The 54447-nt window shown below is 59.4% G+C and carries 57 protein-coding genes and 3 tRNA genes (2 of these 60 only partly in view); 35 read left to right on the forward strand and 25 right to left on the reverse strand.

Annotation, left to right across the window (positions count from 1 at the left end):
• The 3 genes from AC2FJ6_RS06730 to AC2FJ6_RS06740 form a co-directional block, all read right to left on the reverse strand.
• A protein-coding gene (locus tag AC2FJ6_RS06730; RefSeq protein ID WP_170769163.1) for an AI-2E family transporter crosses the window boundary here: on the reverse strand, nucleotides 1-469 show its 5' portion. The gene continues 605 nt to the left of window position 1, outside the view; 469 of the gene's 1074 nt are visible here — the first part of the coding sequence; it begins with the start codon at nucleotides 467-469; the stop codon falls past the left edge of the window.
• 90 nt (nucleotides 470-559) lie between these two features.
• On the reverse strand, nucleotides 560-1534 hold the full coding sequence (locus tag AC2FJ6_RS06735; protein ID WP_170769164.1) for an isopenicillin N synthase family dioxygenase: 975 nt from the start codon (nucleotides 1532-1534) through the stop codon (nucleotides 560-562).
• The gene (locus tag AC2FJ6_RS06740; RefSeq protein WP_170769165.1) at nucleotides 1534-2898 is read right to left on the reverse strand and encodes an FAD-dependent oxidoreductase; all 1365 of its coding nucleotides are present in this window, start codon (nucleotides 2896-2898) and stop codon (nucleotides 1534-1536) included. Before AC2FJ6_RS06740 ends, AC2FJ6_RS06735 begins: the two co-directional genes overlap by 1 nt.
• 167 nt (nucleotides 2899-3065) lie before the next feature.
• Between AC2FJ6_RS06740 and proS the strand changes: the two genes are divergently transcribed.
• Both proS and AC2FJ6_RS06750 read left to right on the forward strand, forming a co-directional pair.
• Nucleotides 3066-4406, forward strand: coding sequence for a proline--tRNA ligase (proS, locus tag AC2FJ6_RS06745; RefSeq protein ID WP_170769166.1), 1341 nt, complete (start codon nucleotides 3066-3068; stop codon nucleotides 4404-4406).
• Entirely contained in the window at nucleotides 4390-5280 is an 891-nt protein-coding gene (locus AC2FJ6_RS06750; protein WP_170769167.1) for a glycosyltransferase family 2 protein, read from the forward strand. Before proS ends, AC2FJ6_RS06750 begins: the two co-directional genes overlap by 17 nt.
• Here the strand turns inward: AC2FJ6_RS06750 and AC2FJ6_RS06755 are convergent.
• On the reverse strand, nucleotides 5277-5633 hold the full coding sequence (locus AC2FJ6_RS06755) for a hypothetical protein (RefSeq protein WP_170769168.1): 357 nt from the start codon (nucleotides 5631-5633) through the stop codon (nucleotides 5277-5279). The genes AC2FJ6_RS06750 and AC2FJ6_RS06755 overlap by 4 nt on opposite strands.
• Nucleotides 5634-5927: 294 nt before the next feature.
• Between AC2FJ6_RS06755 and AC2FJ6_RS06760 the strand changes: the two genes are divergently transcribed.
• The 3 genes from AC2FJ6_RS06760 (at nucleotide 5928) to AC2FJ6_RS06770 (ending at nucleotide 8984) form a co-directional block, all read left to right on the forward strand.
• On the forward strand, nucleotides 5928-6944 hold the full coding sequence (locus tag AC2FJ6_RS06760; RefSeq protein WP_170769169.1) for a DUF6492 family protein: 1017 nt from the start codon (nucleotides 5928-5930) through the stop codon (nucleotides 6942-6944).
• Between the two features lie 65 nt (nucleotides 6945-7009).
• On the forward strand, nucleotides 7010-8305 hold the full coding sequence (locus AC2FJ6_RS06765; RefSeq protein WP_496668697.1) for a lipoprotein-releasing ABC transporter permease subunit: 1296 nt from the start codon (nucleotides 7010-7012) through the stop codon (nucleotides 8303-8305).
• On the forward strand, nucleotides 8298-8984 hold the full coding sequence (locus tag AC2FJ6_RS06770) for an ABC transporter ATP-binding protein (protein ID WP_170769171.1): 687 nt from the start codon (nucleotides 8298-8300) through the stop codon (nucleotides 8982-8984). Before AC2FJ6_RS06765 ends, AC2FJ6_RS06770 begins: the two co-directional genes overlap by 8 nt.
• Here the strand turns inward: AC2FJ6_RS06770 and AC2FJ6_RS06775 are convergent.
• Nucleotides 8968-9405: a DMT family transporter gene (locus AC2FJ6_RS06775; protein WP_170769172.1), complete on the reverse strand. Its 438-nt coding sequence runs from the start codon at nucleotides 9403-9405 to the stop codon at nucleotides 8968-8970. The genes AC2FJ6_RS06770 and AC2FJ6_RS06775 overlap by 17 nt on opposite strands.
• Before the next feature lie 92 nt (nucleotides 9406-9497).
• Between AC2FJ6_RS06775 and AC2FJ6_RS06780 the strand changes: the two genes are divergently transcribed.
• Nucleotides 9498-9902, forward strand: a complete 405-nt coding sequence (locus AC2FJ6_RS06780; RefSeq protein WP_170769173.1) for a c-type cytochrome — start codon at nucleotides 9498-9500, stop codon at nucleotides 9900-9902.
• A gap of 2 nt (nucleotides 9903-9904) precedes the next feature.
• Here the strand turns inward: AC2FJ6_RS06780 and AC2FJ6_RS06785 are convergent, their stop codons facing one another.
• Nucleotides 9905-10591, reverse strand: a complete 687-nt coding sequence (locus tag AC2FJ6_RS06785) for a hypothetical protein (protein ID WP_170769174.1) — start codon at nucleotides 10589-10591, stop codon at nucleotides 9905-9907.
• A 41-nt stretch (nucleotides 10592-10632) separates the two neighbouring features.
• Nucleotides 10633-11295, reverse strand: a complete 663-nt coding sequence (locus tag AC2FJ6_RS06790; protein WP_170769175.1) for a DNA-3-methyladenine glycosylase I — start codon at nucleotides 11293-11295, stop codon at nucleotides 10633-10635.
• Nucleotides 11296-11683: 388 nt separating this feature from the next.
• Between AC2FJ6_RS06790 and AC2FJ6_RS06795 the strand changes: the two genes are divergently transcribed.
• From AC2FJ6_RS06795 to AC2FJ6_RS06815, 5 genes are all read left to right on the forward strand, one after another.
• A complete protein-coding gene (locus AC2FJ6_RS06795) occupies nucleotides 11684-12634 on the forward strand; it encodes an ABC transporter substrate-binding protein (protein WP_170769176.1) in 951 nt (316 codons plus the stop codon).
• Nucleotides 12635-12644: 10 nt separating this feature from the next.
• Entirely contained in the window at nucleotides 12645-13694 is a 1050-nt protein-coding gene (locus AC2FJ6_RS06800; RefSeq protein WP_170769177.1) for a quaternary amine ABC transporter ATP-binding protein, read from the forward strand.
• Nucleotides 13691-15751: an ABC transporter permease gene (locus tag AC2FJ6_RS06805; protein ID WP_170769178.1), complete on the forward strand. Its 2061-nt coding sequence runs from the start codon at nucleotides 13691-13693 to the stop codon at nucleotides 15749-15751. Before AC2FJ6_RS06800 ends, AC2FJ6_RS06805 begins: the two co-directional genes overlap by 4 nt.
• Nucleotides 15752-15856: 105 nt before the next feature.
• A complete protein-coding gene (locus AC2FJ6_RS06810) occupies nucleotides 15857-16522 on the forward strand; it encodes an NnrU family protein (protein WP_170769179.1) in 666 nt (221 codons plus the stop codon).
• Nucleotides 16523-16593: 71 nt separating this feature from the next.
• The gene (locus AC2FJ6_RS06815) at nucleotides 16594-17115 is read left to right on the forward strand and encodes a DUF2478 domain-containing protein (RefSeq protein WP_170769180.1); all 522 of its coding nucleotides are present in this window, start codon (nucleotides 16594-16596) and stop codon (nucleotides 17113-17115) included.
• Nucleotides 17116-17252: 137 nt separating this feature from the next.
• Here AC2FJ6_RS06815 and AC2FJ6_RS06820 read toward each other — a convergent pair.
• Nucleotides 17253-17336, reverse strand: a tRNA-Tyr gene (locus AC2FJ6_RS06820).
• Between the two features lie 116 nt (nucleotides 17337-17452).
• Between AC2FJ6_RS06820 and rlmB the strand changes: the two genes are divergently transcribed.
• The 4 genes from rlmB to AC2FJ6_RS06840 all read left to right on the forward strand — a co-directional run bounded on the left by rlmB (nucleotide 17453) and on the right by AC2FJ6_RS06840 (nucleotide 19736).
• Complete coding sequence (gene rlmB, locus AC2FJ6_RS06825; protein ID WP_170769181.1) at nucleotides 17453-18226, forward strand: 23S rRNA (guanosine(2251)-2'-O)-methyltransferase RlmB; 774 nt, start codon at nucleotides 17453-17455, stop codon at nucleotides 18224-18226.
• A gap of 13 nt (nucleotides 18227-18239) precedes the next feature.
• Nucleotides 18240-18509 carry a hypothetical protein gene (locus AC2FJ6_RS06830; protein WP_414478943.1) on the forward strand — a complete coding sequence of 90 codons (270 nt, stop codon included), beginning with the start codon at nucleotides 18240-18242 and terminating at the stop codon, nucleotides 18507-18509.
• Nucleotides 18510-18655: 146 nt separating this feature from the next.
• On the forward strand, nucleotides 18656-19066 hold the full coding sequence (locus tag AC2FJ6_RS06835; protein ID WP_496668699.1) for a YHS domain-containing (seleno)protein: 411 nt from the start codon (nucleotides 18656-18658) through the stop codon (nucleotides 19064-19066).
• Between the two features lie 199 nt (nucleotides 19067-19265).
• Nucleotides 19266-19736, forward strand: a complete 471-nt coding sequence (locus tag AC2FJ6_RS06840) for a CoA-binding protein (RefSeq protein WP_170769184.1) — start codon at nucleotides 19266-19268, stop codon at nucleotides 19734-19736.
• Nucleotide 19737: 1 nt separating this feature from the next.
• On the opposite strand, the gene AC2FJ6_RS06845 is transcribed toward AC2FJ6_RS06840, so the two are convergent.
• The 3 genes from AC2FJ6_RS06845 to hisF are packed head-to-tail and all read right to left on the reverse strand — an operon-like array spanning nucleotide 19738 to nucleotide 21439.
• The gene (locus tag AC2FJ6_RS06845) at nucleotides 19738-20331 is read right to left on the reverse strand and encodes a hypothetical protein (protein WP_237217130.1); all 594 of its coding nucleotides are present in this window, start codon (nucleotides 20329-20331) and stop codon (nucleotides 19738-19740) included.
• A gap of 32 nt (nucleotides 20332-20363) precedes the next feature.
• Nucleotides 20364-20681, reverse strand: a complete 318-nt coding sequence (locus tag AC2FJ6_RS06850; RefSeq protein WP_170769185.1) for a phosphoribosyl-ATP diphosphatase — start codon at nucleotides 20679-20681, stop codon at nucleotides 20364-20366.
• Nucleotides 20678-21439 (reverse strand): imidazole glycerol phosphate synthase subunit HisF, encoded by a 762-nt coding sequence (gene hisF / locus AC2FJ6_RS06855; RefSeq protein WP_170769186.1) that lies wholly within the window; start codon nucleotides 21437-21439, stop codon nucleotides 20678-20680. Before hisF ends, AC2FJ6_RS06850 begins: the two co-directional genes overlap by 4 nt.
• Nucleotides 21440-21613: 174 nt before the next feature.
• Here hisF and AC2FJ6_RS06860 point away from each other — a divergent pair, with 174 nt between their 5' ends.
• Nucleotides 21614-22006 carry a DUF302 domain-containing protein gene (locus AC2FJ6_RS06860; protein ID WP_170769827.1) on the forward strand — a complete coding sequence of 131 codons (393 nt, stop codon included), beginning with the start codon at nucleotides 21614-21616 and terminating at the stop codon, nucleotides 22004-22006.
• A gap of 1 nt (nucleotide 22007) precedes the next feature.
• Here AC2FJ6_RS06860 and hisA read toward each other — a convergent pair whose 3' ends face one another.
• A complete protein-coding gene (gene hisA, locus AC2FJ6_RS06865; protein ID WP_170769187.1) occupies nucleotides 22008-22727 on the reverse strand; it encodes a 1-(5-phosphoribosyl)-5-[(5-phosphoribosylamino)methylideneamino]imidazole-4-carboxamide isomerase in 720 nt (239 codons plus the stop codon).
• A 132-nt stretch (nucleotides 22728-22859) separates the two neighbouring features.
• Here hisA and AC2FJ6_RS06870 point away from each other — a divergent pair, with 132 nt between their 5' ends.
• Complete coding sequence (locus AC2FJ6_RS06870) at nucleotides 22860-23258, forward strand: DUF2147 domain-containing protein (RefSeq protein WP_170769188.1); 399 nt, start codon at nucleotides 22860-22862, stop codon at nucleotides 23256-23258.
• Between the two features lie 4 nt (nucleotides 23259-23262).
• Here AC2FJ6_RS06870 and hisH read toward each other — a convergent pair whose 3' ends face one another.
• Nucleotides 23263-23901 carry an imidazole glycerol phosphate synthase subunit HisH gene (gene hisH, locus AC2FJ6_RS06875; protein WP_170769189.1) on the reverse strand — a complete coding sequence of 213 codons (639 nt, stop codon included), beginning with the start codon at nucleotides 23899-23901 and terminating at the stop codon, nucleotides 23263-23265.
• Nucleotides 23902-24489: an imidazoleglycerol-phosphate dehydratase HisB gene (gene hisB / locus AC2FJ6_RS06880; protein ID WP_170769190.1), complete on the reverse strand. Its 588-nt coding sequence runs from the start codon at nucleotides 24487-24489 to the stop codon at nucleotides 23902-23904.
• Nucleotides 24490-24644: 155 nt separating this feature from the next.
• Between hisB and AC2FJ6_RS06885 the strand changes: the two genes are divergently transcribed.
• Entirely contained in the window at nucleotides 24645-24884 is a 240-nt protein-coding gene (locus AC2FJ6_RS06885; protein WP_496668701.1) for an Lrp/AsnC family transcriptional regulator, read from the forward strand.
• A gap of 2 nt (nucleotides 24885-24886) precedes the next feature.
• On the opposite strand, the gene AC2FJ6_RS06890 is transcribed toward AC2FJ6_RS06885, so the two are convergent.
• The 8 genes from AC2FJ6_RS06890 to AC2FJ6_RS06925 form a co-directional block, all read right to left on the reverse strand.
• Nucleotides 24887-25489 carry a hypothetical protein gene (locus tag AC2FJ6_RS06890; protein ID WP_170769192.1) on the reverse strand — a complete coding sequence of 201 codons (603 nt, stop codon included), beginning with the start codon at nucleotides 25487-25489 and terminating at the stop codon, nucleotides 24887-24889.
• 46 nt (nucleotides 25490-25535) lie between these two features.
• On the reverse strand, nucleotides 25536-26402 hold the full coding sequence (locus AC2FJ6_RS06895) for a GNAT family N-acetyltransferase (protein WP_170769193.1): 867 nt from the start codon (nucleotides 26400-26402) through the stop codon (nucleotides 25536-25538).
• 83 nt (nucleotides 26403-26485) lie between these two features.
• Nucleotides 26486-26560 (reverse strand) — tRNA-Gly (locus tag AC2FJ6_RS06900).
• Nucleotides 26561-26596: 36 nt separating this feature from the next.
• Nucleotides 26597-26671: transfer RNA gene (locus tag AC2FJ6_RS06905), tRNA-Gly, on the reverse strand.
• A gap of 316 nt (nucleotides 26672-26987) precedes the next feature.
• Nucleotides 26988-27371 (reverse strand): MAPEG family protein, encoded by a 384-nt coding sequence (locus AC2FJ6_RS06910; RefSeq protein ID WP_170769194.1) that lies wholly within the window; start codon nucleotides 27369-27371, stop codon nucleotides 26988-26990.
• A gap of 76 nt (nucleotides 27372-27447) precedes the next feature.
• A complete protein-coding gene (locus AC2FJ6_RS06915) occupies nucleotides 27448-30885 on the reverse strand; it encodes a pyruvate carboxylase (RefSeq protein ID WP_170769195.1) in 3438 nt (1145 codons plus the stop codon).
• Between the two features lie 146 nt (nucleotides 30886-31031).
• Nucleotides 31032-32168, reverse strand: coding sequence for an alpha-hydroxy acid oxidase (locus AC2FJ6_RS06920; protein WP_170769196.1), 1137 nt, complete (start codon nucleotides 32166-32168; stop codon nucleotides 31032-31034).
• A 39-nt stretch (nucleotides 32169-32207) separates the two neighbouring features.
• Nucleotides 32208-33983 (reverse strand): sensor domain-containing diguanylate cyclase, encoded by a 1776-nt coding sequence (locus tag AC2FJ6_RS06925; RefSeq protein WP_170769197.1) that lies wholly within the window; start codon nucleotides 33981-33983, stop codon nucleotides 32208-32210.
• A 180-nt stretch (nucleotides 33984-34163) separates the two neighbouring features.
• Between AC2FJ6_RS06925 and AC2FJ6_RS06930 the strand changes: the two genes are divergently transcribed.
• Entirely contained in the window at nucleotides 34164-36689 is a 2526-nt protein-coding gene (locus AC2FJ6_RS06930; protein ID WP_496668703.1) for an ATP-dependent helicase, read from the forward strand.
• Nucleotides 36690-36692: 3 nt separating this feature from the next.
• Here AC2FJ6_RS06930 and AC2FJ6_RS06935 read toward each other — a convergent pair whose 3' ends face one another.
• Nucleotides 36693-36983: a DUF1330 domain-containing protein gene (locus AC2FJ6_RS06935; RefSeq protein ID WP_170788320.1), complete on the reverse strand. Its 291-nt coding sequence runs from the start codon at nucleotides 36981-36983 to the stop codon at nucleotides 36693-36695.
• Nucleotides 36984-37470: 487 nt separating this feature from the next.
• The gene (locus AC2FJ6_RS06940) at nucleotides 37471-37698 is read right to left on the reverse strand and encodes a DUF1127 domain-containing protein (RefSeq protein WP_170769200.1); all 228 of its coding nucleotides are present in this window, start codon (nucleotides 37696-37698) and stop codon (nucleotides 37471-37473) included.
• A gap of 947 nt (nucleotides 37699-38645) precedes the next feature.
• Here AC2FJ6_RS06940 and mraZ point away from each other — a divergent pair.
• The 9 genes from mraZ to AC2FJ6_RS06985 all read left to right on the forward strand — a co-directional run bounded on the left by mraZ (nucleotide 38646) and on the right by AC2FJ6_RS06985 (nucleotide 48292).
• Entirely contained in the window at nucleotides 38646-39113 is a 468-nt protein-coding gene (gene mraZ, locus AC2FJ6_RS06945) for a division/cell wall cluster transcriptional repressor MraZ (protein WP_480898685.1), read from the forward strand.
• 4 nt (nucleotides 39114-39117) lie between these two features.
• Nucleotides 39118-40110 carry a 16S rRNA (cytosine(1402)-N(4))-methyltransferase RsmH gene (rsmH, locus tag AC2FJ6_RS06950; RefSeq protein ID WP_170769202.1) on the forward strand — a complete coding sequence of 331 codons (993 nt, stop codon included), beginning with the start codon at nucleotides 39118-39120 and terminating at the stop codon, nucleotides 40108-40110.
• The gene (gene ftsL / locus AC2FJ6_RS06955) at nucleotides 40107-40475 is read left to right on the forward strand and encodes a cell division protein FtsL (RefSeq protein ID WP_170769203.1); all 369 of its coding nucleotides are present in this window, start codon (nucleotides 40107-40109) and stop codon (nucleotides 40473-40475) included. Before rsmH ends, ftsL begins: the two co-directional genes overlap by 4 nt.
• The gene (locus AC2FJ6_RS06960; RefSeq protein WP_170769204.1) at nucleotides 40472-42259 is read left to right on the forward strand and encodes a peptidoglycan D,D-transpeptidase FtsI family protein; all 1788 of its coding nucleotides are present in this window, start codon (nucleotides 40472-40474) and stop codon (nucleotides 42257-42259) included. The genes ftsL and AC2FJ6_RS06960 overlap by 4 nt, the downstream gene beginning before the upstream one ends.
• A gap of 22 nt (nucleotides 42260-42281) precedes the next feature.
• The gene (locus AC2FJ6_RS06965; protein WP_170769205.1) at nucleotides 42282-43763 is read left to right on the forward strand and encodes a UDP-N-acetylmuramoyl-L-alanyl-D-glutamate--2,6-diaminopimelate ligase; all 1482 of its coding nucleotides are present in this window, start codon (nucleotides 42282-42284) and stop codon (nucleotides 43761-43763) included.
• Nucleotides 43760-45154 (forward strand): UDP-N-acetylmuramoyl-tripeptide--D-alanyl-D-alanine ligase, encoded by a 1395-nt coding sequence (locus AC2FJ6_RS06970; RefSeq protein WP_496668705.1) that lies wholly within the window; start codon nucleotides 43760-43762, stop codon nucleotides 45152-45154. The genes AC2FJ6_RS06965 and AC2FJ6_RS06970 overlap by 4 nt, the downstream gene beginning before the upstream one ends.
• Nucleotides 45155-45178: 24 nt before the next feature.
• Entirely contained in the window at nucleotides 45179-46261 is a 1083-nt protein-coding gene (gene mraY / locus AC2FJ6_RS06975) for a phospho-N-acetylmuramoyl-pentapeptide-transferase (RefSeq protein WP_170769207.1), read from the forward strand.
• 150 nt (nucleotides 46262-46411) lie between these two features.
• Nucleotides 46412-47812 (forward strand): UDP-N-acetylmuramoyl-L-alanine--D-glutamate ligase, encoded by a 1401-nt coding sequence (murD, locus tag AC2FJ6_RS06980; protein WP_170769208.1) that lies wholly within the window; start codon nucleotides 46412-46414, stop codon nucleotides 47810-47812.
• A 105-nt stretch (nucleotides 47813-47917) separates the two neighbouring features.
• Nucleotides 47918-48292, forward strand: coding sequence for a glycine zipper family protein (locus tag AC2FJ6_RS06985; protein WP_170769209.1), 375 nt, complete (start codon nucleotides 47918-47920; stop codon nucleotides 48290-48292).
• A 23-nt stretch (nucleotides 48293-48315) separates the two neighbouring features.
• Here AC2FJ6_RS06985 and AC2FJ6_RS06990 read toward each other — a convergent pair whose 3' ends face one another.
• The gene (locus tag AC2FJ6_RS06990) at nucleotides 48316-49494 is read right to left on the reverse strand and encodes a BaiN/RdsA family NAD(P)/FAD-dependent oxidoreductase (RefSeq protein ID WP_496668707.1); all 1179 of its coding nucleotides are present in this window, start codon (nucleotides 49492-49494) and stop codon (nucleotides 48316-48318) included.
• Between the two features lie 137 nt (nucleotides 49495-49631).
• Between AC2FJ6_RS06990 and AC2FJ6_RS06995 the strand changes: the two genes are divergently transcribed.
• The 7 genes from AC2FJ6_RS06995 to murB form a co-directional block, all read left to right on the forward strand.
• Nucleotides 49632-49988 (forward strand): cupin domain-containing protein, encoded by a 357-nt coding sequence (locus AC2FJ6_RS06995; RefSeq protein WP_170769211.1) that lies wholly within the window; start codon nucleotides 49632-49634, stop codon nucleotides 49986-49988.
• Between the two features lie 155 nt (nucleotides 49989-50143).
• Nucleotides 50144-51307 carry a putative lipid II flippase FtsW gene (gene ftsW / locus AC2FJ6_RS07000; RefSeq protein WP_170769212.1) on the forward strand — a complete coding sequence of 388 codons (1164 nt, stop codon included), beginning with the start codon at nucleotides 50144-50146 and terminating at the stop codon, nucleotides 51305-51307.
• A complete protein-coding gene (locus AC2FJ6_RS07005) occupies nucleotides 51307-52398 on the forward strand; it encodes a UDP-N-acetylglucosamine--N-acetylmuramyl-(pentapeptide) pyrophosphoryl-undecaprenol N-acetylglucosamine transferase (RefSeq protein ID WP_170352555.1) in 1092 nt (363 codons plus the stop codon). The genes ftsW and AC2FJ6_RS07005 overlap by 1 nt, the downstream gene beginning before the upstream one ends.
• Nucleotides 52395-53804: a UDP-N-acetylmuramate--L-alanine ligase gene (gene murC, locus AC2FJ6_RS07010; RefSeq protein ID WP_170769214.1), complete on the forward strand. Its 1410-nt coding sequence runs from the start codon at nucleotides 52395-52397 to the stop codon at nucleotides 53802-53804. Before AC2FJ6_RS07005 ends, murC begins: the two co-directional genes overlap by 4 nt.
• Before the next feature lie 72 nt (nucleotides 53805-53876).
• Nucleotides 53877-54125 carry a DUF2484 family protein gene (locus AC2FJ6_RS07015; protein ID WP_170769215.1) on the forward strand — a complete coding sequence of 83 codons (249 nt, stop codon included), beginning with the start codon at nucleotides 53877-53879 and terminating at the stop codon, nucleotides 54123-54125.
• Nucleotides 54122-54376 (forward strand): DUF2484 family protein, encoded by a 255-nt coding sequence (locus AC2FJ6_RS07020; protein ID WP_170784125.1) that lies wholly within the window; start codon nucleotides 54122-54124, stop codon nucleotides 54374-54376. Before AC2FJ6_RS07015 ends, AC2FJ6_RS07020 begins: the two co-directional genes overlap by 4 nt.
• Nucleotides 54377-54421: 45 nt before the next feature.
• A protein-coding gene (gene murB / locus AC2FJ6_RS07025) for a UDP-N-acetylmuramate dehydrogenase (protein WP_496668709.1) crosses the window boundary here: on the forward strand, nucleotides 54422-54447 show its 5' portion. Its footprint extends 901 nt past the window's final position; 26 of the gene's 927 nt are visible here — the first part of the coding sequence; its start codon is at nucleotides 54422-54424; its stop codon lies beyond the right edge, outside the window.

Genomic DNA, 54447 nt, shown 5'->3' on the forward strand with positions numbered 1-54447 from the left:
TCACCAGCAGGACAACGACGTTGATCGCCGACCCGAGCGAGGCGGCGACGGACTGAAGAACATCCCCGGTTTTGGATTGCAACGTTTCACCCAGCGACACCAGGAACTGATGCGAACTGGATTGGGTATCAAGGAGGGAAGGGAATTTTTGTTCGACAAAGCCGCGCAGTTGTTTGACGAGGCTTGGCATGAACTCGATCAGATCAATCAACTGCGTCACCAGCGCAGGAACCACCATCAAGATCAGCAGGACAAAACCCAAAACCCCAACCACGGTGATAAGCCCGGTGGCGGCCATCCGGGACAGGCCAAAATTTTCAAGACGGTCGGCGACCGGATCAAGGAAATAGGCAATGGCCCCGCCGATCACAAATGGAAGCAAGACATCGCCAAGGGCCCATAACATCAGCACAAATACGGCAGCGACGATGCCCCAATACCTAAGCTGATCCTTCACCGGCAAAGCCATGGCTGTCCCCTTTTTGCGGCGCTTGCCATCGTTCTTGGCGTATGCAGCACGGTGATGCAAGTGCTTCATGCACGGGATATTTTCAGCCTGTCAGTCTTGCAACGTTCCCAGTTCCGGCGTCGCCTCATCCGCAATTTCATCGGGCCAGTTGGTTCGCCATATTTCGGCCGACCAGTGACCGCAGTGAACAGCCGGGCGGTCAAAACCGGGTTGCGGCTCCAACAAGGGCGAGACAACAACGTTATGGCGTGGCACCGCGAAATAGGGAAACGAGTACCGTTCTTGTCCAGATCGGTTCACGACCCGGTGTGGCGTGGATTTCAAGCGCCCACCGGACCATAGTTCCAGCATGTCACCGATATTCACGACAAACCCGCCCGGCGGGCAGTCCGGCGTGATCCAGCCACCTTCGCGGTTCTGAACCTCCAGCCCTCCAACTGGGTCTGGCGCGATGATGGTCAGCGCGTCGGTGTCCTTGTGCGGGTGGATGCCATAGCCGCCTTCATCCGGAGCCTGCGGCGGGTAATGCAGCAGAGTCATGTTGGTCATTGGATCGACAAAGGCATCGCGAAGGGCGCGCGCGGGCAGGGGCAGGCCGACCTCTAGCGCGCCCAGCAGATGATCGGCCACCGCATCCAGTTTCGACCAATAGCCAAGTATCGTGTCGCGCGCGCTATCCACGCCCTTTGGCCAGAGGTTAGGGCCATAAAGTGCGCAGTCCTGCCGGATCGGTGCATCGGGGGCCACGTCATAGTGTAGCTTGTAGCCTTCGTATTTGTCGGCCTTGCCTGATCCGTCATTGGGGGTGAAGAACCCCATTGGGATATATCCACGATAGTTCTCGCGCGTGATCGCCTGATCCCATTTGGCGCTTTCCTCGACCGCAAAGATATCGCGCACGCAAGCGCGCACGGCGTCTACAGTATCGGGGGAAATGCCCGTGCCGGTGATCGATAGAAAACCGATACCGGTGCAGGCGTCCATGATTTGCTGAACGGTGCTGGCGTAGTCCGGGTGCGCCGAGTCGCGCAGGGGGGTGATGTCGATGGTCGGGATATGCTGCATCAGTGAATCCGCACGCCCTGACGGTCGAGTTCTTTGTGGACGGGGGCGAGATTCATCGTGTCGACCTCCTGATTGCTTTTCAGCGACAGCGCAGCGGCGATGCCTGCGCCTTGGCCCATGACAGCGCAGCAGGCCATGTTGCGTGTGGCGGCATGGGCCACTTTGTCGGCTCCGTGGGAACGGCCCGCTACCAGCAGCCCTTTGATTCCCTTGGGGAGCATCGAACGATAGGGCACCTGCATGTACCGCCCCGTGGTGGGCAGGATTAGGATGCCATAGCCGTCAATGAATTCGGGGTAGATGCCGATCGTATCTTCGAACCGGCCCTGATGGCGGGCGTCATCCTCGGTCATGTTGTAAATCGCGTCGATCTTGCGGGTGTCGCGGATGCCGATGGTCATTCCGAAATTCCGCAGCCGCGCGTTTTCGCAGCCCGGCATGAAGCGCCGCAGTGCCTCAATGGCCAGCATCGACTGACGGCGGCCCTCGATCTCGCCCCGCGTCAAGCTGTCGGGATCGGTGCCGTCAATCTCGGCCAGATGGATAAGGTTCATATAGGTCAGCTCACCCGTATCATGCATCGCGCCCCACGTGCCTGCGATGGTGTTCAGGTGCGGCGGGATCATCCCTGCATCAATCGCCTGTTGGAAGGGCTTGTGAACGAAGGGCGAGAACATGTCGTCCTCTTTCCCTGAGGTCTCGATGTTCCACTCACCACCGCCGCCCCAGTCCTTATAGGTCTGCGGGTCGGCCTTTACGCCCTCCATGAACGCGCGCTTGTCGACACCGGCCAGATGGAACATGACCGAGGCCGCCATCATATCCTCGCGCGCGGTTTTGTGGGTCGGGGCACCGGCGCGGTGGGCGACATCGGCGTCGCCGGTGGCGTCGATCACCACGCGGGCCAGAATCGCCTCGCGACCCGCTTTGGATTCGGTGATGATGCCGGTGATCCGGTTGCCGTCCATGATCGGGGCCACAAACTGACGGTGCAGCATCGGATGCACACACGCCTCTTCGACCAGTTTGTCGGCGACCAGCTTGAACCCCTCGCTGTCCAGCTCATAACTCAGCGACTGGCTTTCCGGCACCGCCGCGCCCATGTCCTTGGCGCGGGTCTCAAACTCCATGCCGATGCCCCCAGCCTCGACCGTTTGTTCGTGGCGATACCATGCGAACCCTTCGACCCCCACGGCGGTGATGTTGCCGCCCATGCAGCCGAACCGGTCGACCATAGACACCTCGGCCCCGGCACGCGAAGCGGCCAATGCGGCGGCCAGCCCGGCGGGGCCAGAGCCCACGACCAGAACATCTGTCTGGTGAACAACAGGAATTTGACGGGCGGGTTCCGAGATTGTCTGCATCGGGGCCTCATGTTTTTACATTCCTGTCACATTTGAGGTTCCTGACTGGCGGGTCAATAAAAAATGCGACGGGCCGGTGGTCGCAAAAACGCCATTGCGTGATTGCCCCCGGCGAGGCTTTGGCATAATCACCTTGCAGCGAAATTTTCACCTTTGAAGGTCCTCCCATGCGCCTGAGCCGTTACTTTCTGCCCGTTCTCAAGGAAAACCCCTCCGAGGCTCAGATCGTCAGCCACCGGCTGATGCTGCGCGCGGGCATGATCAAGCAGGCATCCGCCGGGATTTACTCGTGGCTACCGATGGGCTTCAAAGTGCTGCGCAAGCTGGAAAACATCATCCACGAGGAGCAGGCGCGCGCTGGCCACATAGCGATCCAGATGCCGATCATCCAATCGGCGGACCTGTGGCGCGAATCCGGGCGTTACGACGACTATGGTCAGGAAATGCTGCGGATGAAGGACCGGCATGACCGGGATATGTTGTTCACGCCGACTGCCGAGGAACTGGTAACCGATATCTTCCGCGGCCACGTCAACAGCTACAAAGACCTGCCGCTGACCCTGTACCAGATCCAGTGGAAGTTCCGCGACGAAATCCGCCCGCGTTTCGGCGTTATGCGGGGGCGTGAGTTCTACATGAAGGACGGATACAATTTCGACCTGACCAAAGAGGAGGCGCTGCACGCTTATAACCGCCATCTGGTCAGCTACCTGCGCACCTATGAGCGTATGGGCCTGCAAGCCATCCCGATGCGCGCCGATTCCGGCCCCATCGGTGGCGATGACACGCATGAATTCCTTGTGCTGGCCGATACGGGTGAATCCGAGGTCTTCTATGACAGCGCTGTCACCGACCTGAGTTTTGGCGACCGCTTGATCGACTATGATGACCGCGCGCAATGTCAGGCAATCCTCGAGGAGTTTACCTCAAAATACGCACGCACCGACGAAACCCATGACGAGGGGCTGTTCAACCAAGTGCCGGAAGAGCGCCGCCGCGTGGCGCGAGGGATCGAAGTGGGGCAGATCTTCTATTTCGGGACCAAATATTCCGAGGCGATGGGCGCGACCGTTCAAGGCCCGGATGGCAAGCCGACCCCGGTTCACATGGGCAGCCACGGCATCGGCGTGAGCCGCCTGATCGGCGCCATCATCGAGGCCAGCCATGACGACAAAGGCATCATCTGGCCCGAAGGCGTAACCCCGTTCCATTGCGGGATCGTGAACCTGAAACAGGGCGACGAAGAAGCAGACGCGGCCTGTGACAAGCTCTACGGTGCGCTGACTGCGTTGGGGCTTGAGCCGCTCTATGACGACCGCAACGAGCGGGCAGGCGGCAAGTTTGCCACCATGGACCTGATCGGTCTGCCATGGCGCATCACCGTTGGCCCGCGCGGGTTGAAAAACGGTGTGGTTGAACTGACCTGCCGCCGCTCGGGCGAGAGCGAGGAACTCAGCCCCGAGGCCGCCGTCACCAAGATCGCCGAGATCTATGAGCAAATCGGCTGACACCGACGCGCCGCTGATCTCGGTCATCACGGCGACGCATAACTTGCTGTCCCAAGGGCGGCAGGATAGCTTTCGCGAAGTGATCACCTGTATGGCTCGCCAGAAATGTGGGCGGGCCGAACATGTCATTCAGGACGGGGCCTCGACCGACGGCACAGTTGCCTTTCTGCAAGAGGTCACTGCAGACGCGCAGCGGACTCGCGTGATCAGCGAACCGGACCTCAACCTCTATGACGCGATGAACAAGGGGGCAGGGGCCGCGAGCGGCCAGTATCTGCTGTTTCTGAACTCCGATGACTCGCTGGCCTCGGATAACGTCCTGAACATTGTGGCCGACCGGCTGATAGCGAGCCAACCCGATTTTTTGTATGGTTCGACCTTGCGCAGGTTCGAGGATGGGACAGAAAGCCGCGAAAAGCGCATGTCGCTGACTGCGATCCTGCAACGGATGCCGTTCTGCCATAACTCAGTCCTGATCCGGCGCGACGTGTTTGCGGCGCTGGGCGGCCATGATCCGCAATTCCGCGTGGCGGCTGATTATGACCTGATGCTGCGTATGATCACGGCCGGGTATCAGGGCGAACGGATGGATGAGCCGATCTCTATGTTCTGGGGGCGCGGGGCCAGCAGTGATACGGATGTGACGGCCCGTGACTATGCGCGGGTTTGGATGAAGTATTACGACGGGCGTAAAGCCGCGCGTGACTTGACTGAGGAAGATTTCTGCCGGTTCTACCATCGCGGCCACATGCCCGCGAAACTGGTCCTTGGGCGGTTGATCGAACCAGGAACATGCGCCGGTATCAAAGCGGCGGCGCGCCACAGCCTGTGGAAGACCACGCGGCGTTCAGTCCAGTTCTGGCGCAGCTTCTAAGCGCCGTTCACCGAAGGTCGGGCGGCTAGCAGGTCTCCGGTTTCACTGTCGCGGGCAACAACGATGGGGCGTCCCATCCGTTGCACCAGATCGCGAAACTCCAACCCCAGAAACCGCAGCCCGCAAATCCGTTTTGCCGTGGCGATCTCGGTGACACACAGCCGACCCTGTCGGAAGGCCAGTTGATACCCCTTGTCTTTCAGAATATCGGTGAGGCTGTTCCAACTTGCAGCACTTGCAAATAAAGGTCGGATCGCGGCCCTCAGCAATGCGGCCGTTTCACAATCCAGTTCTGTTGATGCCTGCCGGGCTGAAATGACGCCCGCTTCTTCTTTGTTTAGTCGAATACTCATGAGCGACCCCCGCTCCTACAAATGTATTCCCCCACAGTCAGGGTGACAAAGTTTCGCAAAATAATCAAAAATCGAAATTTTGTTCCGCGCGATATGTTGCATTTTGAGTTCAGTCGATCACGCAAACCTAGCATTGACTACATAGCTGAAACAGTTGCGCAATGTCTGTGAACGGCGTCACAACCCTTGGTGTGTCTGACGGATGTCCACTTACGCTCTGATTGATCGAGCCCTTCAGCAGGCAGAGCTGATTCGGGCGTTGGGTTGGTTGGAACCAAACGGGATTGCTGATAGATGGGCGAAAACCTTGAAAGGGTCCACCTGGTGCTGAGTTTCGCAACGGTCGTATATTCCAAGGACTTCCCTCTGCTGGAACTTCAGGCGCGATCCTTCGCCCGGTTTGTTGATCCGGCGCAGGTCGGGTCGGTCCATGTGATCATGAACGACGTTGATGAAGGTACGTTGCGGCAGCAGATCGAGCCGATCCTACCTGCCTACGGAGCGCTGCAAGACAAGGTGCGCGTCCTCAGTGGAGACGATGTTTTATTGGGGGCCGGTCATTGTGCGCGACGTCCGGTTCTGGATCGTGTGCTGATCGAGAACCGCTTTCGCATTCCGCTGATCCGCAAGGGCGGTTGGCGTGGCAACAATGGCTATCGCAATCAACAGGTTCTGAAATTGGGCGCAGCGCGGGTCGCGGCGTCCGAGAATATGGTCATTCTGGACACCAAGAACCTGTTCCTGCGCCAGTTTGATGAGGCAGAGTTCTTTGCGCCCGGCGGCGCGGCGCGCATCCCGTTCATAGACATTGAAAGCGATTTTCACCGGAACTGGCTGCTGCAAAGTCTGGATGCCCTTGATGCGTCTCGGCCTGATCCTGGGAAGACTAAGACGACGACCTTTGCCACGCCGTACCCGGTGCGCCGGTCACTTGCCCTGTCTCTGCTGGATGAAATCAACGCGCGCTACGGCTCGGTTCAGGCCTTGTTCGCGTCGCACAGGCGGCCGTCAGAGTTCATGCTGATGAACGCGTTTTGCCTGAAATCCCCCGACGGATACCCGCCCTGGTTCGAAGAGGCCGAGTCCACAGCCATCGGGCTCTGGCCCACCTATTCGACCGAGGTGTTAACGCAGTTGCTGGGACTGCTAGATGACCCGCGCACATTGACGCTTGGGTTGCACAACCGTGCCATTGCAAACCTGCCCCTGAATTTGCGCGACCGTGTCTTTCACGAGCTTGAGGCGCGCGGCATTTGCGACCGGAACCGGGCCGAGGCCGTGTTGCAGCAAACCGCCGCCCTGTCGGGATAACGCACGGCTTGACCATTCGGCCAAATGCCGAAAGGGTCACGTCCAACAAAAACACCGGAGCAGGTATGGCCAAGACACCCCCGCCTTTTGCACCTTTTGAATGGAAAATCGCTTGGCGATATCTACGCGCGCGCCGCGCCGAGGGGGGCGTCAGCGTAATGACCTGGATCTCGCTGATCGGGATCACGCTGGCGGTTTTCGCGCTGATTGCGACTTTGGCGGTGCGTTCTGGGTTTCGGGCCGAGTTCGTGGGCACCATTCTGGGGGCCAACGCGCATGTGACGGTTTATTCGGCAGGCAATTTCGATGAACAAGGACGGATCGACCGGACAATCGTAAACTATGATCAGGTGGCGGACCGGATCGGGCAGGTGCCCGGCGTGCAACGTGCCGCTCCTCTGGTGAAGGGACAAGTGCTGATCACCAATCACCAGCGCAGCAGCGGGGTTGAGGTGTTTGGCATCCAGCCGGACGACCTACTGGACCTGCCGGGCATCGCTGAAAGCGATCAGGCGGTGGGGGATCTGTCGGAATTCCAGAACGAGGAATTCGTCATCGCCATCGGCTCAGGCGTGGCGCGCAGTATCGGCGCAACAGTAGGGGACACAGTCAAGCTGACCTCGCCCAATGGGGTAAAAACGGCCTTTGGCACTTCGCCCCGCGTCAGCGCCTATCGGGTGGTTTATGTGTTTTCAGCCGGGCGCTATGACATCGACCGCACCCGCGTGTATATTCCGTTCGAGCAAGCGCAGACCTTCTTCAACCGCGAAGGTGTCGCCGATGAGATCGAGGTTATGGTGGATGAGCCCGAGAATCTGACACCCATACTGATCCCGATCCTTGAGGCCGCAGGCGACCGCAGTCAGATCTGGACCTGGCAGGACGCCTCTGGCGGGTTCCTGCGCGCGCTTGAGGTCGAGGACAATGTGATGTTCATCATCCTGTCGATCCTCGTACTGATTGCGGCGATGAACATCGTTTCGGGTCTGATCATGCTGGTCAAGAACAAGGGGCGAGATATCGGCATCCTGCGCACCATTGGCCTCAGCGAGGGGTCTGTCCTGCGCGTGTTCTTCATCTGCGGGTCATTTACTGGCATTATCGGCACCACGATGGGTGTGGTGCTGGGTTGCCTGTTTGCGATCTATATCGACCCGATCTTCAGCTTTGTGAATTTTGTCATGGGCGGCGGGGTCTGGGATCCGTCGATCCGGGGCATCTATGCGTTGCCTGCTGAATTGCACCTGTCCGATGTGCTCAAGGCGGTCGGGCTGTCGCTGGGCCTGTCCTTTTTTGTCACCTATTTCCCGGCCCGTCGCGCGGCGCGGCTGAACCCGGTTGAGGCGCTGCGCTATGAGTGATGTGACATTGCGGCTGAACGGCCTGACCAAAACCTATCTGCAAGGCACACCGGGCGAGGTGCAGGTGCTGCGCGGCGTCGATCTGGACCTAAGCGCGGGCGAGGCGGTGGCACTGGTGGCGCCCTCTGGGGCGGGCAAGTCGACGCTGCTGCACATTGCCGGTCTGCTGGACACGCCCGACAGCGGCACCGTTGAGATCGCGGGGCAGAGCATCGCAGGCAAAGGCGACCGCACCCGCACCGCGCTGCGGCGGCAGGATGTGGGCTTTGTCTATCAGTTCCACCATCTGCTGCCCGAGTTCACAGCGCTGGAGAACATCACCCTGCCGCAACTGGCCAATGGTGTCTCCGAGAAAGCCGCACAGGACAGGGCGATGGCGCTGCTGGATCGCGTCGGTGTTGCCGTGCGCGCGGATCACCGCCCGGCAGCCCTGTCTGGGGGCGAGCAACAGCGGGTCGCCTTTTGCCGCGCGCTGGCCAACGCGCCGCGCGTATTGTTGGCGGATGAACCGACGGGCAATCTGGACCCCGATACCTCGGATCAGGTGTTCGATGCGCTGATGGCATTGGTGCGGGACGAGGGGCTGTCGGCCCTGATCGCCACGCACAACATGGATCTGGCTGCCCGGATGGATCGCAAGCTGCGGCTGGATGGGGGTATTCTCAAGCCAGTTGCGTGATCGCCACCCCGGCGGCCATCACTGCGATACCGCCTGCGCGGATCCATGTCAGCGGCGTGACCTGCGCTCCGAACAAGCCGAAATGGTCAATGGCAGCGGCGCTGATCAACTGCCCGATCAGCACGAAGAACACTGCGTTGCCCACGCCAAAATGCGGGGCGACGTGGGTGATCGACAGGACATAGAAGGCAATCAGCACACCGGCCAGTAGCAGGTGTTTGGGGGCTTCGGCGATTTTGGACAGGGCCCCAAAGCCGGGAAAAACCACCATGACCGCTGCTGAGGCCGCAAAGGCGATGGCAAACAGAACCACCGCCGCCGTGGTGGGTGAGCCGATCATCTTGCCCAAAGCCGCGTTTAGCGCGGCTAGAATGGGCACTCCGACCCCGGCGGCCAACATGATGACTGCATATTGTGTCATGGCCCGTATCCTTTGGTTGCGTTGATCTGGATCATTGCGCCAAGCCGCGCCTCGGGCAAGCCTGCAAATGTCAATCGGGACAGGAGGATGCGATGATCAGAGCGATAGTTGGGGGTGTTTTCGTTGCGGCCGGGATGATGGCGTCGCAGGCCGGTGCGCAGGATGTCGAAGAGGGCGCAAAGCTCTACCAGCATTATTGCGCAACATGTCACGGGATCGATGCCACCGGGCATGGTCCGATGGCCGGAGTTTTAGTTATTCAACCCGCAGACCTGACAACACTTGCCAGCGATGATGGCACGTTCCCGGTCGCTCGTGTCGTTTCACGGATCGACGGGCGCGATCCGCTGGTCAGCCATGGCAGCCCGATGCCGGTCTATGGGCCGTATTTCGACGGGCAGGACACCTCGATGAAAACGCCACAGGGGCAGCCGATCCTGACAAGCCAACCGATCGTGGATCTTGTGGCCTATCTTGAGACATTGCAGGGCAACTGAGCCTAGCGGCATATTCCTTCGATTTTGGCCTCGGACCACGGGATGACAACCGCCCGCTCGGCCCGCTCACTGGGCAGAGGGGCCAGATCGAAATGCGCGCCCAGCATTTCATGCAGTCGCTCGGTGCGGGGCGCAGTTGGGTCCAGGGCGCGGCAGCAGACATATTCCTCGACAATGGCACCTTGCTGTTCGAACCCGTAGGACAGGAAATCGGACGAGGTCGCCAGATCGAATAGGTAGGGGTCTTTGTTGCCGCCATGTTCTGCCGCTGCACGCAGGGGATGATAGCCCGTGGTCTTGCGGTTCTGCCACTGCCAGACATGGGTCAATTCATGCGCCAGAAGCATGGCAGCGATCAGGTTCATCTCTTCGGGGAAATCGGACATGTAGTCCTCAAGATACCAATCCTGTGTGAAATAAACCTTGTTGAACAGGGCTACGGCGGCCGGTTTTGCCGTCACCACGCCTTCTTCCTGCGGGGGCAGGATACGCTCGCGACATGCCAGTCGCGGACGTTCCTTGCGGTAAAAGGTGATCGGGGCAACCGGTGCCCCTTTGACCAGACGGACTGTGCCCACATCCAGCGTATCGCCCTGAATGGCGCTGGCGAATGCGACCTCCTGATCGGTCAACGGACGACCGCATGAGGTCAATAATAATGCAGACGTCATCAAAATAAGGCGCAACATGTTCGCAGCTTAGTCCTTAGCTTCTGCTCTGTAATCTGTTTTCAAACGCTCATTGCCAATACGCGGCTGATTTCGGTCAGGGACCGGCCTGATTGATCCATCCATGTGTTAAACGCCTCTTGCACTGCTGCCATCGCTTTCTTCGAGGTGGGTGATTTGTCGATCACCCCTTCGGCAATCAGGCGCGCAGTGACGTCCTGCGACAGGATGAAACTGTCCCGCCCGGCAAATCGCATCGCATATTGTGCCGAGGCCCCGCCCAACCGCGATCCACGTTTGGCCAACATCGCAAGCAACCCCACATAATCCGTCGAAGGCCACCCCCCAAGCACATGCCCCGCTCCGCCTTCCTGCCGAAGTTCCAGCAGAAACGCCGCGTTGTCCCGCACGGTTGCGATTTTGGTGCCGTTTCGGACGATTCGGGTGTCGGTCAGCAGGGCGTCGAATTTCTCATCATCCATGAAGGCGCATCTGCCCACGTCGAACCTGTCAAAGGCGGTCTCGAACCCGTCCCATTTGTTTTCAATGACTTTCCAGTTAAACCCGGCTTGAAAGATACACTTGGTGATCACCGCAAGCCAGCGGTCTTCGGGCATCGCGGCCAGTTCCTCCAACGGCTTGGGCTTGGTGAGTTTTTCGCCCAGGGCTTGCGCGCCGCCATGACGGTCTGCGGCGATTTGAAAGAGTTCGTCGAAATGGCGCATCGGGGTCCTCCGACTCAAAGGTCGCGCTTTGATGGATGGGTTTCAAGCCCTCACAAACGCAGTGTGAAAACGGGCAAAGGCAAAAAAGTTGCGTTTGGGCAAAAGAAATACTCGACAAAGTGTTTGGATTGGGTTTGTGATTGACTGATCAATCAATATCCCGCTCGAAAAAATGTGATAGACAGAAAGGGCGAGGGTATCCTGCACGTATCAGCAGGGGGGACAGGCAGATGGACCTTACGCGTGATTTCCGCGCCGGGCCCAACTGTTCGCTTCCCTTTTCCGGCTGATTTTGTGCATGTTGCGGCATGGCAATGTCGTGAATCAAACGCTCTGGCCCGTTTTCATGTGCGGCCGGACGAACACAAAGAAGACAGGGAGAATGTCGATGAAGAAACTGAGTGTAAGCCTTTTGGCCATGACCGTCGCCGGATCGGCCTATGCCGCCGAAATGGGCGCCGTGGATGAGCCGATCAAACTGGCCATCAACGAATGGACCGGTCAGCACGTGACGACGCATGTGGCCGGCGAGATGCTGAAAGCTGCAGGCTATAACGTTGAATACGTTACCGCGGGCATGATGAACCAGTTCCAGGCGCTGGCCGATGGCGATATCGACGCAACGCTAGAGATCTGGTCCTCAAACGTATCGGATGAATACGCCAAGAAAGTCTCCGAAGGCACCGTGGTTGAGATCGGTGATCTGGGTCTGGATGCCAAGGAAGGCATCGCATACCCTGCTCACGTGGCAGATTTGTGCCCCGGTTTGCCTGCATGGGAAGCTCTAAAAGACTGCGCGCAGGTCTTTGCGACGGCAGAAACACTGCCTGGTGGCCGTCTGGTAGACTATCCGGCTGATTGGGGTACGCCGGGTGCTGACCGCATGACCGGTTTGGAACTGCCGTTCAAAGCTGTTCCTGCCGGGTCGGAAGGCGCTTTGATTGCCGAACTGCGTGCCTCGACCGAGCGGAAATCACCATTGCTGATCACCTTCTGGCAACCGCATTGGGCGATGTCCGCATATGACGTGCAATTCGTTGAGCTGCCTGCCGGTGAAGAAGCCTGTTTCAACGATCCCGCATGGGGTCCAAACCCCAACGCGTTGAATGATTGTGACTTCTCGCCCTCGCGCATCTTCAAGGCCAGCTGGAGCGGCATGGAAGACAAGTGGCCCGCAGCTTATGAAATTCTGACCAACTATCAGTTGGCAGTCGAAGATCAGCAGCCGATGATGGGCGCGATTGACGTCGACGGCGGTAAGGTCGAGGAAGTCGTCGCCGCATGGATGGCAGAAAACGAAGGCAAGTGGCGTCCGGTTGTTGACGCGGCAACTCAGTGAGTCTGCCTAAGTGACTGACGCGCAAACACCAGCTATTGCCTGCCAGAATCTCTGGCAGGTCTTTGGCCCCGGTGCAGACAAGGCCCTGACCGACGCGCTGTCTCGGTCAGGGAATGACGCCGACAAAGCCGCCACAGACTTGCGCGAACGCGGGTTCATTCCCGCCGTGCAGGATGCCAATTTCGAGGTCAAAGAGGGGGAGCTTTTCGTTATCATGGGCCTGTCGGGTTCGGGTAAATCGACGCTGATCCGCTGTATCTCGCAATTGCTGCCCGGCACGGGTGGAGAAATCCGCGTGGATGGCGAGAACGTTATTGGAGCCTCGAAAAAGGTACTGACGGACCTGCGCCGCAAAAAGCTGGGCATGGTGTTCCAGCATTTCGGCCTGTTCCCCCATATGACCGTCGCCGAAAACGTGGCCTATCCGCTGCGTGTTCAAGGCGTTGGTAAAAAGGAACGTCTGGCCCGCGCGCAAGAGGTGATCTCATTGGTCGGCCTTGAGGGGCGCGAAGACAGCTTCCCACGGCAGCTATCGGGCGGTCAGAGGCAACGTGTGGGCATCGCCCGCAGTCTTGCCGTGAACCCCGACATTTGGTTTTTGGATGAGCCGTTCTCGGCCCTCGATCCCCTGATCCGTCGTCAGTTGCAGGACGAATTCCTGCGCATACAGGCGACGTTGAAGAAATCCATCGTCTTTATCACTCACGATATCCAAGAGGCGCTGAAACTGGCCGACCGCATCGCGATCATGCGCGATGGCAAGATCGTGCAGATCGGCACGCCCACCGATATCGTGCTGCGCCCGGTTGATGACTATGTACGCGAATTCTCGAAAGACGTCGCCAAGGGCCAACACGCCAAGGTCGCCTCGGTCATGCGCGACGAGTCCGAGCGTGGCCCGGACGATCCCGGTCTGACAACCAGTATGACATTGGACGCTGCGCTGGCGCATTGCATGGAGCTGTACGAACCGGTGCCAGTGCGGGATGAGGCGGGCAATATCGTCGGCACGGTTCACCCGTCCGATCTGGCTGCGGCGCTGCAGGTGGATGAGACATGACGGCGATCACGGACATCCCTGCACAGGCGCGCCTGACGATCGGAGCCAAGGCGGCACTGATTACTGTTGTCGTCGGCGCGCTGTGTCTGGCGCTTGAGGGTATTGCCCCGTGGCTGGTTAAATGGCCCACCGCATGGGAGATGCCGGCGACGCAGTGGGTCGGAGCCTTCCTCGACTGGTTCCTGAACGGCATCAAACCGGCGATGCGGTTGTTTTCCGACCTGATGACCTATCCGATGGATGCGGCGAATTTTGTTCTGGCAAATACGCCATGGCCGATCCTGATTGGGCTTGTCACCGCGCTGGGCTGGTATCTGGGCGGGCTGCCCATGGCGGCGCTGGGGTTCTTCGGCCTCAGCTTCGTGCTGGCCTCGGGCTATTGGGCTGAAAGCATGAACACTCTGGCGCTGGTGGCCGTTTCGGTCCCAGTGGCGCTGGTTGTGGGTGGAGGGATCGGCATTCTGGCCAATGAGATCCCCCGCGTGAAAAACTTTGTTCAAGCCGTGCTGGACGTCATGCAGACCGTGCCGACCTTCGCTTATCTGACGCCTTTGCTGCTGCTCTTTGGTTTTGGCCCGGTGGTGGGTCTTATCGCCTCGGCCATCTATGCTGCGCCGCCCATGGCGCGCAACGTGATGCTGGGGCTGGAACGGGTCGAACCCGAGATCAAAGAGGCCGCCATCATGTCCGGCGGAACCCGGTTCCAGCAACTGTTTCAGGTGGAGATTCCAGCGGCTGCAACGCAGATCATGGTCGGTGTGAACCAATGCCTGATGGCCGCCTTGTCGATGGTAATCATCGCCGCCGTTATCGGAGGCTTCAACGATATCGGCTGGGAAGTTCTACTGACCATGCGCAAGGCGCAGTTTGGCGAATCCCTGATGGCCGGTCTCGTGATCGTGGTGTTTGCTGTAGTCATCGACCGGATGAGCGGCACGCTCGCCACCGAACGCAAACGCTATGACCAGCGAGTCGTCTGGGCGGTGCTGGGCTTTACCGTGCTGTTCACTGCGGCCTTCTGGCTGTGGCTTCCGAACCCCTCTGATTTGACCCTGTTGGACCCGATGGCCGGGGCCATCGACAGCGGTCTGACCGCCTTCACTCAGGCCAACGGCCCTTGGCTGGATGCGCTCAAGAACAACTCGCTGTTCTATGTGCTGCTGCCACTGCGGATTGGTCTCGACCAAGCAGTGCTGCCGTTCACATGGGGCTTTCAGTGGACACCGGGCATGAGCTATGGCCTGTTCGCTGCGGCTGCCGTCATCGCGGCGCTGATGGCATGGCGCGGGCATCTGACCGGAGGGCTGGTTGTGCTGATCCTGATCGGCATGTTGGAAACCGGCATTGCGAACCTGCCATGGCCGTTTGTCCTAACCGGTGCCGCTGCCCTCAGCTATGTTGCAGGCGGCTGGCGACTGGCTGCGCTGTCAGTGGGGCTGCTTTGCACCATCCTTGTCTCGGGCCTGTGGGAGCGTGCCTTGTTGTCGCTCTACCTCAGCGGTGCGGCGGTGTTTTCCTGTGCCGTGGTCGGCGGGCTGATCGGTCTGGCCAGCGCGGTTTGGGAACCCGTTTGGAAAATCGTCCGTCCGATCTGTGACATGTTGCAGACGATCCCTCTGTTCGTGTTCCTGATCCCGGTGCTGATGGTGTTTCAGATCGGCGAGTTCTCGGCCTTTCTGGCGATCTGCGCTTACGCGGTCGTGCCGATGATCCGTTACACGCGGCACGGCTTGGTCAACACACCAGCCGAGATGATGGAGGCCGCCATTTCCAGCGGCGCGACCGAGTGGCAGATCATGCGCGATGTCCGCGCGCCCTATGCCGCGCCGACCATCCTGCTGGGGCTGAACCAGACAATCCTGTATGCCTTTGCGATGCTGGTGATCGCGGCGCTGATCGGCACCACCGGCCTGGGCCAGTCGATCTATCTGGCGCTGGGGCAGGCGGATGTTGGGCTTGGCATCTCGGCCGGGGCGGCGATGGCCATTCTGGCGCTGATTGCCGACCGTATGGTTCAGGGATTTGCCGAAGAACGCCGCAAGGCGCTGGGCCTGTAACAAAGGGCAGGGCGCGGCGTGACCGCCCCGCCCGCCACTTGATTTCGGACAAAGACGGACCCGCCGCGCAGGACTAGACCGGGCGCAACAGGTTCGGAGCATCTTATGACCGGTTGGGTTCTTTTCCTTGCAGCGCTGATCACCTTTCTGCTGACACATGCCATTCCGGCACGTCCCGTCGTGCGCGGGCAGTTGATCACGGTGCTGGGGCGCAAAGGGTATTTCGCGGCCTATTCCGTGCTGTCACTTCTGGTTTTGGGCTGGTTGATTATCGCTGCTGCCCGGGCGCCGTATGTCGAGGTAATCCCGCCCTGGACGCTCTTCCGCTGGGTGCCTTTGCTAGTCATGCCGGTGGTCTGCTGGCTTGCCGTCTCCGGGATGGCGATCCAGAACCCGTTCTCGTTCTGCGGGCTGGGTCAGCGCGCGTTTGATCCGGAAAACCCGGGCATCCTGAGCAGCACGCGCCATCCGGTGCTGGCGGCGCTGATGCTTTGGGCGCTGGCGCATCTGCTGGCCAATGGCAGCCTGTCGCATGTGATCCTGTTCGGTCTGTTTGGGGGCTTTGCCGCGATGGGTATGGCTCTGATCGACCGGCGCAAATCCCGGGAGATGGGCATCGAATGGATTCGCCTGTCCCGCAACACCGCGCGCTTTTCCCTGCGCGCCCCGCATCCCTGGCCGCCCCTTTGGGTCTGGCTGGCCTCACTTGCTGCTTTTGCGGTTCTGCTTCACCTGCACGCAGCTGTGATCGGGCTTTCTCCGCTGCCGTAGCGCAGAAGAGTGGCCGGACCGCATCTTGCGTGCTATCTGGAATGTCACAGTTTTACGACGAGGGTCCCTGAATGTACTTGGCCTATGTAACCAACACCGATCGCGGCGCGACCGACCGCTTGCTAAGTGCGGCCGCAGAACAGCTTTTGAAATCCGGTGCACGGCTGTCGGGTGTGGTGCAAACCAACACCGAATGCGCCGACAACACCAAGTGCGATATGGACGTGCGTGTCCTGCCCGAAGGTGAGACTATCCGCATCTCGCAATCGCTGGGAACGCAGTCTCGCGGCTGCCGTCTGGACCCTGCCGCGCTGGAGCAAGCCGTGGGCTATGTCACGGCCTCGCTGGAGGATGCGCCGCAGTTGCTGATCGTCAACAAATTCGGGAAGCACGAAGCCGACGGGCGCGGCTTTCGTCCCGTCATCGCCGAGGCACTGGCACAGGACATCCCGGTTCTGGTCGGCGTGAATGGCCTGAACAAAGAGAAATTTCAGGACTTTACCGGCGGCGCCGCGGAAGAAATTGCACCAGATCTGGATGCGATCATCGACTGGTTCAACCGCGTTTCCGCACAAAGGGCTGATGCTGCATAAGCCAAGTCCTTTGCAGGTAAGTCTACAAAACGCCTTTGGTCCGCCAAGGGCGTTTTTTGCAAAAAGGCGATCGGGAAAGCCAGAAAACGCAACGCACCGAATGCAGCATGTTGCGCTTTGTCACCATCTGGGGAAGATGGTGGGCGACCCTGGAATCGAACCAGGCGTGCGTCTCCGCGAGGGAGTTACAGTCCCCTGCCACACCTTGCGGCCTGTCGCCCACTGTCAGGCGTTGCACCTGACGTGGAGGCGTGATTACTAGCGCCTTAAACGAGCGTCAACAGGAAAATACCGCTTTGGCGCAGGAAACCGAATTCCCGGCCCGGAGGCCCAAGAAATGAAGAAACCCAAGTGGGTCGTTGAAAAGGAACAGGCGCGCAAGGCGGCGGCTTCTGAAACCGTGTGGCTGTTCGGCCTGCACGCTGTGCGCGATGCCCTGATGAACCCGAAACGACAGAAGCTGCGTCTGATCGTAACCCGGAATGCCCGTGACAAGTTGAGCGAAGCCATTGAATTTGCAGGGGTCGAGGCCGAAATGGTCGATCCGCGGAAATTTACGGCTCCAATCGATCCCGGCTCGGTGCATCAGGGCGCGGCGCTTGAGGTCAAGCCGCTGGACTGGGGCGGATTGGCCGAGAACTGTATCGGGCGTGAACACCCGCGTGTCATCCTGCTGGACCGTGTAACCGACCCACATAACGTGGGGGCGATTCTGCGCTCGGCTGAGGTCCTGGGGGCCAGTGCGGTCATCGGCACGCGACATCACTCGGCCCCGGAAACTGGCGCTTTGGCCAAAACGGCCAGCGGCGCGTTGGAGCGGCAACCTTACCTGCGCATGCGCAATTTGGCCGATACCATTGTCGAGCTGCAGAATATGGGTTTTCTGGTCCTGGGCCTGGACGGAGAGGCCGAGCAAACAATTGAAGAGACGCTGGATGGCCGGTTCGACCAGCCGGTCGCCTTGGTGCTGGGGGCTGAGGGGCCGGGATTGCGGCAAAAGACCAAAGAAACCGTGGATCATCTGGTGAAAATCGACGCAGCGGGCGGTTTTGGGTCTCTGAACGTCTCAAATGCGGCGGCGATTGCCCTATATGCATCGAGACACAGATAGACAGGAGCGCGCCATTTCCACCCCTTCGAAAATTGCCACCTGCTGCTATTGCGGCACGCGGGCCGCATTGGTGCTGAAAGGCAAGCAGCGCCATGAGCTTAGTTGCTCAAGCTGCGGCGCCCCCTTGCACGACCTGAAAATGGTGCCCAAGCGTAAACTGCCCGAGCCCAAACCGGATCGCAGATACGAAAAGCCACGGAAAGCCAAAAAGAAGAAGAAAAAGGGCGTATTCTCGCGCGTGTTCGATGAGGCGTGGGATGTGATAGAGGATATTTTCGACTAACTCAGTTTATTCGGGCACGACCGTTCACATCCGCGTTAATTGGGGTTTCAGATGCGTTAAAGAATTGCATCTTGATACCCTGACTTTCTAATGAACGCGCTATGATGATGAACCGACGTTTTCTCTTTGGTGCAATTTGTGCCGCTATGATTGCTCCTGCCGCGTTTGCGCAGGAATTGCCCGTTTTCTACAAAACGGACGGCGCAGCTATGGCCGGCTATGATGTGGTGTCCTATTTCGGGGATGGTGCACCTGTTCGCGGTCTGCCAGAGTATTCGGTCGTGTGGAAAGGGGCTGAATGGCACTTTGCAACAGCCGAAAACCAAGCCGCGTTTGAAATGAACCCACGGGCCTACGCCCCGCAATTCGGCGGCTATTGCGCCTATGCGATGGCACAGGGTGAGCTGGTCAGTACCGACCCAGCGCTGTGGCGTGTGATTGACGGGCGGCTCTATCTGACTCACTCGCGCGAGATTGAGCGTATGTGGATACAGGATACTGCCGTTTACATCGAAATGGCCGAGGCGCATTGGCCCGTTGTCCTTTACGAAAACTAGGCGAAGTTCCGCTTTTCGTGATCTGTCATCACAAAAATGCGCACCCCCTCTTTTTTTCAACCAAGACATGCTTAAATGTCACAGTGACCGCGGAACGGAACTGCCGCGGGTCATTTCACTGTCCCTCGTTCCAACACCTTGCGCCCAGGTCTTTACCTGGGCGCTTTTTTCTTTGGTCCTTGGCGCATAAGGTGGCCGCATGACCGACTATACCGATGCTTTCCTGACTGACATCCTGAAACGTACCAAGACAGTGGCCGTTGTTGGTGTGTCGATGAATCCGGTGCGCCCCAGCTATTACGTGGCGCGCTACCTGTCGTTGAAAGGCTACACGGTCATTCCGGTCAATCCCGGACATGCGGGCAAAGACTTGTTCGGCAATACGGTGCGGGCGTCCCTGTCTGAAATCGACGAACCGGTCGATATGGTCGATATCTTTCGCCGGTCCGAGGCGGTTCCCCCGATCGTCGACGCGGCGTTGGACGCCTTCCCGAACCTGCGCACGATCTGGATGCAGATCGGCGTAGAACATCCCGAAGCGGCCGCCAAGGCGCAGGCGCGCGGGGTTGATGTTGTGATGAGCCGTTGCCCCAAGATCGAATACCAACGCCTGTTCGGAGAGCTGCGTATGGGTGGGTTCGCCACCGGAGTGATCTCATCCAAGCTTTGAGCTATTCGCCTGCATAGGGCAGCAGTGCACCGTATTGTTCGGCGCGTCGTTTTTCCAGAACGGTCTCGCGCGGGACCCAGTCATATCGGGTGTCCTCGGGCAGGGGGGACCAAAACAGGACGCCACCATACCGCCAGGGGTCCAGAATCACGCCGTCATACATCGTCTCGCCCTTGCGGCTGATGATCGCTGTGCTGTGGTCAATTCGAAATGGGTTGTCAGCATTCGCAATGGCGCGGTGCATCTCAAGCGTTCGGAACTGTTCCTGATCCAGGCGGCGTTCGATGTCCTCGGCCCAGTGCCAGCACAGCCCGCGGGGACGCAGGCCCTTGTTGACCTTGGCATTATGGATCAACGGAGGATCGGTGATCTGATATTCCTGCGCCAACTGTGCGGTATAGGCATAGGCGATCTGGGCCGCCCGGTCAGCCTCTTCAGGGTCGATGCCCGGCCCGAGGCTTCGTATTTCAGTGGCCAAACGCTGCACATCCTCCGGCGTCGACCGAGGAGCGGTCGCGCAAGCGCCCAGTACAACAAGGGCCAGCATGAACAAAATCGGCCTGATCAGCGCCAAGATTCCTAAGCGAAGGGTCATGCAGCCATCTTAAAGCGCGATTGTGACGGTCGTCACCCCTTTGAACGCGCAGCTTTTTCTGCGATGCCACTGATGCCTTGACGGCGAGCCAGTTCAGCCAGCACATCGTCTAGCGCCACGTCGCGGGCCGCCAGCATGACAAGCAGATGATACAGTACGTCCGCAGCCTCTGACGTCAACTTTTTCACGTCGCCTTTGGTGGCTTCGATGATCGCCTCGATGGCCTCTTCTCCGAACTTCTCGGCGCATTTTTCGGGGCCCTTCGCCAACAACTTGGCGGTCCAGCTGCTGTCGGGGTCAGCGTCTTTGCGGGCCTCAATCGTGGCGGCCAGATCGTGCAGTATGCTCATGTCAGCCTCATCGGGATGCCTGCGGCGGCCATGTGTTCCTTGGCCTCGCGGATGGTGTATTCGCCGAAATGGAAGATCGAGGCTGCCAGGACGGCGCTGGCCCCGCCTTCGATCACGCCTTCGACCAGATGGTCCAGATTGCCGACCCCGCCCGAGGCGATCACCGGCACGTCCACCGCATCGGAAATGGCGCGGGTCAGAGGCAGGTTGAACCCCGCCTTGGTGCCGTCGCGGTCCATCGAAGTTAGCAGAATCTCACCCGCGCCCTTGGCGACAACGGTTTTGGCAAACTCGACAGCGTCAATACCGGTGGGCTTGCGACCGCCATGCGTGAAAATCTCCCACTTGCCGGGGCTGACGGTCTTGGCGTCGATGGCGCAGACAATGCACTGGCTGCCGAACTGATCTGCCGACTCGGCGATCACATCGGGGTTGGCCACGGCAGCCGAGTTGAAGCTGACCTTGTCCGCCCCCGCCAGCAGCAGGGCGCGTACATCGTCCTTGGTGCGTACGCCGCCGCCTACGGTCAGGGGGACAAAGCACTGTTCCGCGGTGCGCTGAACCACGTCGAACATGGTGCCCCGGTTTTCATGGGTGGCGTGAATGTCCAGAAAACAGATCTCATCCGCGCCTGCCTCATCATAGGCCTTGGCCGATTCCACCGGATCGCCCGCATCGCGCAGACCGACGAAGTTGACGCCCTTGACCACGCGGCCATCAGCGACGTCCAGACAGGGAATGATGCGGGTTTTCAGCATGGCGATGTCCTTTGTTGGCGCACCTGTAACGGCAAAGCCCCGCCGATGCCAGACTTGTGATTGTGATCTGCCGCGAAGCCGTGGAAATTAAGGATGAAATTCATGAAAAGGATTATCGAGATGCGACATCTTATTCTGGCTTCAATACTCACTTTCGGAGGGGCACTGTCCGCCATGGCAGACGACATCATCAAAGTTGAAACAGACAAATCCGTGACCGAGGCGCTGGACGCGCTCGAGGCTGCCGTTGGCAATGCAGGCGCAACGGTCTTTGCCCGCGTTGACCACGCCGCAGGGGCCGAGAAGGTGGGCACGCCAATTCCAGCCAATCAGGTGCTGATCTTCGGCAACCCTGCGCTGGGCACGCCCGCCATGCAGATCGATCCGCGCGCCGGGCTGTTCCTGCCGCTGAAGGTTCAGGCTTATGAGGACGCCGAGGGGCAGGTCTGGCTGGCCTATGAGGACCCGAAAGAGACCTTGGACGATTTGAATGGCGTCTCTAACGCGCCCGTCGTCGAAAAGATGCGCGGCGCGCTGGCCAAGCTGACCGCCGCTGCCGCACAGTAAGTCACTTTAGAGCGCGAATGGCCTCGTTCAGGTCAATCGCGCCATCATAGAGTGCACGGCCCGAGATGGCGCCATTCAGCTCTACGCCGCAATCGCGCAGGGCGAACAGATCGTCCAACGAACTGACACCACCCGAAGCGATCACCGGGATCGATACGGCGCGGGCGAGGGCGGCGGTCGCCTCGATATTCGGGCCCTGCATCGCGCCGTCGCGGTTGATATCGGTATAGATGATGGCCGCGACGCCTGCGTCTTCAAAACTGCGGGCAAGGTCTGTGACCTGCACGTCTGTTTCCTCGGCCCAGCCTTTGGTGGCGACCATGCCGTTGCGTGCGTCGATTCCCACGGCGACCTTGCCGGGGAATTCGCGCGCCGCTTCGCGGACCAGATCGGGGTTTTCGACCGCCACGGTGCCCAGAATCACGCGAGCGAGCCCCTTGCTGATCCAGGTTTCGATCGTTTTCAGGTCACGAATCCCACCGCCCAGCTGCGCAGGAACTTTACAGGCGGCCAGAATCGCCTCGACCGGAGCAGCATTGACCGGCTCACCGGCAAAAGCACCGTTCAGATCAACCAGATGCAGCCATTCGCACCCGGCATCGACAAAGGCTTTAGCCTGCGCCGCCGGGTCGTCATTGAACACTGTTGCCTTCTCCATTTCACCGCGCAACAGGCGCACGGCCTGGCCGTCTTTGAGGTCGATGGCGGGGTAAAGGATCATATCGGGCCTTCTTTCACTGTCATTGTGGCGGGATATCGCACAAGGCAGGTAGGGGATGCAACGCGACGCGGGGTCATAGTTGCTCACAGGCCGATATTCGGGACAGACTATGGGTGTAAAAGGGAGATTTCTATGAAACAAACGATCCTTGCCGCAGCAGTCCTGACGGCGCTGGCAACCGTCGCGTCCGCTGATCCTGTAGATGGCATCTGGAAAACAGAGCCCGGTGATGACGGCGAATATCTGCACGTGTCGATTTCCGAGTGCGGCAGCGCAATCTGCGGCACCATCGATAGCGCTTTTGATGCGTCAGGCAACCAGGTATTGAACTACGAGCATGACGGCAAACAGATGATCTGGGACATGATTCCCGAAGGTGGCGGAGCCTATGACAACGGTAAGATCTGGGCACCGGACCGCGACAAGACGTATAACTCGAAAATGGCGCTGAGCGGCAACTCGTTGACCGTCAAAGGCTGTGTCGCGGGTGGTCTGATCTGCCGCGGCCAGACCTGGTCGCGCGTTCAGTAAGCCCTTATGGGGCCCAGGCTAGGAAGTTTCCGATCATGCGCAGCCCCACATCCTGACTTTTTTCAGGGTGGAACTGCATTCCAACCATTGTGTCACGGCCAATCACGGCCGTGACCTCCTGCCCATAGTCCACATAAGCCAGACGCTGCGCCGGGTCGGTGACCCGGAAGTGGTAGGAATGGACGAAATAGGTGTGATCGCCGGATTCCACTCCGTCAAACACCGGGTGATCGCTTTCCAGCACCAGATCGTTCCAGCCCATATGCGGCACTTTCAGCGCGCTGTCTGACGGTGCAATCCGCACAACATCGCCCGCAACCCAGCCCAGTCCGTCGGTGTCAGTGTATTCGTGGCCCGTTGACGCCATCAGCTGCATCCCGACGCAAATGCCCAGAAACGGGCGACCTTTTTGCTCCACCGCTTCAACCATAGCGTCGTGGATACCCTTGTGCCCACGCAGTTCGGCCGCACAGGCCGGAAAGGCTCCGTCACCGGGCAAGACTAACCTGTCGGCGCGCGCTACGACATCTGCATCCGAGGTCACAACAACCTCACCCGCATCCAATTCCCGCGCCATGCGCTGAAACGCCTTTTCGGCCGAGTGCAGGTTGCCGCTTTCGTAGTCGATGATCGCTGTCAGCATTTACAGCGCGCCTTTCGTGGACGGAATCGCATCCGCCTTACGCGGGTCGGTCTCGACCGCCAGGCGAAGGGCGCGGGCGACGGCCTTGAAGGCGGCCTCGGCGATGTGGTGGCTGTTGAAACCGTGCAGCTGGTCAATATGCAGCGTGACGCCGCCATGGGTGCTGAGCGCCTGAAAGAATTCGCGCACCAACTCGGTGTCGAACGTGCCGATCTTGGCTGTCGGCAGGTCCACGTTCCAGATCAGGAACGGACGGCCCGATAGATCCAGCGCGCAACGCACCTGTGCGTCATCCATAGGTAGATGGCATTCGCCGTACCGACGGATGCCTTTCTTGTCGCCCAGAGCTTGCGTCAGCGCCTGACCCAGCGCGATGCCGGTATCCTCGACCGTGTGGTGGTCGTCGATGTGATAGTCACCCTTGGCGCGGATGGTCATGTCGATCAGCGAGTGACGCGCCAGCTGATCCAGCATGTGATCGAAGAACCCCACACCGGTCTGATTGTCATAGGTGCCGGTGCCATCCAGATTGACCTCGACGGTGATCTCGGTCTCGGCGGTCTGACGGCTGATCTTTGCGCTGCGCATGGGCGAATTCCTTTTGCTACAGACGCGCTTATAGACGGGGTAGGGCGGCCATATCCAGAGCGCATGCAGCATTCGCCGCAATCTGTTGCAGGGGATTGCACCCCGGCCCGCCCCGTGCAAGCTTGCGAGCAACTCAAACCAACAAGGTCCGGCCCATGTCCACCTGCGTTTTCATCCAGATCCGCTGCAAACCCGGCACCACTTACAAAGTGGCCGAAGAGATCGCTCTGCGCGAAATCCACTCCGAACTGTACTCGACCAGCGGCGAATACGATCTGTTGCTGAAGCTTTACATCCCCGAGGCCGAGGATGTGGGCCATTTCATCAACGAAAATCTGCTGGTGATTCCCGGCATCGAACGATCACTGACCACAATGACGTTCAGGGCGTTCTAGGGTCAGGCCAGCGTTTCAGCCGTTGTGTCCAGCGGGACGGTTCCGGCCAGCAGAGCGTGGCTATGGGATTGCTGATCCGATGCTGCGGCGCGCAGAAACCGCTGTGCCTCGAAAAGCAGCATTAGGGGCAGAACCAAGGAAATCAGATCGTTTTGTCCGACAATCAGGGACCAGACAATTCCAACTGCGCACAAGGCTAGCAGTAAGCCAGAGTGGAGGTGCGTTTTTTTCCGGCACTGGGTCTCATAAGTCAGAAAACCTTTGGTCGAGAAACAGGTCAGAAACACTCCGATCAAGAAAATGCTGGTCAGAACAAGTGTGTCGATATTTCCGATCAACACGTTCGCCGCACCGCGATAGCCGGAAAGAGCCAGGAGTTCGATCAGCGGAGTTATAACGACCATGAACAGATTGATGCCAAGCAATATGGGCTGAGGGCGCAGGATTTTCCGGGCATACAAACCACAGACACAGACCGCCAAAATGGCCCCGACCCAGCCCGCCAGACGCTGATCTTCCAGCGCGCGCGCAAGGATGAGAAAACTGATGCCCGGTAGATTTTCAAAAATCTCCAGCAGCAGCCGTTTTTGATGCTCACCTAACATAGGCTCAGTCCCTCCAATCTGTAACCCGAAATGGTGGGCGAAAATTCTAACCCAGTTCAAACGTTGTCACGCCGAAGATCCGGCTCAGGTCGATATCCGGTTCGTGATCGGAATACATCCGCGCGGTCTCGAACACTTTGTCCAATCCCAATTGCTGGGCCATGGCGAATGCCGCCGCATTTGGTTGGGGCATATCGACAAAGACATCGTGATCGCGATGATCCACGGGAATGGCCGCCAAGAGGCTTGCCAGCAGCGCCTGCGCTATCGCGGCGTCGTCGGCAAATAACGGGCCAACCTTGTAGCCCGTCTTGCAGGGGCGCAGAGTGGCATAGCCCCTGATCTGGCCACTCTCGGTATAAACCCGAGAGATATGGCTGGTGGCCCCCAGCCAGCTTTGCAGGAAGCTGTCGCGCGCTGCTGGAAACAGTTGGCGGTCATAGGCTTTGAGGGCGTCGCTGGCGGTTGACAGCGAGGCCACACCATTGCCCAGAACTTGCCCCAGCTTGGGCAGCACATCCCGAACCCGCGCGCCGAAGCGGTAGTTGTTGTAAGCAAATGTGAAGCCGGATTTGCGATAGTTGTCCTGCTGTTCGACCACTCCATCCAGCCCCATATTGCGGCCTTCGCAATGGGCCAGCGCGTGGCCTGCGATTTCAAGCCCGTGACCATGGCTGCGATATTCCGGTCGGACAATGTAGAACCCCAGAAAGGAAAACGCATGATCGTAATTCACGGCTGAGACCGAAGCGACCATCTCCCCATCCAGAAACCCGCCCATAAATCCATCGGGGTCTGTGGGCCTGAAACACTCGGCATCGTGGACGCCGGGGTTCCAGCCTTCGCGGCCAGCCCAGTCCACGGCTTGTTTAACTTCCGCCTCGGTCAGAGGGCGGATGGTGTAGTTGGACATAATAACATCCTGCAATCGTTAACGACCTCAGAATGACGCAACATCCCGCAAGACACCAGTAAAGTTTGAAAAAATGCTGTATCTGGAGCGGGCGAGGCGATTCGAACGCCCGACCCTAACCTTGGCAAGGTTATGCTCTACCCCTGAGCTACGCCCGCATCAGATACATATGTTTTGGTCCGGAGACCTCTCAATGGAGCGGGCGAGGCGATTCGAACGCCCGACCCTAACCTTGGCAAGGTTATGCTCTACCCCTGAGCTACGCCCGCGCCGTTGAGTGAGGAGGGATGTATAAATTCCCACGCGGGGCTGCAAGCGGAAAAATACAAAAAAAAGGAAAAATCTTTCGACGGAAATGCCGGTCTGACGTGTTCAAGTCATAGAGCGTTGCAAAACCAACAGGATGGAGCAGAGGATATGACGCGTATAGCAGACATGAAAATGGCGTTGTTAGCCGCATTGATTTGTTTGACATCTGCATTTTGCGTGCAGGACGGTGAGCGGCTGGGCGAGGCGGAACCGGAGCTTAGGAAAGCTCCGAATATTGAAACACGCGTTCTGACGGGATGATCCCAGCGACAGCGGCTAAAGCGCCAGAACAAGGTTCGCGATAGCTGCCACCAAAATTGCGGTGAACGTCAGCACCATACCAAGCTGTCGAAAGATAACGATCTGCGGGGTTTTGCCGAACCCATAGGCATGCAGGACGCGCCCGGCCAGCAAACTCAGCCCCAGCAGATTGACGAGCAGGCCGCTTGCGCCCTGAAGCTCGACCATGGCGATCAGCAGCAGCGCGAACGGGGTGTATTCGACGAAGTTGGAATGGGTTCGGATCGCCTTGAGCATCTCGCTATTGCCGGAATCACCGTAAGAGATCTTGTGGCCACGGCGTTTAGTGATGACCCAACCGCTGAGAGCGATGTAGAGAAGCGCCAGAACGGCGGCGTAGATCGGTGTGATGGACAGCATGTTTTTCTCCCTGACGCATGAAAAGGGCCGCCCGGATTTCCGGGCGGCCCTCCAGTTGGAAGCTAAACTAGGTCGTTCATTCCAGTTCGACCAGTAGGTCCTTAGCGTCAATCTGACCGCCGGGCTGGACATGGACGGCCTTCACCACAGCGTCGCGTTCGGCATGGATGCCGGTTTCCATCTTCATCGCTTCGATGGTGAGCAGTAGATCGCCTTCTTTTACCTCCTGACCTGAAGTGACGCTGACAGTGGCCACAACACCGGGCATCGGAGCGCCCACGTGGTTTGGGTTGCCCGCTTCGGCCTTGGGACGAGCCTGTGTGGACGCGGTCACCAATCGGTTTGGCACGCGGATGACGCGGGGTTGCCCGTTGAGTTCGAAGAAGACTTTGACCTCGCCGTTCTCATCTGTCTCGCCAATGGCCTGACACCGGATTTCCAGCGTCTTTCCGGGGTCGATCTCGGCTGTGATTTCTTCACCCGGATTCATGCCATAGAAGAAGGTGCGGGTAGGCAGAGTACGGACTGGACCATATGTGCGGTGGCGGCCCATGTAATCCAGGAAGACCTTGGGATACATCAGGTAGCCGTTCAGGTCCTCGTCATCGACCTCTTTGCCATCCAACTGCTTGGACAGATCTGCACGGGTGGCTTCCAGATCGACCGCAGGCACGTCCTTACCGGGGCGCTGGGTGTTGGGCGATTCGTCCTTTAGCACCTTCTTGATGATCGTGTCCGGGAACCCGCCCGGAGGCTGGCCCAGGTTGCCGCGCATCATGTCCACGACTGAATCAGGGAAGGCCACATCCGTTGACGGGCTTTCCACATCATCGCGGGTCAGGCCCTGGCTGACCATCATCAGCGCCATGTCGCCAACCACCTTGGACGAGGGCGTCACCTTGACGATATCGCCGAACATCTGGTTCACGTCGGCATACATTTGGGCGACCTCGTGCCAGCGTTCCTCCAGCCCCAAGCTGCGCGCCTGCGCTTTGAGGTTGGTGAACTGACCGCCGGGCATTTCGTGCAGGTAGACCTCGGAGGCTGGGGCCTGCAGGCTGGATTCGAAGGCGGCGTATTGGCCGCGCACCGCCTCAAAGTAATCGCTGATTTCGCGGATGGCTTTGATGTCCAGACCGGTATCACGCTCGGTATGGCGCAGCGCCTCGACCACGGTACCCAGCGTCGCTTGCGAGGTGTTGCCCGAGAAACTGTCCATCGCGCAATCCACCGCGTCCACGCCCGCCTCGGACGCGGCCAGAATGGTGGCGCTTGCGATGCCAGCAGTGTCGTGCGTGTGGAAGTGGATCGGCAGACCGACCTCTTCTTTCAGCGCGCGGATCAGGATTTTGGCCGAGGCCGGTTTCAGCAGACCCGCCATATCTTTCAGGCCAAGGATATGAGCACCTGCATCGCGCAGCTCTTTCGCCATGCCGACATAGTATTTCAGGTCATACTTCGAGCGATCCGGGTCTAGAATATCACCGGTATAACAAACGGTGCCCTCACAGATCTTGCCGTTCTCAACGACTGCATCCATCGCCACGCGCATGTTCTCGACCCAATTCAGCGAGTCGAACACGCGGAACACGTCGATATTCTGCGACGCCTGACGGACGAATTCCTGCACCACGTTGTCGGGGTAATTGGTGTAGCCAACCCCGTTCGCGCCGCGCAGCAGCATCTGGGTCATCAGGTTCGGCATCGCTTCGCGCAGGTCGCGCAGGCGCTGCCACGGGCATTCCTGCAAGAAACGATAGGCCACATCAAAGGTCGCACCGCCCCAGCACTCGACTGAGAACAGCTGCGGCAAGTTCGCGGCATAGGTCGGCGCAACTTTGATCATATCGATCGAGCGCATCCGGGTGGCCAACAGCGACTGATGCCCGTCACGCATGGTGGTGTCGGTGATCAGCAGCTGGCGCTGCGCTTTCATCCAGTCGGCAACAGCCTGCGGACCTTTCTGCTCCAGCAGGTTGCGGGTGCCCATCTTGGGCTCACCCTTCAACGCAGGTGGGCGCGCGTCTTTCAGATCGGCGCGTGGCATTGGGCGGTCTTTGGTTTCGGGATGCCCGTTCACGGTGATATCCGCGATATAGGTCAGAACCTTGGTGCCCCGATCACGACGTTTCTTGAAGGTGAACAGATCTGGTGTCTCGTCGATGAATTTGGTGGTGTATTCATTCGACAGGAAGGTCGGATGTTTCAGCAGATTCTCGACAAACGCAATATTGGTCGAAACACCGCGCACCCGGAATTCGCGCAGCGCACGGTCCATCCGCGCAATCGCTTTCTCAGGCGTTGGCGCCCAGGCAGTAACCTTGGTCAGCAGCGAGTCATAATACCGCGTGATCACCCCGCCCGCATAGGCCGTGCCGCCATCCAGCCGGATGCCCATACCCGTGGCCGAGCGATAGGCCGTGATGCGGCCATAATCCGGGATAAAGTTGTTCAGCGGATCTTCGGTCGTTACGCGCGTTTGCAGGGCGTGACCGTTCAGTTGCACCTCATCCTGGTTGGCTTTGCCGGTGGCCTCAGACAGTGTCTTGCCCTCGGCGATCAGGATCTGAGCTTGAACGATGTCGATGCCGGTGACTTCTTCGGTGACAGTGTGTTCGACCTGTACGCGCGGGTTCACCTCGATGAAGTAGAACTTGCCGGTGTTCATATCCATCAGGAATTCAACCGTGCCCGCGCATTCATAGTTTACATGAGCGCAGATCTTGCGACCCAGTTCGCAAATTTCGGCCCGCTGTTCTTCGGACAGATACGGTGCAGGGGCGCGTTCCACGACTTTCTGGTTGCGGCGCTGAACTGAACAGTCACGTTCGTACAGGTGATAAATCTCGCCATGCTTGTCGCCCAGTATCTGAACTTCGACGTGGCGGGCGCGGGTGATCATCTTTTCCAGATACCCCTCGCCATTGCCAAAGGCGGCTTCGGCTTCGCGGCGGCCTTCCAGAACCTTTTCTTCCAACTCGTCTTCCGAGTTGATGGGGCGCATCCCGCGTCCGCCGCCGCCCCAGCTGGCTTTCAACATCAACGGGTAACCGATCTCGGCGGCTTCGGCTTTGATCGCGGCCATATCGTCGCCCAGAACTTCCGTGGCGGGGATAACCGGCACGTCAGCAGCGATGGCAACCTTGCGGGCACTCGCTTTGTCACCAAGGGCGCGCATGGTTTCGGCCTTGGGGCCGATGAAGGTGATGCCATTCTGCACGCAGGCATCCACGAAGTCCGGATTTTCCGACAGAAGCCCATAGCCGGGGTGGATCGCGTCTGCACCGCATTCCTTGGCAACGCGGATTATTTCGTCAATGCTGAGGTAAGCAGCAACCGGGCCCAGCCCCTCGCCAATGCGATAGGCCTCATCCGCCTTGAAGCGATGCAAGCCCAGCTTGTCTTCTTCTGCAAAGACGGCAACGGTGCGTTTGCCCATCTCATTGGCTGCGCGCATTACGCGAATGGCAATCTCGCCCCTGTTGGCAATCAGGATCTTTTTGAAGTCGGTCATTGTCGGTCCCGGTCTTTGTGGTTTGGCCGTGTTGATAGGCGGACAATACGTGCGCGTATATCAGTCGTTCTGGGTAGAACCGGCATGTTAACGCTCGCAAACGCCCTTTTGTGGCGCTTTCTTCATACACATGCTGCGGTGCAGCATCAATCCAACGTTAAAATTGGTGGGATTTCTTCCAGCGTTCGGGCTCCTAGTTGTCCCATATTGGCCTTCAGATCCTGTCGTAATATGTCGATGACATGCGCTGGTCCCGCAGCACCCAGCGCGGCCAGGGCATACATAAAGCCCCGTCCCAACATGACAAAATCCGCTCCGGAGGCGCGCGCACGCAAGATATCGAGGCCGCCTTCAACGCCGCTGTCGAAGATTAGCGGCAGGTCGGTTGCCGCGCGGATGGTGGGCAGCACGTCTATTCCGGCTGGCGCGCCATCAAATTGCCGCCCCCCGTGATTCGAGACCCACAACGCGTCCACCCCCGCTTGCTTCAACGGCTCGGCATCTTCGGGGCGCATCACGCCCTTGACGATCAGCGGCCCGTCCCACGCATCGCGCAGCCAGTGCACATATTCCATGTCCGGCGAAGTTCTGAGTAGGTAACCCACATGCGCCGTCGGAGGCAGGTTGCTTGAGTTGTCGGTATATTTGTCTAAAGTCCGCATACGCGGAGGCCCGCTGCGTGCCATGGCCATGGCCCAAGCCGGGCGTTGTGCGATCTGAGCCAGTAGCTTTGGTGTAAGCTTCGGCGGATTGGTCAGCCCGGAGCGTGTCTGCCGTTCGCGTCTGGACGCAACCGGAACATCTGCGGTCAGTACAAGGGTTGAGAACCCGGCTTGCCGAACCCGGTCCAACAGGTCGCGCCGGATATCCGGGTCTTTTGGCGGATACAGTTGAAACCACGCGTCATTGCCCAGATGCGGGGCGACATCCTCGGGGCTTTGGGCGGCGACATTCGACAGCGTGAAGGGCAGTCTGGCTGCTGCGGCTGCACGGGCCAGCAGCCCCTCAGCGTCCGGCCAGATCAATCCCGCCATCCCGATTGGCGCGACGCCAACAGGCATAGGATAGGTGCGACCCAGAAATTCCACCTGTGTGTCGCATTCGATTGGGCCGTGCAGGATCGAAGGTGCGAACCCCAGGCGATCTAATCCGACACGATTCCTGCGCAGGGTCGCTTCGACTCCCGTGCCACTGTCCAGATATTCCCATACGAAATGAGGGATACGACGCTGCGCACGGCGTTTCAGGTCGGCTATGCCGGGGTAGAGGCTGTGTAGATCCATGCCGTTTGATCTGACCAAACGGGCGATTCGGCAAGGATTTTAAGGTTTTGCTTTGCCCAAAGCGGTTTTCACGGGACGAAGAGCTTCTGGTGCGTTCTGCGCATCGCCGGCCATCTGCACCTGATTGCGCCCTTTATCCTTGGCCGCGTATAGCGCGTCGTCCGCCGCGCGCATCAGATCCTGCGGCATTGCCCCATGGGCCGGATAGTGGGCCACGCCAACCGAAATCGTGATGCGCGGCAACGCCTTTTCACCGTAGCGAACCGTGACCGCCTCGACCGCCTGACGCAAATGTTCTGCGCGGGTTACCGCATCCTCTGGGCGATTGTCCGGCAGGATCAACATGAATTCCTCTCCTCCGATCCGGCAGGCGACCTCGTCCCGGTCGCATCCTTGCTCCAGCGCCGAGCCAACCGCCCGCAAAACCATGTCACCCGCATCATGCCCATGGGTGTCGTTAAACTTCTTGAAATGGTCCACATCCACTGCAATCAAGCTCAGCGGGGCACCGGTCCGTTGGCTGCGGTTGATGGACTTGCGCAAAGTCTCTGTCATGTGTCTGCGATTGAAAAGCCCGGTCAGCGGGTCGCGGACAGATTGGTCATGCAGTTGATCACGCATACGCACGTTGGCAATCGCCATACTGATCTGTTCGGCGCAAAGTTGAGCCAATTTCTTGCTGGAATGGAAGCAATCTTTACGCCCCTCCAACGCTCGCAAGTGCAGCAATCCGACAGTTTCGCCATGCGCGAGGATCGGAAAGCAGAAATACGGGCGACCATCATGCGGTTCGGCGTGCTCGCAGACGAAATCAATTTCGGACGCGCCGAACTCATAGGTGCGGCCGCGCCGCAGGCCCCAACAGCCTTCGGGATGAATATGCGCCTTATGCTCTGCCCCGTTCCAACTGGCGCAGCCATCCAGCACATCGCGGGAGTTCGAATAAACATAGACGCTCCCCTCGGCCTCGGGCAGGATATGCGTCATAAACCGTGAAACCATGTCGAAAAGCTCATCCAGAGACTGGCTGGATTGCAGCCACTCGTTCAATTCGCCCAGTAACCGAACTTCGCGGGCCAGGCGGAGTTGTTCATCCATCAATTGGCGCTCTTTCACCGCACGCCCGCGTAGGCTACGCATCTGTCGGCGGTTGCTGCGATAGACAACCAGCGTCACGATACTGAAGGCCAGAAGCGCAACGGCACTTAGAATGAAAAGCGACAAGCGAACGCGATCAATGAACAGATTTCGAACATCGGTGATGTCGGAATAGAATTCGATCGCGCCAAGAAACTCACCGTCGCGGATGATTGGCGTATAGATTTCGGCCACATGACGGGTTTCAGGACCAGAGGCGTGAATGGCCGTTCCTTCATAGTCGTCGACTTCGGTCAGAGGTTTTTCTTCGTGTTTGTAATAGATATTTCCCTGCCGGATAACGGATTGAAAATAGGGCTTGGAATTCACGGTTCCCACGTCCGCAGACCGGGTCGACCAGAACACGCCGCCATCCGCATTGAACAGTTTAAATCGGTAGATGTCCGAAGTCGCCGGCAACAGTTCCAGAAACTCCTGGTCATGAATTCCGATAGATCCCGTCTGGAACGTGGCTTCTACGTCCTCAAGATGCGAGGTGACCTGTTTGCCCAGTTGCGTTGCTTCTTTGCGCAGGTCTGCTTCCAGCATCCGATCTACGACCGGCGTTGGTACTGCATAGATTCCCCAGCCGGACACCGCAGTCAGAGCCATCAGAGTCAATATGATGGCGGCCATTTTCAAGCGGGATGCCCCGGTTGTTTCTGTATTAGTTTCCATTTTCGCGCTCCCACTTCTTTGGCTGGAAGCATCAGGTGCAAGCTTTGACGGAAGGTTAACTTTTGTCTGCGCAAATCAGAGGAGTTGATTAGAATTGATTGGAACCTTCTACAAAATTCTTTGCGAACAAGGGGTGAACAAACTCTTTCCCTCGGGACTGATCCGGCGTAGTTTGCGGGTATGAGCAGTTCCGACGAAATGGACGCCTTCGAGGGCGCATCCCTGTCCGCGCGCGCGATGGCTGCGCGAACTTCCCCCTATCTTGACGATCTGAACCCCGCGCAGCGCGAGGCGGTGGAGCGTTTGGACGGTCCAGTTCTGATGTTGGCCGGGGCGGGAACGGGTAAAACCAAAGCGCTGACAGCGCGGATCGCGCATCTGCTCAGCACCGGGCGAGCCCGCCCGAATGAAATTCTGTCGGTGACATTCACGAACAAGGCCGCGCGCGAAATGAAAAACCGCGTGGGTCGATTGTTGGGCCAGCCGGCCGAGGGAATGCCTTGGCTGGGTACCTTCCACTCAATTTGCGTCAAGCTGCTGCGCCGACATGCGGAATTGGTTGGAGATGGTCAGGTGCTTCCGGCCGCAGACAAATCTGATGGGCTTGTCGATCCATTGGGGATGCAAGAAGCCTCAAACTATGATGTTGGACCAGTTCCTCGTCCACAAGAGCAAGTTGCCGATCGAGCGCTTCACTTGAAATCGAACTTCACCATTCTGGACACCGACGACCAGTTGCGTCTTCTCAAGCAATTGATTCAGGCAGCCAATATTGACGACAAGCGCTGGCCGGCGCGTATGTTGGCCGGAATTATCGACGATTGGAAGAACCGCGCACTGACGCCCGACAAAGTGCCCGCTGCAGATGCCGGAGCGTATAACAACAAAGGCATTGAGCTCTACGCCGCGTATCAGCGCCGACTGCTGGAGCTGAACGCCGTCGACTTCGGCGACCTGTTGCTGCACATGGTCACGATCTTTCAGCAGCACGAGGATGTGTTGAAACAGTACCAACGCTGGTTCCGATACATCCTCGTGGACGAATATCAGGACACCAACGTCGCTCAATATCTATGGCTGCGACTGCTGGCCGGAGGGCATAAGAATATCTGTTGCGTGGGCGATGATGACCAGTCGATCTATGGCTGGCGCGGGGCCGAGGTGGGTAACATCTTGCGGTTCGAAAAGGATTTCCTCGGCGCGTTTGTGGTGCGATTGGAGCAGAATTACCGCTCGACCCTGCATATTCTGGCCGCTGCCTCGAATGTCATTCGGGGCAATGAAAACCGTTTGGGGAAAGAGCTTTGGGCGGATGCAGAAGACGGTCACAAGGTCAACCTGATCGGCCATTGGGATGGCGAGGAAGAGGCCCGCTGGATCGGCGAGGAAATCGACGCGCTGCAAGGTGGCACGCGTGGGATTCGTCCGATGAATCTGGATGAAATCGCCATCCTTGTTCGCGCCTCGCACCAGATGCGCGCGTTCGAGGATCGGTTTCTGACCATCGGGTTGCCTTACAAGGTGATTGGTGGCCCTCGGTTCTATGAGCGGATGGAGATACGCGATGCCATGGCCTATTTCCGGCTTGTGGTTAGCCCCGGCGACGATCTGGCGTTCGAGCGGATCGTGAACACGCCCAAACGTGGTTTGGGCGACAAGGCGCAGCAGACGATCCAGATGACCGCGCGCGAAAATGGCGTGTCGCTGGTCGATGGGGCGCGGATTGCGGTCGACAATGGGCTGATCAAGGGCAAAGGCGGCAAGGCGCTGCGCGAATTGATCGAGGGGCTGGCGCGTTGGAATGCGATGACGCGCGGGCCGCGGATCGAGGTCGAGGATGACTCGGTCATCGACGACGGTGCTCCGCTGCGGTTTGGTGAGCCCGAGGTCTCGCATATCGAACTGGCGCAGATCGTGTTGGACGAATCCGGCTATACGGCCCATTGGCAGAATGAAAAGTCACCCGAGGCACCGGGGCGGTTGGAAAACCTCAAGGAACTGGTCAACCAGTTGGACAATTTCGAGAACCTGCAGGGGTTCTTGGAGCATGTCAGTCTGGTCATGGACAATGAGCAGGACGGCGACGGGGCCAAAGTCTCGATCATGACGCTGCACGCGGCTAAGGGTTTGGAGTTTCCCGCCGTGTTCCTGCCGGGGTGGGAGGATGGTCTGTTCCCCTCGCAGCGATCGATGGACGAATCCGGTCTCAAGGGTTTGGAAGAAGAGCGGCGACTGGCCTATGTGGGCATCACGCGCGCCGAAGAGGTCTGCACGATTTCCTTCGCGGCCAACCGGCGGGTGTTCGGGCAGTGGCAGAATGCGATGCCATCGCGGTTCATCGACGAATTGCCCGAGGATCATGTGGAGGTGCTGACGCCTCCGGGGCTTTATGGCGGCGCTCAACCGGCAGCGACCATTGAAACCCGGGCGGTAAAGGCGGATGTCTACAACTCACCAGGCTGGAAGCGGATGCAGGCGCGTCAGGGGCAATATGGGATGTCGCAGCCCCGCGAAAGCCGCAATACGGTGATTGATGCGACCGCAGTGGCCAGTTTCACTCTGGGTGAGCGGGTTTTTCACCAGAAATTCGGCTACGGCGCGGTGATCGGTATCGAGGGCGACAAGGTCGAGGTCGATTTCGACAAGGCAGGCGTCAAAAAGGTGGTTGCGCGTTTCCTGACCGCCAAGGACGACGTGCCGTTTTAGCGGTCACAATCCGTCAACCAGAACTAAATTGGCTGAGGCTGTATTCTGCCTGATTTTGGCCAGCTCGATATAGTCGGGGTCGTCTTTCCATGCCTTTGCGGCTTCGAGACTGGGGAACTCCATCAGAACGATCCCATCTTTTTCCCAAACGCCTTCGATCACTTCGACCGGTTTTGACGAGACCGTCAGCAGGCGCCCTCCGTGTCGATCAAAGATGGGCATGAAGCCTTCCAGATATTTTTGATACCCGTCGGGATCGTGGATCGAAATCTGAGCGATGAAATACGCGGCCATGGAATGCTCCTGAACTAAGTCAACACTCCATCACCATACAAAATGGGCCGAAAAAAGAAAAACGGCGGTCCCCAGGGAGGAGGAGGGGAACCGCCGTTCTTTGCAACATCAGGGCAGGGAGGAGGAGAGCCCTGATGTATCTGAACCCGGGTCTGATCCCGGTATGTCTAAGTCGCGGCGACACCAGGGAGGAGGAGAGGTGTCGCCGCGCGCTTTCAACATCAGGGCAGGGAGGAGGAGAGCCCTGATGTATCTTCGTCCGGGTCTGATCCCGGTATGTTTAAGTCGCGGCGACGTCAGGGAGGAGGAGAGACGTCGCCGCGCGCTTTCAACACCGGGAAAGGGAGGAGGAGAACCCGGTGTATCGCGTTCCGGCGTTCAGGGCCGGTATAATCTGCGGCGACATCAGGGAGGAGGAGAGATGCCGCCGCTGAAATACAGGTCCTAAAGGGAGGAGGAAGGACCTGATCTCGGTATATGGTTGCGCTTAAGTGCGCGCGAATTGCTCTTCGGCCGCTTGCAGCGCAAGGCGCCGGATCATCGAGCGGTGCAGGCCCAAATCAGCCAGCTCTCGGTTCGACAATTCGGACAGTTCATTCACTGTCCGACGGTAGACGCGATAGCGCGCGAACCGGATCTTTGCCGCGTCGATCAATGAAGCCATGCCGGTTGCCGGTGAGCTTTTGAGCGCGGTTTGATGTGTTGCTGCGGCCATGAGTAAAACCTGTGTGTTTCCGTGTTGCCGGGCGTTCCGGCGTTTGCTTGAGATTGAAAATAGGCAAATGCTGCGATTGCACAATGGTTCGCGTCGTCAATGCCGCTATGCAGCAAATGCATGGATATCAACCGGTTGGCGTTTTAGGGAAGAAAGTGCCTTAAAAATAAAGGTTTTCAGCTTTTACACTTTTCGGAAGAAATGTCAGCTTGATCCTTGATGCGGGTTTTCTGCGAAATCTTTGTGCGGAGTTTCCGAAATTTGTGCATCCGTTTAGCGATGCTTTTGTAGTCGCGCTGCTGAACTATTGCCCCAGAAGGGCATGGGAATTCATGGGCGAAGCGTTGTTTGCCCAACGGATCTTATGGAAAGCCTGCGATTCATCGCCATCGATTCGTCCCGAAAATCTGTTGCCTAAATGCCGATTTCCTTGAATTCCTGCTTGATTGGAAAGTTTTTTGGGAATTGATGGGAATTCAGGGAAATGCTCCAGTATGCGTATATATCGGCATAACTTGGGGCCTATCATCTACATATTGTGTTGATAGCTTGCACTTCACCTCGAGTTTTGAGGTAGATTTGTAGAATCGGCAATTTTTGCGGTGAAATTTTCCATTGCTTTCCATGAATTCCCATGGCATCCCTTATTCATCCGATGAGGACGAGGCACATGGGGCATCAAACGACCCCGAACCAATAAAATACAGGTTTCATACAGGCATCTCGCTTTCATCATTCAAGAGATCCGGCGCGCGGGCGAGCAGACATCCCCCCAGGTGGCGCGCGCAGCTGGACTTCCCGCTCAGCGGGCCAATGCGGCGGGTTGATCAGTGGCAGCAGATCAACCCGCCGTTTTTCATCCGGGGGGAACGTGAAGTTCAAGTGGGGCGCAAGCGAAAGGGACAGTCGTCTTGGCGCGCAGGTTTAGAGGTGAAAGCCACCACAAGGTGGATACGAAAGGCAGGGTCTCGATCCCGGCCTCGTTTCGCCGCGTGCTTGAATCCTCTGATCCGAACTGGCAGCCCGGTGACACACCTGAACTGGTGATCGTCTACGGCGACCATCGCCGCAAATTTCTGGAATGCTACACAATGCAGGCGATCGACGAGGTCGATGCCAAGATCGACGCTTTGCCGCGCGGGTCGATGCAGCGGAAGATGTTGCAGCGCATGTTCCACGGGCAGTCCTTTCCAACAACCGTGGATGAAACCGGACGTCTGGTGCTGCCGGCCAAGCTGCGCAGCAAAATCGGTCTCGAGGGCGAGGCCTTCTTTATCGCCGCGGGCGATACATTCCAAATCTGGAAGCCGGAAACATACGAATCCGAGGAACTCGCCGCCGCCGAAGAGTGGTTGGATGATCAGCCGGACGATTTCGATCCGCTGGAATTCCTAGACGGCGCCGGGGACGCGTAACGGCATGGCCGGCGCTACTCCCTCGTCCGAGAAGCCTCATATCCCTGTTCTGTTGCGCCCATTGCTGGCGGCTGTGGCTCCTGTTTCGGGCGTCTGGCTGGATGGGACGTTCGGTGCGGGTGGCTATACGCGCGGTCTGCTGGACGCCGGGGCTGACAAGGTCATCGGCGTTGATCGTGATCCGCTGGCCTTTGAGATGGCAGCCGAATGGGCGGGCGACTATGGTGACCGGCTGGTGATGCAGGCCGGTGTATTCTCGCGCATGGACGAATATGCGCAGGATCTGGATGGCGTCGTGCTGGATTTGGGCGTGTCTTCCATGCAGTTGGATATGGCCGAGCGGGGCTTTTCCTTCATGAAGGACGGCCCTCTGGACATGCGGATGAGCCAGGAGGGCGAAAGCGCTGCAGATCTGGTCAATACCGCAACCGAAGCGCAACTGGCCGATATTCTGTTCCATTATGGCGAAGAACGCGCCAGCCGCCGCATTGCCAAGGCCATTGTCAAGGCACGTACGGAGGAGGCGATCACGACAACCCTTCGTTTGGCCGAGATCATCGAATCCTGCCTGCCGCGCCCCAAACCGGGGCAGTCGCACCCGGCGACCCGCAGCTTTCAGGGGCTGCGGATCGCGGTGAATGCAGAATATGAGGAACTGTTTCAAGGCCTCATGGCTGCCGAGCGGGCGTTAAAGCCCGGCGGGCAGCTGGCCGTGGTGACGTTTCATTCCATCGAAGATCGCATGGTCAAACGGTTCTTTCAGTCGCGGGCGGGTAAAACCGGGCGCGCCAACCGCTATGCGCCCGAGATGGAACAGGAGCTGCCGCAATTCACGCTGAAAACGCGCAAGGCGGTGGGGCCGGACGAGCAGGAATTGCAAGAAAATCCGCGCGCGCGTTCGGCCAAGCTGCGCGTGGCGGTACGGACTGAGGCTCCGGCGGGGGAAATTGAAGCCCGCGCCATTGGGATGCCGCAACTTGGGGGAAGAGCAAGATGAAAAGTATATTGTACGTCTTAACTGCGCTTTCGGTGTTCGGGCTGGCCCTTTGGGCGTATCAAGAAAATTACCGCACCCAGCAGGTGGTGAAGGAAACGCAGAAATTGCAGCGTGAAATCGGTATGGCGCAGGTACGTCTGGCGGTGTTGAACGCCGAATGGGCCTATCTAAACCGTCCGGACCGCCTTCGCGAACTGGCTGACTTGAACTTTGAGCGCTTGGGCCTGTTGCCCTTGCGTGCCGAGCAGTTTGGGCGCGCCGACCAGGTTTCTTACGCCGAAGACCCGGACTTGCCGGGTGTTGATCCTTTTGAGTTGGAAGCGATCACCAATATTCAGGCACTGGGCGAGGTGCAGATTCCATGACACGTACGCCCCTCCGTCCTCTGGCCCGTATTCTCGACGCCCGCGCCAAGGGTGAGAACCCCAAAGCCATCGAGCGCGAGAATATCCGCCAGCGTCACGAAAACATGAAAGACCGCGCCCGTGCGCGGGCCGAAGGGCGCCTTTTGGTGCTGGGTCTGTTCTTTTTCTGCGCATTTTCGGTCGTTGGTTTTCGCATGGGGATGCTCGCCACCTCCGAGGCGCAGGAACCGCTGGCCAGTGCCCCCGGTGCTGCAATTGCTATGCAGCGCGCCAATATCGTTGACCGTGAAGGGCGCATTCTGGCGACCAATCTGGACACCTATTCTGTCTATGCCCAGCCGCCTTTGATGATTGACCCGGTGGCGGCTGCGGACCAGTTAGTGGCGATTTTTCCTGATCTGGAAAAAGAACGCCTGATCAAGGACTTCACAGGCGACCGTAAATTCCTGTGGATTAAGAAACGGATCTCGCCCGAGCAGAAACAGGCTGTGCATGACATCGGCGATCCTGGTATCCTGTTCGGCCCGCGTGAGATGCGGCTTTATCCAAACGGTAAGCTGGCCGCGCATATTCTGGGTGGCTCGGGCTTTGGGCGCGAAGGCGTAAGCGCCGCCGAGGTGATCGGTGTGGCTGGTGTCGAGAAACAATTCGACGACTATCTGCGCAACCCTGCCAATGGCAACAAGCCGCTGCAACTGTCGCTGGACCTGACGGTACAGGCGGCGGTCGAACAGGTTCTGTATGGCGGCATGAAGATCATGAATGCCAAGGGCGCGTCCGCCGTTCTGATGAACGCTCATACGGGCGAGGTCGTCTCAGCTGCATCGCTACCGTCTTTTGATCCCAATGACCGACCGCGCCCGCCGACCTCGGGGTTCGATCCTTCGGACAGTCCGCTGTTCAATCGCTATGTGCAGGGCGTGTACGAGCTGGGCTCGGTCTTCAAGATTTTCACGGCGGCTCAGGCGGTGCAGCTTGGCTTGGTGAATTCCAGCACGATCATCGACACGTCCGGACCAATGCGGATCGGGCGGTTCCCGATTGGCGAGTTCAACGGCAAGAACTATGGGGAGATCAGCGTTGCGGATGTGATCGTCCACAGCTCGAACCGGGGCACGGGACGGCTGGCTTTGCAGATCGGCGCGCAGCGGCAGCAACAGTTCCTCAAGGCGCTGGGCATGTTCGAGCCCACCCCGTTTGAGATTGTCGAGGCCGCAGGTGGCGAACCGCTGAAACCCAAGAAATGGGGCGAACTTAGCACTGTGACCATTTCCTATGGCCACGGGTTGTCGACGAGCCCGATGCATCTGGCGGCGGGTTATGCGGCAATTGCCAATGGCGGGCACTATGTCAGCCCGACGATCTTGCGGCGCAATGGGCCTCAGTACGGTCCGCGCATTATGTCTGACAGTGCGGCGCGCCAGGCGCAGCAGATGTTGCGCAAGGTGGTCACAGATGGCACCGCCAGCTTTGGCGATGTGGCTGGTTATGACGTTGCGGGTAAGACAGGCACCGCCGATAAGCCCAAACCGCGCGGTGGGTATTACGATGACAAAGTGATCTCGACCTTTGCGACGATCTTTCCAGCTTATGATCCGAAATACGTGCTGATCGTCACGCTGGATGAACCTTCAATCGTGGCATACGGCGAGAAGCGCCGTACGGCAGGGTGGACAGCCGTTCCGGTTGCTGCGGAACTGATTGGACGTGTTGCTCCCTTGCTGGGCCTGCGTCCCCGGCTTGAGCCTGAGGCGCGCGCTGCTATAACGCTCACCTCAAATTAGACCGTCCGGCAAAGGGTAGGGCATGGGCACAAGAACAAAAACACTCAGCCAACTGGCCCTGACCGCACGCGGAGGGGCAAACCCTGACATCACCGGACTGGCCGTGGATAGCCGCGAGGTACAGGAGGGGTTCCTGTTTGCCGCTTTGTCTGGCACCCGCGTGCATGGCGGTAAGTTTATCCAATACGCCTTGCGCATGGGCGCGGCAGCCATCCTGACCGATGCCGAAGGGGCGCAGATCGCAGCAGCGGAACTGGCCGCATCGGATGCAGCTTTGATCGTGGCCGAAGATCCGCGTCAGGCGCTGGCTGGATGTGCCGCGCTGTGGTTTGGCGCTCAGCCGCAGACCATTGTGGCCGTAACTGGAACCAATGGGAAAACCTCGGTCGCCACATTCGTGCGCCAAATCTGGATGGAGCTGGGCCACGCCGCTGTCAACCTTGGCACCACCGGGGTCGAAGGCGCATGGACTGCCCCGCTGGCCCACACCACGCCCGAGCCGATCACCCTGCATCGCTGTCTGGCTGAGGCGGCCGCAAATGGCGTGACCCATGCTGCGATGGAGGCATCCTCGCACGGGTTGGAACAGCGTCGTCTGGACGGGGTGCATCTGGTGGCTGCGGGGTTCTCGAACTTCACGCAGGACCATCTGGACTACCACGAAACGTTCGAGGCGTATTTCGCCGCCAAGGCTGGTCTCTTCGACCGGGTGCTGCCGCAGGACGGCACCGTCGTGATCAATATGAGCGACCCCAAAGGGGCCGAGGTCCGCAAGATCGCTAAGGCGCGCGGGCAGGAGGTTCTGACCGTCGGACTGGGCGATGCGGATCTGTGCCTGATGAACCAGCGTTTTGACGCCACAGGGCAGGATTTGCGGTTTTCATGGAAGGGCAAAGTGTTCCAGACGCGCTTGAACCTGATCGGAGGGTTCCAGGCTGAAAACATCCTTCTGGCCTGTGGTCTGGTGATCGCCGGTGGGGAAGAGCCCGAACGCGTATTTGAAACTCTGCCGCATCTGACAACCGTGCGGGGCCGGATGCAACTTGCAGCGACGCGCCACAATGGAGCGGCGGTGTTCGTCGACTATGCCCATACGCCTGACGCTGTGGCCACTGCGCTCAAGGCGTTGCGCCCACATGTGATGGGGCGGCTGATTGCCATTGTTGGCGCCGGCGGCGACCGCGATGCGACCAAGCGGCCTTTGATGGGGCAGGCCGCCGCAAACCATGCCGACGTGGTTTTTGTCACCGATGACAACCCGCGCAGCGAGGATCCGGCCACCATCCGCGCCGCCGTTTTGTTGGGCGCGCCTGAGGCGACTGAGGTAGGCGACCGGGCCGAGGCCATTCTGCGCGGCATAGACGCGCTGCAACCGGGGGATGCTTTGTTGATTGCAGGCAAGGGGCATGAGACCGGTCAGATTGTCGGCGATCAGGTTCTGCCCTTTGACGATGTGGAACAGGCCAGTATCAGCGTGGCCGCGCTGGACGGGAGGGTGGCATGACGCTCTGGACTGCGGCTGAGGCCGCTGAGGCCACCGGCGGGCGCGTCACTTGTGACTGGTCCGTGAACGGCGTGTCGATTGACACCCGAACCTTGCAACCCGGCGACCTGTTCGTGGCGCTAAAGGCGGCACGGGACGGGCATGACTTCGTGGCTCAGGCGTTGGAAAAGGGGGCAGGGGCGGCTTTGGTGTCCCGCATCCCCGATGGCGTGGCCGAGGATGCGCCGTTGCTGATCGTCGACGATGTACAGGCCGGGTTGGAGGCGTTGGGCCGGGCAGGCCGCGCACGCACCGATGCGCGCGTGGTGGGTGTGACGGGCAGTGTGGGCAAGACTTCGACCAAGGAAATGCTGGCCAATGTTTTGGAAACGCAGGGCAAAACCCACGCCAGCGTCGCCAGCTACAACAACCATTGGGGCGTGCCGCTGACCTTGGCGCGGATGCCGCGCGACACCGAATTTGCAGTGATTGAGATCGGCATGAACCATCCCGGAGAGATTGCGCCTCTGGCCCAACAGGCCCGCCCGCATGTGGCGCTGGTGACGACCGTAGCGGCCGTGCATCTTGAAGCGTTCGACTCGGTGGCCGGTATCGCCCATGAGAAAGCCGCGATCTTTGAAGGGCTGGAACCCGGTGGGGCGGCCATCGTGAATGCTGATATTGAACATGCGGGTATCTTGGGTGAGACAGCGCAAAGCTGTGGTGCCGGCATTGTGGAATTTGGGCGCGCGGCGGCAGACTACATTCTCACGGATGTTGAGCAGAGCGCAGACTCCGTTCACGCGACGGCTCAGGTGGGCGGTGACGCCGTCCGTTTCGACGTGCAATCGGCGGGCACGCATTTTGCGATGAATGCCCTGGGTGCTCTGGCGGCCTGCGTCGAGATGGGGGTCGATCTGGACAAGGCGATTGCCGGTCTGCGCCGGTGGTCCCCAGTCAAAGGCCGTGGCGTACGCGAGCAAATCGCGTTGGCTGGTGGTGGTCAGATTGAGCTGCTGGACGACAGCTACAACGCCAACCCGACCTCGATGGCAGCGGCGTTGGACGTTTTGGCAGCCGCCGAAGGTTCCCGCCGCATCGCGTTTCTGGGTGACATGAAAGAGCTGGGTGCCCAGGAATTGCCAATGCACGCGGCTATGGCAGATGTTGCGGCGATGGCCAAGGTCGATCAAGTGCATTGCATTGGTCCGCTGATGAAATCGTTGCACGACGCGCTGCCTGACGACAAGCGCGGGCTTTGGACGGAAACAAGCGCCGAGATGGCCACCAAGCTGCCTGACCTGATCCGGTCGGGGGATGTAGTTCTGGCCAAGGGCTCGCTGAGTATGGCATTGGCACGGATTGTTGACGGGCTGCGTGAAATGGGGCAAGGGAGCGCGCTTGAGCCATGATCGCCGCATCAGAAAGGTACTAGGATGCTCTATTGGTTGACCGGCCTATCGGATGGCGGGGATTTCTTTAACCTCTTTCGCTATATCACCTTCCGTGCGGGTGGTGCCTTTATGACAGCGCTGATCTTTGGGTTTATCTTCGGCAAACCGCTGATCAATGTGCTGCGTCGCAAGCAGGGCAAGGGTCAGCCGATCCGTGACGATGGTCCCGAGGGGCATTTTTCCAAGGCGGGAACGCCAACGATGGGGGGCTTGCTGATCGTGGGTGCTCTGGTCACGTCGACGCTGGTCTGGGCGCGGTGGGACAACCCCTATGTGTGGATGGTTTTGTTCGTGACACTGGGCTATGCGGCGATTGGCTTTGCGGATGACTATGCCAAGGTCTCCAAGCAGAACACCAAGGGCGTGTCGGGCAAGATGCGACTGGCTTTGGGTATACTGATTGCGGTTTTGGCTTCGGGCTGGGCGACGCTGCACCACCCCGAGGCGTTGCAGAACCAGCTGGCAGTGCCGGTGTTCAAGGATACGCTGGTCAATCTGGGTATTTTCTATATCCCGTTTGCGATTGTTGTGATCGTGGGGGCTGCGAATGCGGTGAACCTGACCGACGGGCTGGACGGTTTGGCGATTATGCCTGCGATGATCGCGGCCTCGACTTTGGGTGTGATTGCCTATGCGGTTGGGCGGGTCGACTTTACCGAATATCTGGACGTGCATTATGTGCCGGGGACTGGTGAGATTTTCATCTTTACCTCGGCGCTCTTCGGCGCGGGACTTGGGTTCCTGTGGTACAATGCACCCCCGGCGGCGGTGTTCATGGGCGACACGGGGTCGTTGGCCTTGGGCGGTGCTTTGGGGGCGATAGCGGTGGCCACGAAGCACGAACTGGTGCTGGCTGTTGTTGGCGGCCTGTTTGTGGTCGAGGCGCTGAGTGTTATCATTCAGGTGCTGTATTTCAAACGGACCGGGCGACGGGTGTTCCTGATGGCGCCGATCCATCATCACTATGAGAAAAAAGGCTGGGCTGAGCCGACGATTGTGATCCGGTTCTGGATCATCTCGCTGATCCTGGCGATGATCGGGTTGGCGACGCTGAAGGTCCGGTAACGCTCCCGCCTGGTTCGGAGGGCCTGCGGCCCGCCTGCCACCAGTTGGGCCCCGCTCGCGCTGACGCGCGAGCCTTTTGCGTCTCTTGCCAATGCTGGTTTCTTCTGCGCAGTGTGGCGGCGCATTTGGCGGCAGAAGAAGGTGGGCGGCATGATCCCGGTCAAAGGGTGTTCAGGACAGAAAATTGCAGTTCTGGGGCTGGGGCGATCCGGGTTGGCGACCGCGCGGGCCCTGCGGGCCGGGAAGGCTGAACCGATCTGTTGGGATGACAACCCAGCAGCCCGTGAAAAGGCCGAAGCCGAGGGGTTCACTTGCGCTGATCTGCGGCGGCAAGGTGCGTTTGACGATATCGTGAGCCTGATCGTTTCCCCCGGCATTCCGCACCTCTACCCTGAGCCGAACCCGGTTGTTGCGGCGGCATTGGAGGCCGGAGTGCCGGTGGACAATGATATCGGCCTGTTTTTTCGGTCTTTCGCCGGGCCGGAGTGGAACAATTACGACATCCCTCCGCGGGTCATAGCGGTCACCGGGTCGAACGGTAAATCAACGACCGCCGCGCTGATCCATCATATTCTGACTGCGGCCGGGCGAGAAACGCAACTGGCGGGCAATATCGGGCGCGGTGTGCTGGATATCGAGCCGGGGGGCGATGGCTCGGTCGTCGTGCTGGAACTGTCGAGCTATCAGACCGAACTGGCGCGTGCGCTGACGCCGGATGTGGCGGTTTTTACCAACCTGTCGCCCGATCATCTTGATCGGCATGGCGGGATGGGCGGCTATTTCGCGGCCAAGCGCCGCCTGTTCGCCGAAGGCGGGCCCGACCGCGCGGTGATCGGAGTGGATGAGAAAGAAGGTGCGTTTCTGGCAGGCCAACTGGCCGAGGGGCCCGCGGATGACCGGGTCATGCGGATTTCGGTCACGCGCAAGCTGACGGGGCCGGGGTGGCAGGTTTTTGCGCGCAAGGGGTTTCTTTCGGAATACCGCAAAGGCCGCCAAACCGGCGCCATTGACCTGCGTGAGATCAAGGGTCTGCCGGGTGCCCATAACCATCAAAACGCCTGTGCCGCCTATGCAGCGTGCCGCGCGTTGGGGCTGGCCCCGCGCGTGATCGAAGATGCGCTACACAGCTATCCGGGCTTGCCGCATCGTAGTCAGATCATCGCCGAAGCGAATGGTGTGACCTATGTGAACGACTCGAAAGCCACCAATGTGGACAGTGCGCTCAAGGCGTTGCGCGCGTTCAAGAAGATTCGCTGGATTTGCGGCGGGCTTGAGAAGGAGGGCGGGCTCGATGCCCTGAACGGCGCGAAAGCCCATGTTGTCAAAGCCTACGTCATCGGGCGTGAGGCTGCTGGTTTTGCCATGCAGCTTGAGGCCGAGGCGCAAGTTTGCACCACCATGGGCGCAGCCGTGGCGCAGGCCTTCGCCGATGCCCAACCGGGTGAGACGGTCTTGCTGGCCCCGGCGGCGGCCAGCTTCGACCAATATGACAATTTTGAACAACGAGGCGACGACTTCACGGCAGAGGTGCAGAAGCGGCTGGCGGACTAAGGATTTGCAATAGACCGCCGGTTGCGCCAAGCTGCGGTGCCATCTGCTTGACGCACCAGCATTTTTGGTTTTGCGTGCCACTAAATTCAATGTGAGGTTAAGATTATGTCCTACCGTAAAGTCTCTTTGATCCTGCCCGCTCTGCTTGTTGCGGGGGCCTGCACCAATGTGGGGGCCAATTACCAGCCCGTGGTCGATGGGCCTGTGGGTCCGAACTACAACGCGGATCTGGCCCAATGTCAGGCGTTGGCCCGGTCTCAGCCGGTAGTGGATGGTAACACGGCAGGGGCTGCGGCGATCGGTGCGGCGGGTGTCGCTGGCACCAAGGCTATCATCGACGACAGCGCCAGTGATCTTGGCCGCGCGGCAGTTGCTGGAGCCATTGTCGGTGCAGGGGCCAGTGCGATCAGCAATACTCAGAACCAGGAAGTCATCGTGCGCAACTGCATGCGTGGACGCGGGTACAACGTCGTCGGCTAGGGCCGCGCCATTGGATGTGTTGGCTAACGCGCCGCAATGGCGGTTCCGGCAGCATGGCCCGAGGACCACGCCCACTGGAAGTTGTAGCCGCCCAGCCACCCAGTGACATCCACTGCTTCACCAATCGCATAGAGGCCGGGGACATCCCTGGCCTCCATCGTTTTGGACGACAGATCATCTGTGTCGATCCCGCCCAAAGTGACCTCGGCGGTGCGATAGCCTTCGGTGCCTGAGGGGGTCAATTGCCAGTCGGACAGAGCCGCTGATAGATCGGTCAGGGCGACGTCGGATTGATCGGCCAGATTTCCATTCATCGAAAGGTGGTGTTTCAGGTACTCCACCAATCGCGCGGGCAGGTGGCGTGCCAGTTCGGTGGTCAGGGCCTTGCGCCCTCCGACCTGACGCTGATCGCGTAGCAGGTCGAACAGGGGCAAGCCCGGGATCAGGTTGACGCAGATCGCCTCGCCTTCACGCCAATAGGACGACAGTTGCAGCACTGACGGTCCGCTGAGGCCACGATGGGTGAACAACAACGCCTCATCAAAGCTGGTGCGCGCGTTCGACAGGCGCGCAGGTACGGACACGCCTGACAGCTCTTTGAACCGGCCATCCGAGAAGGTAAAGGGCACCAGCGCCGCGCGGGTATCCGTGACCCGCAGCCCGAACTGTCGCGCGATGTCATAGGCCAGCCCGGTCGCGCCCATCTTGGGGATGGACTTGCCACCTGTAGCCAGCACCAGATTGCGGCAGGTCAGGTCGTGACGCTGGCCTTCCCGCTCGACCCCCAACGCGAACCCAGCTTCGGTCTTGCGCAGATCGCGAAGACTAGTTTGCACCCACAGCTCGGCCCCGGCGCGCGCGATCTCATCCAGCAACATCTGGATGATCTGCTTCGACGAGCCGTCGCAAAACAACTGCCCCAGCGTTTTCTCGTGCCATGCGATGCCATGGCGACCAACCAGATCAACGAAATCCCACTGCGTGTACCGTGCCAGCGCGGATTTGCAGAAATGAGGGTTCTGCGACAGGAAATTGCCCGGCCCCGCATGCATATTGGTGAAATTGCATCGCCCACCGCCCGAGATGCGGATCTTCTCACCCGGCGCTTTGGCATGGTCGATCACCAGAACCCGCCCGCCACAATTGGCCGCGCACATCATGCCAGCAGCACCGGCACCCAGGATGATCGTGTCATAGCTCATGCGCGGGGGATGGCGTGGATCAGGGCGAAAGACAAGGCCCCATACGCTGTGTTGATCCGTGCAGGCTTGCAAATCGCCTGCGAGTTCTCGAATGATATGGGATATTTCCCTGTCATCGCACTCCGGATGGAACCGAAATGAACCCGATCAACCTGCACGAAAAGCTGGCGCAATTCTCAACACATTGGGACCCGCACGTCGTCGCCGACTACAACCAGAATGATGTCATGGTGGTGAAATTCCAGGGCGAGTTTCCGTTCCACAAACATGACACCACCGATGATTTCTTTCTGGTGCTCGAGGGTGAGATGATCATGGATATCGAAGGCCAGCCCTCGCAAACCGTGCGGGCCGGAGAGATCTTTGTGGTTCCCACAGGTGTCGTGCACCGTCCGCGTGCAGAGCGCGAGGTCAAGGTGTTGCTGATCGAACCGAAGGGAGAGCCGAATTCGGGCGATTCCGACCAGCCCGCGGCACCCAAGCCAAGGCTGTGACTCTGGTCGTTTTGCCGATCTGCTGGCGTCTCCGCGCTAAGCGGAGATTTTCCTATCTTTCCCTTATTTCCCTAGCCCAAACGGCAAAACCGCTGTAGAGTCTCAATCAGACCCCGAAAACGGGGCGTGAACGAGGCAGAGAGTGGCGGTATCTCATGACTGAGATGGTGTATGGCGCGGTCCAGGACACGCGCGGCGAACCGATTCTACCAAAGTGGTGGCGCACGATTGATCGCTGGACCATGTCCTGCGTTTTGATCCTGTTTGTCATTGGTTTGTTGCTGGGGTTGGCTTCATCGCCGCCACTGGCGGGGCGCAACGGATTCGATCCGTTCCACTATGTCGAACGGCAGGCGCTGTTTGGCGGGCTGGCGCTGGTGGCGATGCTGCTGACCTCAATGATGTCGCCCACATTGGTACGGCGTTTGGCGGTGCTGGGTTTTCTGGGCGCGTTTGTGGCGCTGGCCTTTCTTCCGGTCTTCGGGACCGATTTCGGCAAGGGCGCTGTGCGCTGGTATTCGCTGGGATTTGCCTCGCTGCAACCTTCTGAGTTTTTGAAGCCCGGCTTCATTGTTGTCGCCGCATGGCTGCTGGCGGCCTCGCAAGAGATCAACGGTCCTCCGGGGCGATTGTGGTCCTTTGCGCTGTGCATGGCGATTGTGGCTATGCTGGTGCTGCAACCGGATTTCGGTCAGGCCTGTCTGATTCTGTTCGGCTGGGGCGTGATGTATTTCGTGGCTGGCGCGCCGATGCTGTTGCTGGTTGGCATGGCGGGGGCCGTGGTGCTGGGCGGGATGCTGGCCTATTCCAACTCGGAACACTTTGCCCGCCGCATTGACGGTTTTCTGAACCAAGAGGTCGATCCTACCACGCAGCTTGGCTATGCCACCAACGCTATCCGCGAAGGTGGTCTGTTCGGCGTCGGCGTGGGTGAAGGGCAGGTGAAGTGGTCCTTGCCCGATGCGCATACCGATTTCATCATCGCCGTCGCGGCCGAGGAGTATGGGCTGATCCTGGTGCTGATCATCATCGCGCTCTATTCGCTGATCGTCGTGCGCTCGCTGCTGCGGTTGATGCGCGAACGCGACATGTTCATCCGTCTGGCAGGCACCGGTCTGGCCTGTATGTTCGGCGTTCAGGCGATGATCAACATGGGCGTGGCGGTGCGTTTGCTGCCCGCCAAGGGCATGACGTTGCCGTTTGTCAGCTATGGCGGCTCGTCCCTGATTGCCGGCGGTATAGCGGTTGGCATGTTGCTGGCCTTCACCCGCACCCGCCCACAGGGTGAGCTGGGTGACATTCTGCGTGGTCGCGGCTGATGCCTTACCTTCTGATCGCGGCAGGCGGCACCGGGGGGCACATGTTCCCCGCGCAGGCGCTGGCCGAGGCGATGCTGCAAAAAGGCTGGCGCGTACGCCTGTCCACCGATGCGCGCGGCGCGCGCTATACCGGCGGATTTCCCCATTCGACCGAGATTGTCGAGGCGACTTCGGCCACCTTCGCGCGTGGCGGGCTGGCGGCCAAAGCGTTGGTCGGGCCAAAGATCGCGGGCGGCGTGACCAGCATGGCGATGCAAATGATGCGCGACCGCCCGGATGTGGTGGTTGGCTTTGGTGGCTATCCTTCGATCCCGGCGCTGGGGGCGGCGACTCTGCTGAACATCCCGCGCATGATCCATGAACAGAACGGTGTGCTGGGCCGTGTGAACCAGCTGTTTGCCAAGCGCGTGGCGCAGGTGGCCTGCGGGGTCTGGCCCACGGATTTGCCCGACGGCGCAAAGGGCGTCCATACCGGCAACCCGGTGCGCGGCGCGGTGCTGGAACGTGCCGCGGCAGGCTATATCCCGCCCGGAGACTACCCGATGTCAGTTCTGGTGATGGGTGGCAGCCAGGGTGCGCGTATCCTCAGTGATGTGGTGCCCGGCGCACTTGCGGCGCTGCCGGAAGATCTGCGTGCCTATATCCGCGTGGCGCATCAGGCCCGCGACGAAGACGGCGAACGCGTCACCGCGTTTTACGCCGACCATGGCATCCGGGCCGAGGTTCTGCCCTTTTTCGATGATGTCCCTCGGCGCATGTCCGATGCGCAGCTGGTGATCAGCCGCTCGGGCGCGTCCAGTGTGGCCGATATCTCGGTCATCGGGAGACCCTCGATCCTTGTCCCCTTTGCCGCCGCTGCGGGCGACCATCAAACCGCCAATGCGCGCGGGCTGGTGCAGGCGGGTGGCGCGATCATGATCCCCGAAAACCTGCTTGACGTTGCCGCGCTGACCGAGCAAATCACCGCCGTTCTGACAAACCCCGAGGCCGCACAAAAGATGGCCCGTGCCGCCCTATCGACCGGAGCCCCGGACGCGACCGAGCGTCTGGTTCACCTTGTCGAAGAGCTGGCGCAGAAGGAGACCCCATGAATCCAGCCACCAAACTGCCGCAAGACGTAGGGCCGATCCATTTCGTTGGCATCGGCGGAATTGGGATGTCGGGCATTGCCGAGGTGCTGCTGAATCTGGGCTACCGGGTGCAAGGCTCGGACCTGAAAGCTTCCAAGATCACCGACCGTCTAGCTGGTCTGGGGGCCGAGATTTTCGTGGGCCAGCGCGCCGAAAACCTTGAAAACGCAGCCGTCGTTGTGGTCTCCACCGCGATCAAGCCGGGTAACCCTGAATTGGACGGCGCCCGCGCGCAGGGCCTGCCGGTGGTGCGCCGCGCCGATATGCTGGCCGAGTTGATGCGCCTGAAATCCAACATCGCCATCGCCGGAACTCATGGCAAGACCACCACGACCACCATGATGGCTGAGCTTATGGTGGCGGGCGATTTCGACCCCACCGTGATCAATGGCGGCATCATCCATGCCTACGGGTCCAACGCGCGGATGGGACAGGGTGAATGGATGGTGGTCGAGGCCGACGAATCCGACGGCTCGTTCAACCGCCTGCCTGCGACTATTGCCATCGTCACCAATATCGACCCCGAGCATATGGAGCATTGGGGTGATTTCGACCGGCTGCGGGATGGGTTTTACGAATTCGTCTCGAACCTGCCCTTCTACGGTCTGGCTGTGTGCTGCACCGACCATGCCGAGGTGCAGACGCTGGTGGGCCGCATCAGCGACCGCCGGGTGCGCACCTATGGGTTCAACGCGCAGGCCGATGTGCGGGCCGTGAACCTGACCTATAAGGGCGGCGTCGCGCATTTTGATATCCAACTTCAATACGAAGACACGGTGATCGAGGGCTGCACCCTGCCTATGCCCGGCGACCACAATGTTTCGAACGCTTTGTCCGCCGTGGCTGTGGCCCGCCATCTGGGCATGAAAACCGCTGAAATCCTCGATGCGCTGGCCAATTTCGGTGGCGTCAATCGCCGCTTTACCAAGGTCGGCGAGGTCGATGGCGTTACCATCATCGACGACTATGGCCACCACCCGGTTGAGATTGCCGCCGTGCTGAAAGCCGCACGCCAAGCCAGTGATGGGCGTGTGATCGCCGTTCACCAACCGCACCGCTATTCGCGCCTGTCGAACCTGTTCGAGGATTTCTGCACCTGTTTCAACGACGCCGACGTGGTCGCAATCGCTGATATTTTCGCTGCGGGTGAAGACCCGATCGAGGGCGCATCCCGCGATGATCTGGTGCAGGGGCTGATCCGCCACGGTCATCGTCACGCCCGCGCGCTGCTGGATGAAAACGATCTGGAACGTTTGGTCCGCGAACAAGCCCGCCCTGGTGACATGGTCGTTTGCCTCGGGGCCGGGACAATCAGCGCCTGGGCCAACGGTTTGCCGGACCGTTTGCAACGTAAACAAGCTGTGTGACGCAGGGAACCAACTTGACGCTCGACTGATTTGAGCGTTTGCAGCCGCGAAACAACGTCCTCGGAGGGGCGCATGGTAAATTCAGTGGTGTTTGCGGGACTTTGGGTGATTGCCTCGACCATCGTGGCGATGTTGCCGTTGCGCCTGCAGTTTCCGCCGGGTGTTGTGCTGTTCGTCAGTGCCCCTGCGCTGATCGTCTGGTTGGGCCATGATTTCGGCTGGTTCGTTTCAGTGCTGGCCTTCGCGGGGTTTGCATCCATGTTCCGTAGACCGATCCGCCACTACTGGCACCGTTGGACCGGGCAGGAGGTTCAGGAATGAATTGGTCAATCGCTCTGGCTGCGTTGTGGGGAATCGCCGCGAATGTGCTGGCGATGATCCCCAGCAAAGACAACCACTGGACCCGCGCCTATGTCCTGATTGCGGTGGGGATTCCGATATTGGGCTATGTCACCTTGCAGAACGGCCCGTGGATCGGACTGTTGGTGCTGGCGATGGGTATGTCCGTGCTGCGTTGGCCGGTGATTTATCTGGGGCGCTGGATACGTCGGATGCTCGGTTCGGCTCAGTGACAGATACGGCTTGCGCGGAGGAAGTAAATCCGCGAAGGAACCCGAATGACATCTCTTCCAGAACCCCGTGG

The sequence above is a fragment of the Ruegeria sp. CDSA089 genome, from assembly GCF_059612205.1.

What these genes read in the sequence shown, in the direction of transcription:
- AC2FJ6_RS06735 (WP_170769164.1), bottom strand. Translation starts at nt 1,534, where the DNA reads ATGCAGCATATCCCGACCATCGACATCACCCCCCTGCGCGACTCGGCG.
- AC2FJ6_RS06740 (WP_170769165.1), bottom strand. Translation starts at nt 2,898, where the DNA reads ATGCAGACAATCTCGGAACCCGCCCGTCAAATTCCTGTTGTTCACCAG.
- proS (WP_170769166.1), top strand. Translation starts at nt 3,066, where the DNA reads ATGCGCCTGAGCCGTTACTTTCTGCCCGTTCTCAAGGAAAACCCCTCC.
- AC2FJ6_RS06750 (WP_170769167.1), top strand. Translation starts at nt 4,390, where the DNA reads ATGAGCAAATCGGCTGACACCGACGCGCCGCTGATCTCGGTCATCACG.
- AC2FJ6_RS06755 (WP_170769168.1), bottom strand. Translation starts at nt 5,633, where the DNA reads ATGAGTATTCGACTAAACAAAGAAGAAGCGGGCGTCATTTCAGCCCGG.
- AC2FJ6_RS06760 (WP_170769169.1), top strand. Translation starts at nt 5,928, where the DNA reads ATGGGCGAAAACCTTGAAAGGGTCCACCTGGTGCTGAGTTTCGCAACG.
- AC2FJ6_RS06765 (WP_496668697.1), top strand. Translation starts at nt 7,010, where the DNA reads ATGGCCAAGACACCCCCGCCTTTTGCACCTTTTGAATGGAAAATCGCT.
- AC2FJ6_RS06770 (WP_170769171.1), top strand. Translation starts at nt 8,298, where the DNA reads ATGAGTGATGTGACATTGCGGCTGAACGGCCTGACCAAAACCTATCTG.
- AC2FJ6_RS06775 (WP_170769172.1), bottom strand. Translation starts at nt 9,405, where the DNA reads ATGACACAATATGCAGTCATCATGTTGGCCGCCGGGGTCGGAGTGCCC.
- AC2FJ6_RS06780 (WP_170769173.1), top strand. Translation starts at nt 9,498, where the DNA reads ATGATCAGAGCGATAGTTGGGGGTGTTTTCGTTGCGGCCGGGATGATG.
- AC2FJ6_RS06785 (WP_170769174.1), bottom strand. Translation starts at nt 10,591, where the DNA reads ATGTTGCGCCTTATTTTGATGACGTCTGCATTATTATTGACCTCATGC.
- AC2FJ6_RS06790 (WP_170769175.1), bottom strand. Translation starts at nt 11,295, where the DNA reads ATGCGCCATTTCGACGAACTCTTTCAAATCGCCGCAGACCGTCATGGC.
- AC2FJ6_RS06795 (WP_170769176.1), top strand. Translation starts at nt 11,684, where the DNA reads ATGAAGAAACTGAGTGTAAGCCTTTTGGCCATGACCGTCGCCGGATCG.
- AC2FJ6_RS06805 (WP_170769178.1), top strand. Translation starts at nt 13,691, where the DNA reads ATGACGGCGATCACGGACATCCCTGCACAGGCGCGCCTGACGATCGGA.
- AC2FJ6_RS06810 (WP_170769179.1), top strand. Translation starts at nt 15,857, where the DNA reads ATGACCGGTTGGGTTCTTTTCCTTGCAGCGCTGATCACCTTTCTGCTG.
- AC2FJ6_RS06815 (WP_170769180.1), top strand. Translation starts at nt 16,594, where the DNA reads ATGTACTTGGCCTATGTAACCAACACCGATCGCGGCGCGACCGACCGC.
- rlmB (WP_170769181.1), top strand. Translation starts at nt 17,453, where the DNA reads ATGAAGAAACCCAAGTGGGTCGTTGAAAAGGAACAGGCGCGCAAGGCG.
- AC2FJ6_RS06835 (WP_496668699.1), top strand. Translation starts at nt 18,656, where the DNA reads ATGATTGCTCCTGCCGCGTTTGCGCAGGAATTGCCCGTTTTCTACAAA.
- AC2FJ6_RS06840 (WP_170769184.1), top strand. Translation starts at nt 19,266, where the DNA reads ATGACCGACTATACCGATGCTTTCCTGACTGACATCCTGAAACGTACC.
- AC2FJ6_RS06845 (WP_237217130.1), bottom strand. Translation starts at nt 20,331, where the DNA reads ATGACCCTTCGCTTAGGAATCTTGGCGCTGATCAGGCCGATTTTGTTC.
- AC2FJ6_RS06850 (WP_170769185.1), bottom strand. Translation starts at nt 20,681, where the DNA reads ATGAGCATACTGCACGATCTGGCCGCCACGATTGAGGCCCGCAAAGAC.
- hisF (WP_170769186.1), bottom strand. Translation starts at nt 21,439, where the DNA reads ATGCTGAAAACCCGCATCATTCCCTGTCTGGACGTCGCTGATGGCCGC.
- AC2FJ6_RS06860 (WP_170769827.1), top strand. Translation starts at nt 21,614, where the DNA reads ATGGCAGACGACATCATCAAAGTTGAAACAGACAAATCCGTGACCGAG.
- hisA (WP_170769187.1), bottom strand. Translation starts at nt 22,727, where the DNA reads ATGATCCTTTACCCCGCCATCGACCTCAAAGACGGCCAGGCCGTGCGC.
- AC2FJ6_RS06870 (WP_170769188.1), top strand. Translation starts at nt 22,860, where the DNA reads ATGAAACAAACGATCCTTGCCGCAGCAGTCCTGACGGCGCTGGCAACC.
- hisH (WP_170769189.1), bottom strand. Translation starts at nt 23,901, where the DNA reads ATGCTGACAGCGATCATCGACTACGAAAGCGGCAACCTGCACTCGGCC.
- hisB (WP_170769190.1), bottom strand. Translation starts at nt 24,489, where the DNA reads ATGCGCAGCGCAAAGATCAGCCGTCAGACCGCCGAGACCGAGATCACC.
- AC2FJ6_RS06885 (WP_496668701.1), top strand. Translation starts at nt 24,645, where the DNA reads ATGTCCACCTGCGTTTTCATCCAGATCCGCTGCAAACCCGGCACCACT.
- AC2FJ6_RS06890 (WP_170769192.1), bottom strand. Translation starts at nt 25,489, where the DNA reads ATGTTAGGTGAGCATCAAAAACGGCTGCTGCTGGAGATTTTTGAAAAT.
- AC2FJ6_RS06895 (WP_170769193.1), bottom strand. Translation starts at nt 26,402, where the DNA reads ATGTCCAACTACACCATCCGCCCTCTGACCGAGGCGGAAGTTAAACAA.
- AC2FJ6_RS06910 (WP_170769194.1), bottom strand. Translation starts at nt 27,371, where the DNA reads ATGCTGTCCATCACACCGATCTACGCCGCCGTTCTGGCGCTTCTCTAC.
- AC2FJ6_RS06915 (WP_170769195.1), bottom strand. Translation starts at nt 30,885, where the DNA reads ATGACCGACTTCAAAAAGATCCTGATTGCCAACAGGGGCGAGATTGCC.
- AC2FJ6_RS06920 (WP_170769196.1), bottom strand. Translation starts at nt 32,168, where the DNA reads ATGGATCTACACAGCCTCTACCCCGGCATAGCCGACCTGAAACGCCGT.
- AC2FJ6_RS06925 (WP_170769197.1), bottom strand. Translation starts at nt 33,983, where the DNA reads ATGGAAACTAATACAGAAACAACCGGGGCATCCCGCTTGAAAATGGCC.
- AC2FJ6_RS06930 (WP_496668703.1), top strand. Translation starts at nt 34,164, where the DNA reads ATGAGCAGTTCCGACGAAATGGACGCCTTCGAGGGCGCATCCCTGTCC.
- AC2FJ6_RS06935 (WP_170788320.1), bottom strand. Translation starts at nt 36,983, where the DNA reads ATGGCCGCGTATTTCATCGCTCAGATTTCGATCCACGATCCCGACGGG.
- AC2FJ6_RS06940 (WP_170769200.1), bottom strand. Translation starts at nt 37,698, where the DNA reads ATGGCCGCAGCAACACATCAAACCGCGCTCAAAAGCTCACCGGCAACC.
- rsmH (WP_170769202.1), top strand. Translation starts at nt 39,118, where the DNA reads ATGGCCGGCGCTACTCCCTCGTCCGAGAAGCCTCATATCCCTGTTCTG.
- ftsL (WP_170769203.1), top strand. Translation starts at nt 40,107, where the DNA reads ATGAAAAGTATATTGTACGTCTTAACTGCGCTTTCGGTGTTCGGGCTG.
- AC2FJ6_RS06960 (WP_170769204.1), top strand. Translation starts at nt 40,472, where the DNA reads ATGACACGTACGCCCCTCCGTCCTCTGGCCCGTATTCTCGACGCCCGC.
- AC2FJ6_RS06965 (WP_170769205.1), top strand. Translation starts at nt 42,282, where the DNA reads ATGGGCACAAGAACAAAAACACTCAGCCAACTGGCCCTGACCGCACGC.
- AC2FJ6_RS06970 (WP_496668705.1), top strand. Translation starts at nt 43,760, where the DNA reads ATGACGCTCTGGACTGCGGCTGAGGCCGCTGAGGCCACCGGCGGGCGC.
- mraY (WP_170769207.1), top strand. Translation starts at nt 45,179, where the DNA reads ATGCTCTATTGGTTGACCGGCCTATCGGATGGCGGGGATTTCTTTAAC.
- murD (WP_170769208.1), top strand. Translation starts at nt 46,412, where the DNA reads ATGATCCCGGTCAAAGGGTGTTCAGGACAGAAAATTGCAGTTCTGGGG.
- AC2FJ6_RS06985 (WP_170769209.1), top strand. Translation starts at nt 47,918, where the DNA reads ATGTCCTACCGTAAAGTCTCTTTGATCCTGCCCGCTCTGCTTGTTGCG.
- AC2FJ6_RS06990 (WP_496668707.1), bottom strand. Translation starts at nt 49,494, where the DNA reads ATGAGCTATGACACGATCATCCTGGGTGCCGGTGCTGCTGGCATGATG.
- AC2FJ6_RS06995 (WP_170769211.1), top strand. Translation starts at nt 49,632, where the DNA reads ATGAACCCGATCAACCTGCACGAAAAGCTGGCGCAATTCTCAACACAT.
- ftsW (WP_170769212.1), top strand. Translation starts at nt 50,144, where the DNA reads ATGACTGAGATGGTGTATGGCGCGGTCCAGGACACGCGCGGCGAACCG.
- AC2FJ6_RS07005 (WP_170352555.1), top strand. Translation starts at nt 51,307, where the DNA reads ATGCCTTACCTTCTGATCGCGGCAGGCGGCACCGGGGGGCACATGTTC.
- murC (WP_170769214.1), top strand. Translation starts at nt 52,395, where the DNA reads ATGAATCCAGCCACCAAACTGCCGCAAGACGTAGGGCCGATCCATTTC.
- AC2FJ6_RS07015 (WP_170769215.1), top strand. Translation starts at nt 53,877, where the DNA reads ATGGTAAATTCAGTGGTGTTTGCGGGACTTTGGGTGATTGCCTCGACC.
- AC2FJ6_RS07020 (WP_170784125.1), top strand. Translation starts at nt 54,122, where the DNA reads ATGAATTGGTCAATCGCTCTGGCTGCGTTGTGGGGAATCGCCGCGAAT.